The organism is Streptomyces sp. NPDC002793 (genome assembly GCF_040295485.1).
Classification (GTDB): Bacteria; Actinomycetota; Actinomycetes; order Streptomycetales; family Streptomycetaceae; genus Streptomyces.
Window position 1 is genome coordinate 57,672 of record NZ_JBEOVL010000027.1, and the last position, 42,505, is coordinate 100,176.

The following is a 42,505-nucleotide window of genomic DNA, read 5'->3' on the forward strand; positions in this document are numbered from 1 at the left end:
CATCGGCCAGGTCGCCCGTGCGCCCACCGGACGGTCCAGGCCGTGGCCGTCGCCCTCCCACGCGGAGGTCCCGCCGGTCAGGGCGGCCGCGTCGATGTCGGCGTCGGCGAGGATCTCGCACGCCCTGGTGGACCGCACGCCGGAGGCGCACACCACCAGCAGGGAGCCGCGGGCGGAGGCCGACTTCAGAGCCGGCACCGCGTCGGCGAGCCGGTCGAGCGGAACGTTCAGCGCGCCGGGCACGTGGCCGGAGGCGTATTCGCCGGGCGCCCGCACATCGATGACGGTGAACTCCTCGAGCCGGGCCGCGGCCTCGGAGGGGGAGAGGAAGGCGGGGCTGATCACGAGCGGGGTTCCTTTCGGTCGCCGGAGCGGGGCGGCCCGGGGTCCTGGTCGCCCCGGCGCCCCGGGTTGAATAATACCCCTGGGGGTATTGCGACCCGGCTCGGCACACCTGCGGCACACCTGGTCGCTCGGCGTGTCGGGCCGGAGTCGCTCCCTGCCGCCTGCCCCGAACCGTTTCCGGAATGCCTACCTCCGCGCGCCGGGGCGCCGCTCTCCGTCCCGACCTGCTGCGAGCGGCGCCATATTGACAAACCGCCTTGCTGATTCTGCAATGGTTCCATGAAGGAACAGAACCAGGACGATCCCGAACTCGACGCCGTACTCACCGGGGTCGGCCCGCGTCTGCGGAGGTTGCGCAAGGATCGGGGGGTCACGCTGGCAGGGCTCTCCGAGGCCACCGGAATCTCCGTGTCCACCCTCTCCCGGCTCGAATCCGGTGGTCGGCGCCCCAGTCTGGAACTGCTGCTCCCCATCGCGCGGGCCCATGAGGTGCCGCTCGACGACCTCGTCGGGGCGCCGCCGGTAGGCGATCCGAGGGTCAAGGCGAAGCCGATCGTGCGCGGAGGGAAGACCTCCCTGCCGCTCACCGCCAGGCCCGGGGGTCTCCAGGCGTACAAAGTCATTCAGGAGACTCCCTGCACCGAGACGCCCGAGCAGCGCACCCATGAGGGATACGAGTGGCTGTACGTGCTCAACGGCAGACTCCGGCTCAAGCTCGCCGAGCACGACCTGGTCCTGGCTCCCGGTGAGGCCGCGGAGTTCGACACCCGGCTCCCGCACTGGTTCGGCCCCGCGGGTGACGAGCCGGTCGAATTCCTCAGCCTGTTCGGGCCGCAGGGGGAGCGGATGCACGTCAGGGCCAAGCCGAAGCGCTCCTGAACCCGTCCGGGCCGACGGGTGCGAGGTGTTCCCAGACCGGCAAGCGACCGCTTAGTATGCGCCGGAGCAGTGGTAATGCCGACAGTGTTGTGGAGGCCCCTCATGCAGGCATGGCGAGTGCACCGGAACGGCGAGCCGAGCGAGGTGATGGAGCTCGAGGAGACCGACCGGCCGACCCCCGGTGACGGACAGGTGCTGATCGCGGTGCGCGCGGCGAACATCAACTTCCCCGACGCGCTGCTCTGCCGCGGTCAGTACCAGGTGAGGCCCCCGCTGCCCTTCACCCCCGGCGTCGAGGTCTGCGGTGAGACGGAGGACGGACGCCGGGTGCTCGCCACCCCCGCCCTCCCGAGGGGCGGCTTCGCCGAGTACGTCGTGGCGGACGAGGCGGCCCTGCTGCCCGCCCCCGAGGCCCTGGACGACGCGGAGGCCGCCGCGCTGCACATCGGCTACCAGACCGGCTGGTTCGGACTGCACCGGCGCGCACGTCTGCAGTCGGGGGAGACGCTGCTGGTGCACGCGGCGGCCGGCGGCGTGGGCAGCGCGGCCGTCCAGCTCGGCAAGGCGGCCGGCGCCACCGTCATCGGAGTGGTCGGTGGCCCCGAGAAGGCGTCCATCGCCCGTGAACTGGGCTGCGACCTGGTCATCGACCGCCGGACCGAGGACATCGTCACGGCGGTGAAGGAGGCCACGGGCGGACGGGGTGCCGACGTCGTCTACGACCCGGTCGGCGGTGACGCCTACGCCAAGTCCGTGAAGTGCATCGCCTTCGAGGGCCGTGTCGTCGTCGTGGGCTTCGCGAGTGGCGTCGTCCCCACACCCGGCCTCAACCACGCCCTGGTCAAGAACTACTCCATCGCCGGACTCCACTGGGGTCTGTACAACACCAAGGACCCGGCCGCCGTCCGCGCCTGCCACGACGAGCTCACCGAGCTCGCGGCACGGGGCGTGATCAAACCGCTGATCAGCGAGCGCGTCCCCATGGCCGACGCGGCACGAGCCGTCCAGCGGGTCGCGGACGGCACCAGCACCGGCCGCATCGTCGTCCTGCCGTCAGGAGGCACCCGATGAGCAAAGCCGTCGACGCGGCAGGGATCCGCCGCCTCACCCAGGAGCTGCTGGCGGCCCACCCGCCGGCCACCACCGGCCGCAGCACCTTCCTGGCAGCACGCTTCGACGCCGGACTGGCCTGGGTGCACTACCCCGTCGGGCTCGGCGGGCTCGACGCCCCGCGCTCCCTGCAGCCGGTCGTCGACGCCGAACTCGCCGCCGCCGGAGCCCCCGACAACGACCCGCGCCGCATCGGCATCGGCCTGGGCATGGCCGCCCCGACGATCCTGGGCTACGGCACCGAGGAGCAGAAGCGGCGCTTCCTGCGGCCGCTGTGGATCGGCGAGGAGGTGTGGTGCCAGCTCTTCAGCGAACCCGGCGCCGGATCGGACCTCGCCGCGCTGGGCACACGCGCGGTCAAGGACGGCGACGACTGGGTGGTCGACGGGCAGAAGGTCTGGACCTCCAGCGCCCATGTGGCCCGCTGGGCGATCCTGATCGCCCGCACCGACCCGGACGTCCCCAAGCACCGTGGCATCAGTTACTTCATCTGCGACATGACCGACCCGGGTGTCGAGGTGCGGCCGCTGCGCCAGATCACCGGCGAGGCCGAGTTCAACGAGGTCTTCCTCACCGGCGTACGTATCCCGGACACCAGGCGCCTCGGCCCGGTCGGTGACGGCTGGAAGGTCGCCCAGACCACGCTGATGAACGAGCGCGTCTCGATCGGCGGTGCCCGCATCCCCCGTGAGGGCGGCATGATCGGCACCGTCGCGAGGACCTGGCGCGAACAGCCCGGCCTCCGCACCCACGACCTCCACCGGAGGCTGCTCACGCTGTGGGTCGAGGCCGAGGTCGCCAGGCTCACCGGTGAGCGGCTGCGCCAGCAGCTCGTCGCCGGACAACCGGGCCCCGAAGGATCGGGCATGAAGCTCGCGTTCGCCCGCCTCAACCAGGAGATCAGCGGGCTCGAAGTCGAACTCCTCGGTGACGAAGGCCTGCTGTACAGCGACTGGACCATGCGCCGCCCGGAGCTCGTCGACTTCACCGGACGCGACGCCGGCTACCGGTACCTGCGCTCCAAGGGCAACTCCATCGAGGGCGGTACGAGCGAGGTCCTGCTCAACATCGTCGCCGAGCGCGTCCTCGGCCTGCCCGTCGAGCCGCGGAACGACAAGGACGTCGCCTGGAAGGATCTCGCCCGATGACCGCACAGACCGAAGCCGCGCAGGCACCCGACCTGCTCTACTCGGAAACCGAGGAGGACCTGCGGTCCGCCGTGCGTGCGCTGCTGGCCGACCGGGCCGACGCGCCGACGGTGATCACCGCTACCGAGTCCGACACGCCCTACGACCCGCGGCTGTGGGAATCGCTCGCCGCCGGGATCGGAGCAGCCGGACTGCTGGTCCCGGAGAGTCTCGGAGGCCAGGGCGCCGGCCACCGCGAGGCGGCCGTGGTCCTGGAGGAGCTCGGCCGCAGTGTCGCCCCGGCGCCGTACCTGACGAGCGCCGTCGTCGCGACCGGCATTCTCCTCGCCCTGGGTGACGGGAACGGCGCCGTCGCCGAACTGCTCGGCGAACTGGCGGCGGGCCGCAAGGTCGCCGTGCTCGCCCTGCCGTTCGCCACACCCCCCGCCGACGGCGCCGCCGCGATGACAGGCACCCTGGACCGGACGGTGAGCGGCGTCGCGGACGCCTCGGTGGCCGACGTGCTGCTGGTGCCCACTGCCGAGGGGCTCTACGCGGTGGAGACCGGCGGGGACGGCGTCGCCGTCCAGCCGCTCGTCCCCCTCGACCTGACGCGCCCGCTCGCGACCGTCACCCTGACCGGCGCCACCGGCACCCGGCTCGCGGAGGCGGGTCCCGCGGCGGAGGCCGTGTCCGCGGGCCTGCTGGCCGGGGCGGGACTGCTCGCATCCGAGCAGCTCGGTCTGGCCGAGTGGTGCCTGACCGAGACCGTCCGGCACACCCGTGAACGCCACCAGTTCAACAGGCCGGTGGGCTCGTTCCAGTCGCTCAAGCACCGGATGGCCCAGCTCTGGCTCGAGGTCGTCTCCGCGCGCGCCGCGGCCCGCAACGCCGCGGACGCGCTGGCGACCGGCAGCCCGGACGCACCGCTCGCGGTCGCCGTGGCACAGGCCTACTGCTCCGAGGTCGCCGTGCACGCCGCCGAGGAATGCGTCCAGCTCCACGGAGGGATCGGAATGACCTGGGAGCACCCCGCGCACCTGTACCTGAAACGGGCCAAGGCCGACTCGATCGCGTACGGCACCGCGGGACGCCATCGCGAAGCGGTGGCGTCCCTGGTGGAGCTTCCGGCTCCGTAAGACGGGCGAGAGGGGCGGGGCGGGGGCGCATGACGACATGGGCCCCCGCCTCCGGATCTCCGGCGCGGCGGGCAGGGGGAACAGCAGGCACAGAGCAGTCGACGCGCGGACGGCGGGCGCTCCAACTCTTGGCAGGTACCTGCCTTTCTTTGGTTTCCCGCCTCCATACTCGTCGCGTCCCCCCGCCCGCTCTGCCCGCCCCACCGCTTCAGGGAGACCCCATGGCACACCTGACCCGTCGCAGAGTCGTCACCACCGCCCTCGCCACGGCAGCCGCGGGAGCCTTCGTCCCCGCGCAGGCGGCCGCCGCCGCGTCTGCCCGCCTCCGTGGCCCCCGCCCGCTGGCCCGTGCCCACGCGCACAACGACTACCTGCACACGCGCCCCCTCCACGACGCGCTCGCGCACGGTTTCACCAGCGTCGAGGCGGACATCTTCCTCGTCGACGGCGAACTGCTCGTCGCTCACGAGGCCGAGAGCCTCGACCCCGCCCGCACTCTCGTCTCGCTCTATCTCGACCCCCTGCTGGCCCGGGTCCGCGCCCACCACGGCTCCGTCCACGCCGGACACCCCGACCCCCTGCAGTTGCTGATCGACATCAAGACCGACGGCGCCGCCGCCTACCTGGCGCTCGACCGGGTACTCCGCCGCTACCGCCACATCCTCACCCGCTCCGTCCACGGCCGGGTCCGCACCGGCGCGGTGACCACCGTGATCTCGGGAGACCGCGCGGCCCGCGTCCCGATGGAGGCGCAGACCACCCGGTACGCCTTCTACGACGGCCGGCCGGAGGACCTCGGCACCGGCGCTCCCGCCTCCTTCGTCCCGCTCATCAGCGGCAACTGGGCCACGAACTTCAGCTGGCGGGGGGCAGGGCCCTTCCCCGCCGCCGAGCGGGCCGGGCTGCACACCCTCGTCTCGGCGGCCCACGCAAGCGGACAGCGGGTCCGTTTCTGGGGCACGCCCGACCTCGCGGGTCCGCAGCGCGACGCCGTGTGGACCGAGCTCGTCGCCGCGGACGTCGACCATCTCAACACCGACGACCTGGCAGGCCTGGAAGCCTTCCTGCGCCGACGCGGGATCCGCGGCGGCCGAAGCGACTGACCGACGCCGACGACCCCACCGGTCACCGTGCGTCAACACCCGTTCGGCGGGCACGCCGGTGCGCCGGACGGCTCCTCCGCTGCGCCACACTGGCGGCCGAATGCCGCAATTCCGGCGCGGCGGAGGAGGTTGGCCATGGCCATTTCGATTTCAGTGGTGCTCCTGCTGCTGGTCCTCGCAGCGATCTTCCTGCGCAACGGCGGGCTCAAACTGTCGCACGCGATCGTCTGCGGGCTGCTCGGCTTCCTGCTGGCCAGTACGAGCATGGCCCCCACCATCCACGAAGGGATCACCGCCACCGCCGACGTCGTCAGCGGCCTGAGGCCCTGACCCCGCGGGCCGTCCGGATGCGGGAGAATGTCGACCTGATCGTGGCAGAGCCGCACGGGACCCGGCCGGGGCGATACCGTCGTCCGAAGGCCCCCGCGTGCGCTTCGTCGACATGGCTCGGACCTGACCGATCCTGGCCACGCACCTGGAGAACGCAGCAATGTCATTTCCGCCCCCCGGACGGCACTCGGGCGCCGCACACCACGAGTACTGCAACAACGCCCTGTGCTGCCGCTGCCAGCAGCGCCAGTGGACGACCAAGCTCGGTGACGAGCGCCTCTGCGGCCCCTGTGCCGCCTGCTGCCGCGAGTGCGGCCGGGCCCCCGCACCCCATCTGGACGGGCTCGACGACGGGCTCTGCGCGGAATGCCGGGGCAGGTGCGGACGGTGCCAGCGGGCGCTGCCCACCGAGGGCCCCTGCTCCTGCCGCGAGTGGCGCCAGCGCGCGGGTGGCGATCCGGTCGCGTACATCCTCCAGGCCCTCCCGCAACCGCTGGTCCAGGCGCTGGGGCATCGCCACCCCCGCACGGTGCACGACCTGATCCACCGGGAGCTCGCCCGGCGCACCCCCGACCAGCTCCTCGACCGGCTCGAACGCCGGTGGAACGTCCGCTGGTCCCACGCCCTCCACGAGAAGGACGAGGACGGGCGGCGCCGGTGGGCACCGGAGGAGATCGCCGAAGCACTCGTCAGACCTGGTCACTGTGCGAATGACCGGTGCGAGGACGGCTATCTGCTCACCACCGACACACCGTGCGACCAGTGTCTGCGCCCCACCCACCGCTTCGTCACGTCGGTGGCCGACCGGACGGCGACCTCGGAGCACGCCCGCGCGGCCGCCGCGCAGATCCGGCGGGCACTCGTCGAAGGCCGCTCCGTCAAGCCGGGCAAGCGGCGGCCGCCGTTCTGAGCCGGATCAGCCCCTGTCCAGCGCGCTCCGTACCAGTGCGGCGGCGAGTACCGCGGGGTCCTGGCCCTTGGCCAGCCGGCTGAGCTCCCCCGGCGCCGTGGGCAGACCGAGCCGCTCCGCGCCCTGGAGGGCCTTCGCGTCGAGGTAGGGCGCCAGCTCGGGCCACACGGTCTGCACCTCACGCAGGAAGATGTCGGCGCCTGCCGGACCTATTCCGGGAAAACGGCGGAGCCCCGAGCGGAGCGTGTCCTCGTCACCGTCGGCCTCCCGGCGCAGGCGCCGCAGGTCCCCGCCGTACGCGTCGAGCAGGAGCAAGGCACCGTCCCCCAGCTGTGTGGCGGTCCGCTCGTCGTACCGGCGGTAGCCGCCCTCGCCCAATGCTGCGACCCGCTCCTGCCACGTGGCGTCGGCCATGCGGCGCGGTGTCCGCAGCCGGTGCGAGAAGAGCGCCTGCGCCGCTGCCACCGCCACCTGTGCGCGGATCCGCGCACTCAGAAGGTGGCTCAGCACGAGCAGTTGGTACAGGGGTTGCGGGGTGTCCCGCAGCCGGACACCCGCCTCGGCGGCGTACGTGGTGCCGTGCCGCTCCAGCAGCTCGTCCAGGGAGCGCCGCACGCTCACGTGAACCCGAAGACGCGTGCGATGAAGTATCCCGCGACGACTGCCGAGCCCAGCAGTACCACGGTCGCCCACAGGGCCGGGTGTTCCCAGATCCCTCCGTCGGCGCGTTCCTCGTGCGCTTCGCCTATGCAGCCCTCGGCGGGAGGCGTCTCTCCCGGGGGCGTGAGTGAGATAGCCATGCATCCAGCTTCTCTCCGGGCGGCCGTGTCCGCGAGGCAGGTGCCGATGGCCGCACGCGTACGTCCGTACGGAGTCCGACCGGACGCTTCGGTGCTGCGGGGCCGCGTAACCGGGCACCGTCAAGGAATGCCCGCAGTCACCACGCCCGAGCCCGTCGTCAGACTCGTCCAGCGCACCACCGAGCCGGCCGCGGCCCAGGTCCTGCGGTCCACGGCGGCCGCCGTCATCGCCTTCGCGGTGGCCCAGACAGCTCTTCCCGCCCCGCACCCCGCGCCTCTCACGGCTCCCCTCACCGCCCTCCTGGTGGTTCAGGTGACGCTCTACGCCACGCTCACCACCGGGATCCGGCGTGTGAACGCCGTCGTCGTCGGTGTTCTGATCGCAGGCGGATTCAGCTCCCTGGTGGGCCTCAGCTGGTGGAGCCTCGGGCTGACCATCTTCACCTCCCTGCTGATCGGCAGGCTGGTGCGGGTCAACGAGTTCGTGCCCGAGGTGGCGATCAGCGCGATGCTGGTACTCGGCGTCTCACAGGTCGCCGACATGGCCTGGGAGCGGGTGCTGGAAACCCTGATCGGTGCCGGGGTCGGCCTGCTCTTCAACCTCCTGCTGGCCCCGCCCGTCTGGGTCGAGCCGGCGGGCGCCGCCATCGGCGGCCTGGGGGAGCGGATGGGCAAGATGTTCCGGGCCCTGGGAGAGGAGATCGGCGGCACCCACCCGGTGCCGGAAGCGGCGGCACGTCTGCACGAAGCCCGTCGCCTGGACCACGACATCGTGGAGGTCGACGCGTCCCTGCGGCAGGCGGAGGAGAGCCTGATGCTCAACCCCCGCGTCAAGCAGGGGCTGCTCTACCGCGTCGTCCTGCGCACCGGGCTCGACACGCTCGAGATTTGTGCGGTGGTGCTGCGCGTCCTCACCCGCACACTGACCGACCTCGCCAAGGCACGCACCGAGGAGTCGCTCTTCCCGGCGGATGTGGCCTCGGACCTCAGAGAACTGTTCGGGCACATGTCCGACGCCGTCGAAGGGTTCGCGGTGATGATCACCACGCCGATGGCCGAGAGCGGCGAGGAGGCCGAGGAACGCCTGGCAGACGCGCTCGCCCGCAGTCGCGCCACGCGCGACCGCGTGGCGGACCTGCTGCTCGAAGACGTCCAGGAACATCCCAGGCAGTGGCAGCTGCACGGCGCTCTGCTCGCGGAGGTCGACCGCATCCTCGACGAACTCGACATCGACAAGCGCACGGAGCGCCTGGGCGAGGAGCTGGACCGCCGGTCGGCCGAGGCCCACGAACGCCACCCGAGGCTGCGCGAGGTGTCCCGCCGGCTGCGAGGGGCGAAGCAGGCACGACGGCGGGACGGCGAGTGAGGCTCAGTCCGGCGGCGGGGGTGCCTTCTCGCCGGGCCGTGTTCGGCGTCGGTGGCTGGTGTCGCACCACGGGTACATCCGGCTGCGCCGGCACATGCAGACCGCGACGACGAAGCGGTCGGAGGCGGCCACCGTGCCGTCCGCGCAGGTGACTTCCACGGGCCCTTCGACCAGAAGAGGCCCTTCGTCACCGAGGGTGATCCGGCAGGGGCGCTCAGGCTTGTTCGGCACGGATGACCACCAACTCCTCCTTCGTCTCCGGCCCGTCCAGCAGACCCGTCTCCCTGAGCCAGCGCAGCCTGGAGCGCAGCACGGGTCCGAGGGGAACCAGGGCGCGGTCGCTGACGACGGCCCGCAGTCCGGCGTCCGAGAGACGCCGCAGGGTCACGTCGCTGTCGCACAGGCCGGAATGCACCAGGAGCAGACGGCCTCCCGGACGCAGAGCGGCCGGCACGGTCGCACAGACCCGGTCGAGGATCGCCCGGCCGTCGCGCCCCGCCTCCCACGCCCGCGCCGCCCCGTGCCCGGGGAGCCGGCCCGTGGGGGAGGGCACATAGGGCGGGTTGCAGATCACCAGGTCGTAGGACCGCCCGGGCAGCGCGGTGAGGAGATCGCTGCGCCGCACGGTGATACGCCGACGGTGCAGCAGCGCGTTCAGCCGGGCCGTCATCACGGCCCGCCTGGCGACGTCCACAGCGGTCACCCGCGCGCCGTGCCGCGCGGCGTGCAGCGCGAGGGCGCCGCTGCCCGTGCCGACGTCCAGGACCTCGGTGCCCGGGCCGACGCCTTCCCGGTCCAGCGCGGCCATGAGCAGGCGGGTGTCGTGCTGTGGTGCGTACACGCCCGGGAGGGTCATCAGCCGGGCCGGACGGGTGGCCTCGGTCATGCCGGTGGATGCGGACATCTCGCGACTCCATTCGTCGGTACGCCGGAGGGGGTGCGGATCGGGGCGGTGTCTCAGACCCGCCAGTCCGCGAGCATCCGGTCTCCGAGCCGGTCCTCGAGACACGAGGTGGCGGTGATGCCGAACACGATGTCGGGTGCCAGTTCGGGCTCGTCGTCGAGCAGACCGCCGATCACATCGCGGCGTACCACCTGCTCGTGCACGGCGTCCGCTTCGACGTGCTCGGTGTAGAAGAACTCCGCGGCGGGGCCCGCGCCGGTGCGTTTCATGGCCCGGGCAAGGCGCCGCGAAGCGGGGGAGGAGGTGATCTCGACAGCGGCGAAGTGGCCCACCAGCGCTCCGCGCAGCCGACGGTGCAGCCCGAACAGCGACATCAGGTTCACCAGGGCCAGCATGGGGGCGCACCCCTCGTCCAGATAGCGGCCGTACGTGGGGTCGAGGCCCAGATCGGTCATGAGGTCGGCGAACAGCTGGGCGTGGACGCGGTCCGCGCGGCCGGCGCCGAACTCGTCGTACTCGATCGCCGCCATGCCCGCCTTGGCCCGACCGCTGAGCCGGGGCAGTACCCAGGCGTGCGGGTCGGCCTCCTTGAGGTGGTAGAGCGAACGCTGCGTCGCGTACGCACGCAGATGACGCAGCTCTCCGTGGTCCTGGAGGAACCAGGAGACGCCGGAGCCGCGGACCGGTTCCACGAGGAGGCCGTCCAGGACGACGTCCAGGCTCGCGGTCGCCGGGGCGTCCTGCCGCAGAGCCGTGAGGAAACGCTCCTCCAGCGCGGCGCGCACCGCGAGCAGGGAGGGATCCCACTCCAGTTCGGGGCGTACGCCGGCGAAGCCGCGGTAGTGCAATTCGTAACAGACGTACAGGGCGAGCTGCAGATCGTCACCGTAGGGCTCGGTGGCCCGGGCGGCGTCCGGATCCGGCAGAGGACCGTCGTCCCGCAGGAAAGCGGTCACCCCTGCGGAGAGCGCCCCGCGGGATCGCGGTAGGAGAGGGCCTGTGCGTGGTCGTGACATGGTTTTCCTCCTGCCCCGGCATGCCCCGGAGTCACATGGACAACCGTGATCGACTGTACGCCGAACGGCCTCGACCGGCTCCTTCTCGCGGCGCACGCGGCATCGGCCCTACGCGCGCGGCCTCTGTCGCGTCCAGTCCAGGAGCCGTTCGACGGGCCACGTCGTGACGACACGGTCCGCGGGGACTCCGCACTCCTGCGCCCGCGCACAGCCGTAGGGCTGCCAGTCCAGCTGTCCCGGCGCGTGTGCGTCGGTGTCGATCGAGAGCAGAGCACCCGACGCGACCGCCTGCCGCAGGAGACGGCGTGGCGGATCGAGCCGCTCCGGGCGGCAGTTGATCTCCACCGCCGTCCCGGCCTCGGCGCACGCCGCGAAGACCCGTTCCGCGTCGAACTCCGATTCCGGCCGCTTCTTGCCGCCGAGGAGCCGACCCGTGCAGTGCCCCAGGACGTCCGCGTGCGGATTGCGCACAGCGGCGAGCATCCGTTCGGTCATCGCCCGCGCGTCCATGCGCAGCTTCGAATGGACCGACACGACCACCAGGTCGAGCCGTTCCAGCACTTCGGGGTCCTGGTCGAGCGATCCGTCGTCGAGGATGTCGCATTCGATCCCGGTGAGCAGCCGAAAGGGCGCCCATCTCTCGTTGAGTCGCGCCACGACGGACAACTGATCGAGAAGGCGCTCGGTCGAGAGCCCGTTGGCCACGGTCAGCCGGGGGGAGTGGTCCGTGAGTACCGCCCACTCATGGCCGAGCCCGATCGCCGCACGGCCCATCTCCACGATCGGGCTCCCCCCGTCGGACCAGTCCGAGTGCAGATGGCAGTCGCCGCGGAGGGCGGCGTGGAGCGCCTCCCCGCCCGAGACCAGCGGCGCGGACGCCTCCTGCTCGAGGGATCCGAGATATCCGGGCGTCGCGCCCCCGACGGCCTCACCGATCACTTTGGCCGTCTTGGGCCCGATACCGCGCACCGTCTCCAGCGATCCGTGCGCCACCCGCTCGGCGACCTCCGCCTCACTCATGGAGCTGATCGCCTCCGCCGCCGTGCGAAAGGCCTTCACCCGGTACGTCGCTGCCTGGGACCGCTCCAGAAGGAACGCGATCCTTCGCAGGGCTTCCGCCGGATCCATCGTCAGGGCCGCGCTGTGTGGTCGGGGTGTCCCCGCGTGCGGCGGGCTTCCTTCATCTCCGCCTCGTAGAGATGGCGCCGCCCTCCCGCGAGTTCCCTCCGCACCCGCTCCTCGACCGCCATGAACGGCCGGTAGTACGTGTCGTCGTACGCCTCGACGAGCTGAAAGGTCCAGCAGCCCGGGACGACGTTGCGGCCCAGGATCTCCCGTTCCACCAGATCGGCCTGCTCCGCGTGGCCACCCATCCGCAGCAGCTCGACCGCCCGGTCGAGAGTCAGGTCGGCACCGCCCGTGAGCTGATGGAAACCGTAGAGCTGCCCCCGGGCACGCTCCACCGCCTCCAGCGCCTCCGTCAGTGCTCCGAGCGCCTCGACGGTCGTGTCGTCGGTCCCGGACGGCCGTACGTGTTCTTCTGCGGGCCCGCTGGGGCCATGGCTCTCGCTCATGCCTACGACTGTGCCCGCGTACCGCGCGAAACGTCCGGCCGGAACGCCGAAAGGGTGAGCACCTGCGCTCGCACGCCGGCCTGTTCCGTCGAGCGGTACGGATGCGTCGGAACACACCCCTGGGCATGACGCTTTGGGCATGACGCCGTTCGAGTCATATGCTCATTTATGCGCATACATTTCGCGCGACGGCGATGTGGCTGGAGGCAGTCATGATCATCATCGGAGCCGTTCTTCTCATCCTCGGCCTGGTGACCGGGCTAGGTTTCCTGTGGACCATCGGGATCATTCTGCTGGTGATCGGGGTCGCCCTGTGGCTCCTGGGGGCCGCGGGCCGTGCGGTCGGAGGGCGTCGACACTATTGGTGAGGTCGCGTCGGCAGGTTTGAGGCGGGGGGTGGCGGGCAGAGCCCCAAGAGGCGCGGGAGCGCTCCCACGCCGATGGACTCCCCCCACTCCCGAAACGGAGATCACCCCTATGATATGTCATGACCGCGTCAATTTAGGCGGCTGGGCGATGCGCCTCGGCGGCGTACTCGTCGCGGCACTCCTCTGTCTCCTGCCGTGGACGGGTACCGCGAGCGCCCATGGGTCCGTCGTCGACCCGGCCTCCCGCAACTACGGCTGCTGGCTGCGCTGGGGCGACGACTTCCAGAACCCGGCCATGGCGCAGGAAGACCCCATGTGCTGGCAGGCGTGGCAGGCCGACCCGAACGCCATGTGGAACTGGAACGGGCTGTACCGCAACGGCTCCGGCGGCAACTTCCCGGCTGCGGTTCCCGACGGCCAGCTGTGCAGTGGCGGCCGGGCGGAGAGCGGCCGGTACAACTCCCTCGACACGGTGGGTGCGTGGCAGACCACGGACATCACCGGTGATTTCACCGTGAAGCTGTACGACCAGGCGAGCCACGGCGCCGACTACTTCAAGGTGTACGTGACCAAGCAGGGCTTCGACCCCGCGACCGAGGCGCTGACCTGGGCGGATCTGCAGCTGGTCGCCGAGACCGGCAGCTACGCCCCCAGTCAGAACTACGAGATCCCCGTGAGTACCTCGGGCCTCGGCGGCCGTCATGTCGTCTACACGATCTGGCAGGCCTCGCACATGGACCAGACGTACTTCCTGTGCAGTGACGTGAACTTCACCTGAGCACGACCTCCCGGCCCCGCCGGCCGCTCCTCGTCCGGCGGGTGCCCGGAGATCCGCGCGCGGTCTCCGGGCCCTCGGCGTGTGATCGATCGGCGGGCCCCGCCGACCCCACCTACGGTCGATGGGTGAACGTTTCCGTTCACCGCACCACGCATACGGCACTGAGCGACATGACCGGATCCCGAGCGAAGGCCGCACCGATTGCCGGATCCCCGGAGCGGGGCCGAGGCAAGGGGATCGCCCTGCTCGTCATCGCCTCGTGTCAGCTGATGGTGGTTCTCGACATCACCATCGTGAACATCGCTCTGCCGCACATCCAGACCTCGCTCGGCTTCTCGACCGAGAGCCTGTCGTGGGTGATCAACGCCTACACCCTGACCTTCGGCGGGCTGCTCCTGCTCGGCGGTCGGCTCGGCGACATCCTCGGCCGCCGAAGAGTCTTCGTCTTCGGCGTGCTGCTCTTCGTGCTCGCCTCGCTGTTGGGCGGCCTCTCGCAGGAATCCTGGCAACTCCTCGCGGCGCGTGCGCTGCAGGGCGTCGGAGGTGCCATCGCCTCACCGGCCGCCCTCTCCCTCATCACCACGACCTTCCGCGAAGGGCCCGAGCGGAACCGGGCGTTCGGGGTGTTCGCCGCGGTGTCCGCGGGCGGAAGCGCGATCGGCCTGCTCGCGGGCGGGCTGCTGGTGGAGTGGCTCGACCGGCGCTGGGTGCTCTTCGTCAATGTGCCGATCGGCCTGCTGATCGCTCTCGCGACGCCCCGCCACATCAAGGAGTCCGAGCGGCACCCGGGCCACTTCGACCTCCTGGGGGCGCTCACGTCCACGCTCGGCATGGTACTGCTCGTCTACGGGTTCATCAGGGCGTCCGAGGACGGCTGGAGCGACGGTCCGACCATCGCCTCGTTCGGGGCCGCTGTGGTCTTCCTCGCACTCTTCCTGGCCGTCGAGCGCCGATCGCGGCAGCCCATCACACCCCTGCGCATGTTCCGCGACCGTAACCGCGCCGGCGCCTACGGCATGATGCTGAGCCTGGCCGCGGCGATGTTCGGCATGTTCTTCTTCCTGACCCTGTTCGTGCAGAACATCCTCGACTTCAGCCCCTTGCGTGCCGGGCTGGCCTTCCTGCCGGTGAGCGTGATCATCGCGATCAGCGCGGGTATCGCCTCGCGACTGCTGCCCAGGTGGGGCCCCAAGCCGTTCATGGTGGTGGGCGCGATCCTGGCGGCGGCGGGGCTGGGCTGGCTCACGCGGACCGATGTCCACAGCACCTGTCTGGGCAGCATTCTCGGTCCCGTACTGGTCTTCGGTTTCGGCATGGGCATGCAGTTCGTCTCGTTGACGCTGATGGCGGTCTCCGGAGTGGCGCCGAAGGAAGCGGGCGCCGCGTCCGGGGTCCTCAACGCCACCCAGCAGGTGGGCGGTTCACTGGGGTTGTCCATCCTGGTCACCGTGTTCGGGACCGCCAGCCGCAACGAGGCGACCGACCGGATACCCCGTTTCCTGGCCGAGGCGACTCCCGCCCAGCAGTTGGAGTTCCGCCGGACAGGTGTGCTCCCCGCACCGTGGGGTGACCAGGTGCTGGCCGCCGGTGTCTCCAGCGCGTTCGTCGTCGCCGCCGTCTTCTCCGTGGTCGCGGCGTTGATCGCACTGCTGGTCGTCCAGGTCCGGGCCTCCGATCTGGAACGCCTGCGGGGCGGAGGAGCCACGGGGCCGCCGGTGCCCGAGGAGGACGACGCACCCGAGGAGGGCGTGACCGTACGGCCGGAGGGGGCGGGCCCGGACGAGGCTCACGGCGCCCGGGTTCCGACACGGAAGCGACGTGGGGGCGAAGGTTCCCCGCCACTTGGATAGGGTTCCTTCGCCATCAGTGTCCTTCGGGGGAGATACGAGTCGATGAGTGGTCAGCAGCACGAACGGGGCCACGGCCCCCAGGTCTTCCAGCCACTGACCGGGAGCGACCCGGCCACGATCGCCGGGTACCGGATCGCTGCCAAGCTCGGCTCGGGCGGAATGGGCAAGGTGTATCTGTCGTACACGCCCGGCGGGCGGCCGGTCGCGATCAAGGTGATCCGTCCGGAATTCGGTGAGGACCCGGAGTTCCGGCGCCGCTTCGCCCAGGAAGTGCAGTCCGCGCAGCGGGTGCAGGGCCTGTTCACCGCGCCCGTGATCGACGCCGACACCGAGGGCGCGCAGCCCTGGCTGGCGACAGCGTACGTGCCCGGCCCCTCGCTCGCCGGCGCCGTCGTGGCACACGGCGCGCTGCCGGCGCAGGCGGTGCTCCTGCTCATCGCGGGGATGGCCGAGGCGCTGCACGTCATCCACGGCGCGGGCATCGTGCACCGGGACCTGAAACCGTCGAACGTACTGCTCGCGGCCGACGGGCCCCGGGTCATCGACTTCGGCATCGCCTACGCGGCCGACGCGACCTCGCTCACCGGCAGCGGGGTGACCATCGGCACGCCCTCCTTCATGGCGCCCGAACAGGCGGCCGGGCACAGGGTGACACCGGCCACCGACATCTTCGCCCTCGGCCAGGTGGCGGCGTACGCGGCGACGGGAACCCCTGCCTTCGGAGAGGGGACCTCGCACGGAGTGCTCTACCGGATCGTGCACGAGGAACCGGACCTGACCGGGGTGCCGGATCGGCTGACGGAGCTCGTCACCCGCTGCCTGACCAAGGACCCCGCCGGCAGACCGTCCATCGCCGAGATCATCGAGCTGTGCCGGACCGCGAATGCGGAGACCGTGCTGCGCCGCCCCGAGGACTGGCTCCCCGCGCCGGTGGCCGCCGACATCACCGTACGCGCGGCGGCTCCCGCACCCGTCCGGACCCCGCCGCCCCAGCAGGCCGTCCCCGCCGCACCCGTGCACCCGTCCCCGCAGGCCCCGGCCACTCCGCCGCCGGGGTTCGGGCCGCCGCAGTCCCACCCCTCCCAGCAGTCGCCCTCCGTGCGACCTGCCGACGCGCAGGGGCATGGTTACGCCCCCACGCCGCAGCCCACCAACCAGGGCCCCGCGCCTGTGAGGGGGCCGGGGCAGCGGGTCCTGTTCGTCGCCCTCGCGGCCGCGCTGGTCTTCGGGATCGCGGGCGCCGGCACGGCGTACCTGCTGAACAAGGACGACGGGAAGCAGACGCAGGGCGGCAGTTCGCCCGAGAGAGGCCGGGAGGAGGACACCGGCGGGACACCGGGGCCGGACGTGACGCCGGCGGACACGTCGGACGACGAGGGCACGGGCAAGCCCGACCCGGAGCCCGCCGAGTACAACGGCATCAACCTCACCGCCGGCTATCACCTGACGCTCGCGGACGAGGACGTACGCCCCCAGGAGGGCGAGGACGCCGGCTACGAACTCTCCTACGACACCGGCGGGTACCTCGACGCGGAGAGTACCGACGGGAAACTGGTGCTGCTCGACCCGTCGCAGGAGGGGTCGCTGGAGACGTGCCGTGCGGACACCCGGTTCACGGAGACCGTCCCCACCGAGAAGCTGTCGAAGGGCCGTCAGGTCTGCGTCATCACGGGCACGGGCCACCTGGGGCTCGTGACGGTGCAGGGCTTCTCGGCCGAGGACTCGCCGAGCACCTACATGACCCTGGACCTGACGGTCTGGCGCGACGCCGCGAGCTGACGGCCCGTCCGGGCGCCCGGCCGCGGTGGGGGAGTTGTCGCCTCCCTGTCTGCCCGCGGCGGGGCGGGCTCAGGCCAGATTGACGAGACGGATGTAGCGCACCCAGTCCCAGAGGGCCCCGGGGTCGGTGTGGTCGCTGCCAGGCACCTCATGATGACCGATGATGTGCGCGCGGTCCTTGGGCAGACCGTAGCGGTCACAGATGCCTGCCGTGAGCCTTGCCGACCGCTCGTACATCGTGTGGGTGAAGTACGAGGGTTGGTCGACCCAGCCCTCGTGCTCGATCCCGATGCTCCGGGTGTTGTAGTCCCAGTTGCCCGCGTGCCAGGCGAGGTCCCGCTCCCGCACGCACTGGCCCACGAAGCCGTCGCCTGAACGCACCACGTAGTGGGCGGAGACCTGTTTGGCCGGGTTCTGGAAGATGTCGATGGTCTGGGTGAACGTCTGCTGGGCGACATGGATGACGACGAGGTCGACCGGATAGGCCGAAGGGCGGGCCGACGGCGTGTAGTTGGACGTCGATGCCGGATACCACTGCGCCCCGGGGTGGTCGGTGTCCGCCGTGGAGGCGGCCACGGCCCGCACCGACGCCGGAAGGAGCGCCGCGGCCGCGGTGACCGCGGCGCCCTGAAGTATCCGTCTGCGCTGCATCAGCACTCCTGTGCGTGGGACATGGATCCGGTCTACGGCACAACACGCACCGGCCCGCCGCACGGTTCCGCGCGAGCGGAGCCGGCTCGCGACCCACGCCCGCCCGACCCTCAGGGACCGGACAGAACGCCGGCCAGCGCGGCCGCCGGATCGTCCTCCGCCGGCCCGGCCGGCACCCACCGCCCGCGTTCCTCGGCGTACGGCCACCACCGCCCGTCGCGTCCGTACCGCAGCTGGGCGGTGGAACCGACCACGGTCCAGCGGTTGCCGGCGGCGCGGAGCCGCGGGGCCTCGGCCTCCTCCCACGCCGCGGCGAGCTGTGCCCCCGCGCGCGCGAGTTCGTCCGGACCGGGCAGCCACTCCTCGTCGTACACGGCGAGCGCGGCCGTACCGCCGATGCGCCAGGCCCTCACCGCGCCGTCGAGCCCGGCTGCCCCGTGCCCGGACGCCGCGCCGAGGCGAGCAGTGAGCCGGGCGTCGGGCCGGCCGTCGGCGGCCAGCCGTACGGCGTCCTGTTCCGGAGTCAACCCGGCGGGCACTGGCTGCTGTTCGTGGCCCGCGGTGAGCGCCTCCGCCAGCATCGCGAACGCCCGTGCGGCACTGTCCGCGGCCAGGAACTCCAGAGCCGAGGGTTCGACACCCGCAGCCGGATCCGTCTCCGTGTCGAGCGACGGCGGCAGGCCCGGCTCCGCCGGCAGGGGAGGGGGAGGAGGAAGCGGCGGCAGGATGTCCCGAGCCGCGTACGCCTCGTCGGCGCGCACGCCCCGAGAGGCCTGTACACCGGACCTGTCTTCCCCTGCCAACCCGGTATCCGCCCCACCGGCCGCCCGAGCGGCGCTGCGCACCTGCAGCTCGTCGAGCAGCCGCCGCTCGTCGCGACCCCGCAACAGCAGCAGCACGAAGGGATCCTGGTCGAGCAATCGCGCCACCTGGTAGCACAGGGCGCCCGAATGCGGACAGTGGTCCCAGGCGTCGCAGGTGCACTCCGGCTCCAGGTCACCGATCCCCGGCAGCAGATCGAGGCCGGCCGCGGCCGCGTCCTCCACCAGATGCGGCGGCATCTCACGGTCGAGCAGGGCCGCGATGTGCCCGGACCGCTCGGACGCCATGTCCAGGAAACGGTCCCACTCCTCCTCGCTCAGCTCCTGGAGCAGCACATCGCTGCGGTACGTCGTCGAGTCGCGGTCCTGCACGACCGCGGTGAGGCGGCCGGGCCGGACGGACACCGCGCCGACCCTGCCCTCGCGCGCCAGCCGCCGCCCCGCCTTGAGCTGCCTGCCGTCGAGCGCCGTGTCCTCCAGCGCCTTCAGCCACGTCCGCCCCCACCAGGACGAAGCGAAGGCACGGCCCTGTGCGGGCGGCAGCGCGCCGAACGTACGCTCCGGTTCGTAGCCCTCGTTCATCGTGCGCCCCCTCGCAGCTCGACCAGCTCGGCCAAGTCCGCATCGCTCAGTTCCGTCAGAGCGGACTCGCCGCTGCCTAGCACCGCGTCCGCGAGCCCTTGTTTCCGTGCCAGCATGGCGGCGATCCGGTCCTCGACGGTGCCTTCGGCGATCAGCCGGTGCACCTGCACCGGCTGGGTCTGCCCGATCCGGTACGCGCGGTCGGTGGCCTGAGCCTCGACGGCCGGATTCCACCAGCGGTCGAAGTGCACCACGTGGCCGGCCCGGGTGAGGTTGAGCCCCGTTCCCGCGGCTTTGAGTGACAACAGGAACACGGGTGCCCCGCCCGCCTGGAAGCGGTTCACCATGGCCTCCCGCTCGGTGACCGGCGTACCGCCGTGCAGGAACTGGGTGGGTACACCGCGCGCCGCCAGATGCTGTTCCAGCAGCCGTGCCATCTGCACGTACTGGGTGAACACCAGGACGCTCGCGCCCTCGGCGAGGATCGTGTCGAGCAGCTCGTCCAGCAGCTCCACCTTCCCCGACCGGCCCACGATCCGCGGCTGTTCCTCCTTGAGGTACTGCGCCGGGTGGTTGCAGATCTGCTTGAGCGCCGTCAACAGCTTCATGACCAGCCCGCGCCGTGCGAAACCGTCCGCGCCGGAGATCTCGTCGAGTGTCTCGCGTACCACCGCCTCGTACAGACCGGTCTGCTCCGCCGTGAGGGACACGGCGCGGTCGGTCTCCGTCTTCGGCGGGAGTTCCGGTGCGATGCCGGGATCGGACTTGTGGCGCCTCAGGAGGAACGGGCGGACCAGGGCGGCCAGCCGCTCGGCCGCGACGGGGTCGTTGCCGCCCTCCACCGCGCTCGCGTAGCGGGAACGGAACGTACCGAGCCGCCCGAGCAGTCCGGGGGTGGTCCAGTCGAGGATGGCCCACAGCTCGGAGAGGTTGTTCTCCACCGGCGTACCGGTGAGGGCGACGCGTGCGCGCCCTCCGATCGTGCGCAGCTGGCTGGCGGTCGCCGAGTGCGGGTTCTTGACGTGCTGCGCCTCGTCGGCGACGACCATGCCCCAGGACGTCTGCGCCAGCCGAGCCGTGTCCAGACGCATCGTGCCGTAGGTCGTGAGGACGAACTCGCCGCCTGCCAGGCCCTCCAGCGAACGCGACCCGCCGTGGAAGCGGCGTACAGGTGTGCCCGGGGCGAACTTCTCGATCTCCCGCTGCCAGTTGCCCATCAGGGAAGTGGGACACACCACGAGGGTGGGTCCCGCGGCGCCTGCGATCCCCTGTCGGTGCAGATGGAGCGCGATCAGCGTGATCGTCTTTCCGAGTCCCATGTCGTCGGCGAGGCAGCAGCCGAGGCCGAGCGAGGTCATGGTGTGCAACCAGTTCAAACCGCGCAACTGGTAGTCGCGCAGGCTCGCGTCGAGCGAGTCCGGCTGTCCGATCTGCCGGTCCTGGGACTCCGGGTCGGCGATCCGCTCCCGCAGCTGCTCGAGCCACCCGGTCGCGGCCACTTCCACCCGGTCTCCGTCGACCTCGGTGGTCCCTGTCAGCACGGCCCCCAGGGCGTCGATGGGGGTGACCTTGCGGTCCCGGGTCTCGCGGGCGCGTCTGGCGTCCTCCGGGTCGATGAGCACCCACTGGTCGCGCAGTCTGACCAGAGGCCTGCCCGCCTCGGCCAGCCGGTCGAGCTCCGCCCGGCTCAGCTTCCTGCCGCCCAGTGCGAACCGCCAGTCGAAGGACAGCAGGGCGTCGGCCGACAGGAAGGACGGCGTGTCCCATCCGGTCCGTCCCGGTGTTCCGGTGCCGTCGTCATCCGGTCCGATCACCGCGCGTGCGGTGAGCTTCCGTGCCAGTTCCTTCGGCCAGTGCACCTGGACGCCCGTCGCGGCGAGCGCCCTGGCCGCAGGCCCGAGCAGCTCCGCGATCTCCTCGTCGGCGGGCTCGATCGCATCGGGGACCGCGGCCGACAGAAGAGGCCTCAACGGCGGCCAGGCCCGGGCGGCCCGGCGCAGGGCGAGAAGGGCGTCCATACGGGCGCGTGGACCGATCAGCGAGGCTGCGGGGGAGCGGTCGGCCCACACATCCGCCGCGTCGGCGACCAGAGAGGGGTCCTGGACGCTGTGGATCTGCAGGACCGCACGGAACGAGGGCGCGCGGCCGGTGTCGTCCCCCGGATCCTGCGCCGGTTCAGCCCCCCGCGCGGGCTCCGTTCCCTTCGTGGCGCCGAGTCCCGAGACCTCGATCCGCAGGGACAGCCTCACGCCCGCGTCATGACCGGCCGCCACATCGGCCGCCCATGGCCGCAGCGCGGGCAGATGCTGCGCGGCCCCGGCGGCGTACGCCGGTGTGCCCGTGACGAACTCGGCCGCTGGCGTGCGAGGAAGTCCGTCCACCACCGCGTCGAGGAACGCCCGCAGCAGCGATTCCGGCTCGGCCAACAGCACGGGACCGGCAGTGAGGTCGAGCGGCACGGCGTGGGCGTCAGGAGGCATGGAAGCAGCCAGTACCCGGATCCGTTCGAGATCCTCGGCGGTCAGCGGGCCGGCACGCCAGGCGTCGCGGTCCGTGGGGCTCAGCCCGGGCAGCAGCAGCCCGCGCGCGACGAGTTGGAGCGCGAGCACCCCGGCAGCGCCCCAGAACGCGGTGGAGGGCGAGGCGCGGACGTCCGCCCGCGCCCGCGTGAGGACCGGCAGTGCGTCGCGCACGGGCATCGACAACGCCGGGACCGTGTGGGAGCGGACGTCGCTTCCGACGACCGTCAGTTCCGTCGGACTCCCTGGATCGCGGGGAGGGGTGCTACCGTCCGCATTCCAGAACGCGATCAGGCCGGTACGGGCCGGGTCCGCGGGGAGGAAGACTGCGGAGCAGCGGGACAGTTCAGTGTTCTCGTTGAGCGTTACCGCAGGGAGCCTGTGCACAGCGATGTCAGATTCCTCAAATTTGACTAGCGAGCCGGGGTCGCCGAGGGTACTCCACCCGCGGCCCGTCCCGGGAGGAACGCACAGTGACCCACCTCACTTGTTCTGCCTTCTGAAGCCTGGGTGCAGCCCGCACCACCACCGGACACGGGGGCTTTCCCCCGTAAACCCCGGGGTGATGGCGCCATGGCTGCCGCAGGCCCGCCATCCGTACGTTTGACGAGGTCAGCGCAGATGCCCAGAAACCGGAGACGTCATGCCCCAAGCCGCAGAAGCCACCGTCGCGCCACAGTCACGCGACGGTTCGGAGGGCCCGGCGGGCACTCAGCCGCCCGGAAGTGATTTCGCACCGCTCCTGAAGGCCGTCAGGGGGCAAGGGCTCCTGGACCGGCGCACCGGCTGGTACGCGGCCGGGATCGTCGCCAACCTGGCGGCTCTCGGAGTGGTGATCACCGGCATGGCGCTGCTCGGCGACACCTGGTGGAACCTGTTCCTCGCCCTGCCGCTGGCCGTCCTGTGGACCCGTACCGCCTTCTACGGCCATGACGCGGGCCACGCCCAGATAACCGGCGACCGCAAGGCCGGCCGGGTCGTCGGCCTCGTGCACGCCAACCTGCTCCTCGGAATGAACGAGGCGTGGTGGAACGACAAGCACGTACGCCACCACGCCAACCCGAACCACATAGACAAGGACCCCGACGTCGGGGTCGGCGCCCTCGTGTGGACCCAGAAGCAGGCCGCCCAGCGCGAGGGCTTCGCCCGCTGGCTCACCCGCAACCAGGCGCGGCTCTTCTTCCCGATGCTGCTCCTCGAAGGCATCGCCCTCAAGATCTACGGCTTCCAGTTCCTGCGTCGGCAGCCCGTACGTGAACGCGCCCTGTCCGGCCTTCTGCTGACCGGCCATCTCGCGCTGTACGCCACGCTGCTCCTGACCGTCATGTCTCCGGGCAAGGCCGTCGTCTTCGCCCTCGTGCACCACGCGCTGTTCGGCCTCCACCTGGGCATGGCCTTCGCCCCGAACCACAAGGGCATGGAGATGCCGGACCCCGACGGTGACCGCTGGGGCCATCTGCAGCGCCAGGTCCTCACCTCGCGCAACGTACGGGGAGCCGTCCTCACCGACTGGTTCCTCGGCGGCCTCAACTACCAGATCGAGCACCACCTCTTCCCGAGCATGCCCCGCCCCCATCTGCGGCTGGCGCAACCGCTGGTGAAGGCGCACTGCGCATCGATCGGGATGCCGTACGCGGAGACAGGTCTCGTCGAGTCCTACCGCCAGGCGCTGCGGCACATGCACGAGGTCGGCGAGCCGCTCCGGTAGGCCGCTGCCGAGTCGGTGCGGCACCGGCGGAACCGACGGGGGTTCACAGGCGTTCTCACACCAGGAGCGGTTCCGGCCGCGGAGGAGGCACGATCATGTCGAACGGTGCGAAGATCGCCATCGGGGGAGTCGTAGCAGCAGTAGTCCTGATTCCGTTCATCGGATTCTGGTGGTCACTGCTGGTCCTCATCGGTGTGCCCGTGGTGGGTTACCTGATGCTCGACCCGTCCCAGAGGCGCAGGCTCCGCAGGATCGGTCGTAAGGAGATCGGGCGCTGAACAGCACAGTCACAGCGGTGAGCAGCAACGGCGTGTACTCCTTCACCAAGCCGAACAGGGACAGCGTCACGCTCCTTGCCGGACTCGGTGTGGAGGGTGACGTCCATTCCGGTGTCACGGTGAAACACCGCTCCCGCGTCGCCCAGGACCCGACGCAGCCCAATCTGCGTCAGGTCCACCTCATCCACCAGGAGCTCTTCGCCGAACTCGGGGACGCGGGGTTCGAGGTCTCCCCTGGGGACCTCGGGGAGAACGTCACCACCAGCGGGATCGCTCTTCTGTCCCTGCCCGTGGGCACGCTGCTCCACCTCGGTGACGAGGCCGTCGTCGAGGTGACCGGCCTGCGGAATCCGTGCCTGCAGATCGACAACTTCCAGGACGGGCTGCTCAAGCGGGTCGTCGGCCGCGCGGACGACGGAACGATCGTTCGGAAGGCCGGGATCATGGGCGTCGTCATGACGGGCGGAGTCGTACGGCCGGGTGACCGGATCAGGGCCGAGCTGCCTGCCGAGCCGCACCGTCCCCTGGACCGCGTGTAGGACACAGGCATGGAGCGGTGCCGGACGGTGGGGCACCCGGGGTCAGGACGGCCGGGCGGCGAGTGCGTCGAGCGATGCCAGCAGCCCGGGCAGTTCCGGGCCGCGGCCGACGGGGATGACCTCGGCCGGCTCCTCGTCCAGCAGGACGAACGCGATGTCGTCGGTCCTGGCGACGAGGGACCAGCCGGGACCGTCGGCGCGCAGGATCCGTGCCCCGTCAGGGGCGTACGCGGAGCGGACCCGGCCGGGCGGCGGCGGGGAGTCGACGTACGCCCGTGCCGCTTCCAGCGCCTTCCGTACGCCGGGGTGCTGCCCGGAACCGGCGCGCTCCGCCGTGCTCCTGTCGTCCCCTGCCCGGACCGCGTCGATGCGTGCCCGCCACGCGGCCCACTGCAGGGCGATCTCGTCCGCCCCGAGGCGCCGCTGCGGCGCGCCCCAGACCTCGGTGTCCGGCGGTGTCAGCGGTGCCGACTCCTCTCCGTCCGGGTCGTGCGGCTCGGGGACACCGGGCGCGGCGACCGACAGTGCGAGCGGCCACCCCGGGAGCGCGCGGACCACCGAGCGGTCGTCGGGGGAGAGGTCGTGGTCCATCCCGCAGTCCCAGGCGGCGATGGCGACAGCCACCAGCGAGACGTCCTCGACGACCACCGTCCAGCGGGCACCGCCGCTGTCCTGGCCGAGCACGAGACCGTAGCCCTCGACGTAAGGCGCGAGACCGAGCGCGGCGCACGCGGCCACGTAGTCGTCGCCGAGCACGCCGGGGAACTGTGCGGGGGTCAGCAGCACCGCGGTCAGCACCAGCAGCGCGTCGTCGTCGGCGGCAGTCTCGTCGGTCCCCGCCACAGCACCCTCCGTCATCCCTGAACGCTTGGCCCGTCGGCGCACCTTACTATTGGGTAACCCTGTCGTCGAGCCCCCGGACGAGCAGTGACGGCCACGTGCCCGCCCGTGGGACCCGGTGCCGAAACACCCCTTGTGCCGTGGTGCCGGCATGCGCGGCACACGTAAGGTTGTGAGTCCGGCCGACGAGGAGAACAGCATCGTGAAGCGGTTCGAACGCCTGAAGGAGATCCAGCGACTGGACCCGAAGCGGGACTTCCTGGAGATCTACCGGTTCACCGTGTCGTACGAATTCCCCTGGGACATCACCCGGGCTCTCGAATTCGCCCTGTACCGCACCTATGCCGTCCCCGGCATCGGCCGGCTCCTGGCGGAGACGGCGGAACTGACGGATCGTTCGCAGAAGAGATACGACGACACGGCGCTCCTTCTCGACTCCGTCGTCGAGCACGGCTTCGACAGCGAGACGGGCCGTACGGCGGTCCGGCGGATCAACCGGATGCACCGCAGTTACGACATCAGCAACGACGACATGCGCTATGTGCTGTGCACGTTCGTCGTCACCCCCAAGCGGTGGCTCGACACGTACGGCTGGCGCGGGCTGTCCGGCCACGAGACGCGCGCGTTCGCCGCGTACTACCGCGCCCTCGGCGCCCGTATGGGCATCCAGGACGTGCCGCAGACGTACGAGGACTTCGAGCGCGTCCTGGACACCTACGAGCACGAGCACTTCGGCTGGGACGAGGGCGGACGCGCGGTCTCCGACGCCACCCTGGACCTGATGTGTTCCTGGTACCCGCGCCCGCTCGCACCCGTGGTCCGCAAGGCGGCCCTCGCCCTGCTCGACGACTCGCTGCTGCGGGCTTTCCGGTACGAGCGGCCGGGCCCCGTCGCCCGGACCCTGACCCGCGGGGCCTTGCGTCTGAGGGCTCGCGCCGTCAGGCTCCTGCCACCGCGTTCCGCCCCGCACTACGCCCGTCAGAATCCCGAGATCAAGAGCTACCCGGACGGCTACGACGTGGCCCGGCTCGGCACGTTCCCGAAGCCGGGCGTGCGCGGCTGTCCCGTTCCGCACGGACGGCCCTCGGACGCACCGGCCGCCGGCTAGCCTTCCGCCGGTGCCGCGGGTCATGTGGCCGTAGCCGTTCAGCCGGTTCGCACGGCCAGGGCCAGGAATAGGCTGTCCTCGTCCGTGTAGGTGACCAGCCGCCAGCCGGTGTCCGCCAGCAGGGGCGTGAGGCGGGCCTCAGCCCGCAGATCGTCGTCGGTGAGGACCCGGCCGTGCCGTGCGGCCAGCGCTGCCCGCCCGACGGGGTGGAACAGCGCGAGCCGGCCGCCCGGGCGCACCACCCGCGCCAGCTCCGAGAGTCCGTCGTCCGGATGCGGGAGATGGGAGAGCAGCCCGGCGGCGAAAACGGCGTCGAGGGACCCCGCGCGCAGCGGAAGCCGTTCCGCATCCGCCAGCAACAGGGCGCCGGCGGTGCCTCTTCCCGCTCGCAGGGCCTCCGCCAGCATCGCGGGCGTCAGATCCGCCCCGATCACCGTTCCCGCCGGCCCGACCGCTGTGCGCAGGGCGGGCAGGGCGCGCCCTGTACCGCAGCCCGCGTCGAGCACGGCGCCACCAGGGCGCAGACCGAGGTCGCCGACCGCTGCGGCATAGGCGGGGCCGTCATCGGGGAAACGGGTGTCCCAGTCCGCCGCCCGCGCGGAAAAGAAGTCCTGGACGTGTGTGTGATCGTCGGCCATAGGCACATGATCACCCGGTTCCGGTCCTTTCGGAACGCGCCCCCCGGTGTGTCCTGGACCGTGGCGCGAAGCAGCGCCCCCCGGGTGGGGAGGCGCTTGCCCGCAGGGGAGCCGTACGCGAGGCTTGCGCGGGAAGCGTGGAACGCGGGAAACGGACCAACGGGGAGGACGAGCACATGGCGCTGGACCGGGGACTTGACTGGCTCCTTGACGATCTCACCAGCCGGGTGGAGCACATCCGGCACGCGCTGGTGCTGTCGAACGACGGGCTGGTGACCGGGGCCAGCACGAGTCTGGCCCGGGAGGACGCGGAGCACCTGGCTGCGGTCTCGTCCGGGCTGCAGAGCCTGGCCCGCGGGTCGGGCCGCCACTTCGGGGCGGGAAGAGCGCGCCAGACCATGGTGGAGTTCGATGAGGCGCTGCTCTTCGTGACGGCCGCGGGGGACGGCAGCTGCCTGTGCGTACTGACCGCCGCCGAGGCGGATGTAGGTCAGGTGGCCTACGAGATGACCCTCTTGGTCAACCGGGTGGGCGAACACCTCGGCGTGACGGCACGTTAGGGCGCCGAGTCTGACGAACACCTCCCACCTGCGGTTTCCACGGACGCGTGAGAGTTATCCACAGGATCGGCGAGGTCTGCCTCCCCCGGACTACCGTGGTTGCACAGCGTATTCGACCTCACGGGGGAGGACGGCCATGACCGTTTCGGAAGCCACCCGCACACGCACCACACGTACCGCCCACGCGGCAGAGCCGGTTTGCGTGCCCGCGGGACGCGCCGCTCAACAACTGACCTTGAAGCGCGGTGAATTCGACCTCGCCCTCCATCTGGGCCTGATCGGTGCGGAGCCGGCCGCGGGCGGGGCGAGGCCGCGGATCCGGCAGGAGGAGATCGACCGGCTGCGCGCTCTGCCGGGGTTTCCCGAATCGCTGCGGGCCCGGGTGCGTACGGCGGGCACGGCGGAAGGTGCCACGCTGCTCGGGGTCAGCCCCGTGCGCTTCACCGGCCTCGCCCGCGTCGGGTGCTTCTCCCCGGTGGCTTTTCATCTGAACCGCTATCGCGCGGTGGTGTGGCTCTATCTGGTGGACGAACTCCTGGTCTTCGCGGCGAGAGAGCCCGATCTCCTCGCGGGGACGAGCCCGGTGGGGATGCGGACCATGCTGGACGCGGGCACCGACCGGCGTGCGCGCAACTGGCGTTCACGCAGAATCGACCGGCTGCTGAGCCGTACGGAGGATCCATGGGCGCGCGCTGCCCTGCAGGCATCCGCTCTTGACCCGGTCCAGCTGGCAGAGCTGGTGGAGGATCCCTACGAGCGCGCCTATCTCACCCGGGTCCAGACTGATTCCGCCTTCGCGCGTCCGGGATCCGTCTCCGGGCGGGAGGTGATGGTGAGGCTGATACTGGCGGATGATCCGGACGAAATCCTCTGGCGGAGGGTGAATCTGACGCTGGAGCTGGAACACGCGCGTGAGATCCGCCCCGCTCCGCGTCCAGGCCTCGGCCCGGTGCCGGTACTCGTGTCGGGGCGGACCGGCCAGACGCCCCGCCGCTCCGGTGCGCGGGCCGCAGCCGTGCGAGGGCTGCTCGCCCGGGCCGGGCTGCGCAGGCCCGGGCGCGGAGATCATTGAAGCTCTTGCGCCGGCCCACCGGCCAGGGCATCTTGGCCGCATGCTGATCAGAGAAGCCACCGAGAAGGACTGGCCTGCGGTCTGGCCGTTCTTCCATGACATCGTGTCCGCGGGCGAGACCTTCACCTACCCTGTGGATCTCGGTGAGGACCTGGCCCGGAGTTGGTGGCTGCTCCCGGAGCCAAACCGCACGGTCGTCGCGGTCGACGACGCCGGCACCGTCCTCGGCACGGCCAAGATGAACCGCAATCACATGGGCAACGGCTCGCACATCGCCAGTGCCAGTTACATGGTCAGTCCGGAACACTCCGGCAGGGGCGTGGGCAGGGCGCTGTGCGTGTACACGGTGGACTGGGCGAGCAAGGCGGGATACCGAGCCATGCAGTTCAATGCCGTGGTGGAGACCAACACCCATGCCGTGAGCCTGTACCGCTCCCTGGGCTTCACGGTCATCGGGACTCTGCCCGAGGGGTTCAAGCACCCGACAGAGGGCTACGTAGGGCTGCACATCATGCACAAGCCCCTCTGATCCCTCCTCACCACCCGCCGGAGCGGCGGCGGGCGCAGCGGCTTCCGGCCAATCCTGGGTTGTCCTTCATGTCCCGAGTAGCAGTGATCTGGGCGTGGTTGGTGCATCGCTGAGGCCTGGGGCGCGTGTGCCCCTCCGGAGTGAGGGCAGTACTGTGCGCCCCACCGCCATCCCAGCGGTGTACTCATATGGAGGAAGAATTCATGACCATACCCAGGAGATCGTGGCGTGGCGCGGGAGCATTCGCGGCCGCTGCGGTAGTCGGCCTGGCAGGCGGAGTCATGTCCGCCGGTCCGGCCGCAGCTCACACCCCCACCTGGGCCGTGACCTGCTCCGAGGTGACGCTCAATCTGACGGCCTACTCGGCTGACGCCAGCAACGAGGTGACCGTCTCCGTCGTGGGTGGCGAGGACCTGCTTCCGACGACCCAGTTCGGCCGCGACTTCAGCACGAAGACCCCGCTGCAACTCCCGGAGCACGACAAGGAGCTGACGGTCCGCCTCGTCGTCAAGGCCGGGGACAGCGACCGGTATTCGCACGACGAGACGAAGACCGCTCCCGTGTGTGAGGGTGAGACCCCGTCGCCCACCCCGACCGAGGAGAAGCCTTCGGAGGCCCCGAGCACGGAGCCGCCGACCGCGGAGGCCCCCGAGCCGAGCGCGACGCCGAGCGAGACCGCCACGGAGGCCGCTCCGGCCCCCGCGGAGCCGAGCAACAGCGCGCCGGACCTGGCCGAGACCGGTTCGTCCTCCGCCACGCCCATCATCGGTGGCGCCGCTCTCGCGGTTCTGCTCGCCGGCGGCGGCATCCTGTGGTCCGTCCGCAAGCGCCGCAGCGTGCAGCACTGACGCGTCCGAGAACTCCTGCCCGGCGACGGTAGAACGCCGACGGGCAGGCCGGGGGCGCACCGCGACAACTCCGTCGCGGTGCGCCCCCGTGTCGTTCCACGGGCCGACGAAATCATGAGGGGGGTCCGATCTCGCACCAGACGGCCTTGCCCTCTCCCCGGGGCTCGATGCCCCAGCGTTCGGCGACCGCGTCGAGAAGCAGCAGACCACGCCCGGAGGTCGACGTCTCGCCAGGAGTGCGCCGCCGTGGCCAGACACTCGAGCGGTCCTGGACCGACAGCCTGACACGCCGGACCGGCTCCGGCAGTACCTCCAGTGTCAGCACCGCCCCGCCCTCTGTGTGGAGCAGCACGTTGACCAGCAGCTCCCCGGTGATCAGCACCGCGTCATCCGCCAGGCCCGCGAGGTCCCAGTCCGTCAGTGCCTGACGCACGATCGTCCGGGCCTCCGAGAGCCCCTGCGGGTCCGCCTGATGAATGTACTGGTGAAGCCGGGGAGCACGCGGTGACCCGAGATCAGGGCTGCGCCTCAGTACCAGCAGCGCCACGTCGTCCCCCGAACCCCAACGCTCCCAGAGCCGGTCCGACAGATGGTCCGCCAGCGCCTCGGCGCCGTCGGGTCCGTCGCTCACCTCGTGGATCAGAGCGGCGACGCCTGTGTCGACATCGGTACCCGGTTCCTCCACCAGCCCGTCGGTGTACAGGACGAGGGTCTCGCCCGGCACCAGATCGAGTCGGGTCTCCGGATACTCCTCGTCCCGGAAGTCCGTAGAGATCCCCAGCGGCAGACCTCCACGCACCTGAGGTACACCGACCCGCCCGTCGGTGTGCTTGATCAGCGGCCCGAAGTGACCGGCGCGCGACACGCGCATCGCACCCGTGGCCAGGTCCACCTGCGCGTACGTCGACGTGGCGAACCGGTCGGTGTCCAGCTCGGCGAGGAAGCGGGAGGCCCGCGCCAGGACGGTCGCCGGAGGATGGCCCTCGGCGGCGTAGGCGCGCAGGGCGATACGCAGCTGGCCCATGATCGCCGCCGCGTGCGTGTCGTGTCCCTGCACATCCCCCACGACGACGCCGATACGGCCCCTGGGCAGCGTGATCACGTCGTACCAGTCGCCGCCGACCTCGCGCCCGCTCCACGCCGCGTGGTAGCGGACCGCGATCTCTCCGCCCTCGATCTCCTGGATCCGTCGTGGGAGCATGGCCGACTGGAGCCCCGTGGCGAATTCTCGTTCCTCGTCGAAGAGGATCGCCCGCTGCAGGGACTGGGCCACGATGGCGGCCAGCCCCAGGCACAGGATCCTTTCATCCGCGTTGAAGGCCGTGCGTTCCCGGTAGAAGAGCGCGAGGCCGCCCAGCGGGCGGGCCTGAGCGATCAACGGAAGGTAGGCGACGGCACGGAAGCTCAGCTCGCCGATGTGCGGTTCCAGGACCGGATAGCGCCGGATCAGCGAACCGAGTGAGCTGATGAACCTGGGGCGCCCGCTGAGGATCGTGTCCCCCAGGGGAAGGCTCGCGTCGAGCTGTCCGGAACCCAGGCCCTCGAGAACCTCCACCGAGTCACCGCTCAGTGCGATGATCTTGAGAGCGGAATTCTCCACCAGCCCGAGTGCCAGTCCGTCGGCACCGATTCCGACCAGGCCGCCCGGGCCGGTGAGCGCGGTGGTGACGTCATCCACCGTCACCGCACGTGACATCGCGGCGGTGGTGGCCTCGACGATGCTCGTCTGACGACGGCGCCGCTTTTCCAGATCCAGCACGAAGGCCGAATGGGTGACCTCGGCCGTCGCGTCCCGCACCAGGCCGATGACACGGCGTGCCCGGCCGTCCTCGGACCTCAGGATCCGCGCCTGGACGTGTGTCCACTGGCGGGTCCCGTCCTCCAGGGGCACCTGGAAATGGACGCTGTAGGAATTGCTGCCACCGTGGATCGCCTCGTCGATGGTGACGTCCAGACGTGTGCGGTCCACTTCGTCCAGCCGTTCGACCACTGCCGACGGCGATGAGTCGTACGTCGCGGGATCCAGGCCGAAGACCAGCAGCCCGGCTTCATCGATGTCCACGGTCCGGGCGTCCAGATCCCATTCGAAGCTGCCGGTGCGGTTCATGGCGAGGCGCTCCGCGGTCCCGGTCTCACCGGCGTTGTGCCGGTCGGGCCGGAGCCGCGGAGCCGCGTCGTCGTCTGCTCGCCGTGAAGAGTCGGTCATGCCTGCTCCGGAGGTCGTCCGGCCGGGCTGCTGCGCGTCGCGGCCCGTAGATCTCAATTGTCGAGCCCCCGGTGCGGGAGTGCCACAGCGATGCCGGGGGAGACCCGGCGCCGGGCCCCCGCGAGGGCCGTCGCAGAATGGCACGCAGAGATCGTCCACGGCTGACCGGAGCGCACACATGAACGACGACGAGCCCGTCCTGTTGCACACCGAGGGTCACATCCTGCGCATCACCCTCAATCGGCCCCGGGCCCTCAACGCGCTCACCCACAGCATGGTGCGCGGCATCGGCGAGGCGCTCACCCTGGCCGCTTCCGACGACGAGGTCACCGCCGTCGTGATCGACGGTGCCGGCGGGCGGGGCCTCTGCGCGGGCGGCGACATCAGGTCGATCTACGAGGACGCCCGCGCCGGCCGTCGAGCCTCCGTGGACTTCTGGCGTGACGAGTACCGTCTCAACGCCAGGATCGCCAGGTTCCCGAAGCCGTACGTGGCGCTCATGGACGGCATCGTGATGGGTGGAGGCGTGGGCGTGTCCGCCCACGGCGACGTCCGTATCGTCACCGAGCGTTCACGCGTCGCGATGCCCGAGACCGGAATCGGCTTCGTCCCCGACGTGGGAGGCACCTATCTGCTGGCTGCCGCACCGGGGGAGCTCGGCACGCACCTCGCACTCACCGGCCGGGCCGTCGGCGCGGCCGACGCCGTGCTGTGCGGGCTGGCCGACCACTTCGTCCCGTCGCACCACCTCGCCGGCCTCACCACCGAGCTCGCGGGATGCGCCACAGCCTCCGAAGTGAGGGAGACGGTGCGGCGCCACGCAGACGACGCCCCGGAAGGCGAGCTCGCCGCGCACCGGGAATGGATCGACGACTGCTACTCCGCCGACACCCTGGAGGAGATCATCGACCGGCTGGTGAACAGCGGGCCGACCGCCGCCAAGGAGGCCGCCGACGAACTCCTCGCCGCCTCGCCCACCGCCCTCAAGGTCACCCTGGCCGCCGTGCGCCGCAGCGCCGGGCTCAGCAGTCTGGAAGCGGCCCTGGACCAGGAGTTCCGTGTCTCGTGCCGGGCGTTCGACGGGCATGACCTGAGAGAGGGCGTTCGCGCCCGGATCATCGACAAGGACCGCGCCCCCCGGTGGAGCCCCGCCGATGCCGGAGGTGTCACCGCTGACGAGGTCGCCCGCCACTTCGAGCCGCTCGGTGACCAGGAACTGGGGCTGGTGCCCAACTGACCGTCCGTCCCTGGCGCTGTCCCCGCGTACGGCCCCTCCCGCCCGCCGCAGGTGTCGGCAGAGGGGCCGGAGGGGCGGCTCAGACGTGCGCGGTCAGCCGGTCAGCCGCCCGGTCCCAGGCTCCGAGGTCCCCCCGCGGGGTGTAGTGACGCAGTTCCTGGGTGCGCGCGACCAGCCGGCGCATGTCCGTCAGCCCGCCCACCAGTCCGTGGGAACGGGCCTGAAGCAGCACGTTGCCGAGCGCGGTGGCCTCGGCGGGTCCCGCGGTGACCGGCAGACCGGTCGCGTCGGCGGTCCACTGGCACAGCAACTCGTTGCGCGAGCCGCCGCCGACGAGATGGATCCGTGTCAGTTCGTGGCCCGCCAGACCGGCCGCCTCGCGCAGCGTCCTGCGATGGGCCAGCGCCAGGCTCTCCAGCACGCACCGCACATATCCGCCGGGGCCTTCGGGCGTCGCCTGACCGGTACGGGTGAGAGCGGCGTCGATCCGCGACGGCATGTCACCCGGCGCCAGGAACACCGGATCATCCGGATCGATCACGGCGGCGAACGGCCGGGCACGCGCCGCGGCCGTGAGAAGAGCCGGCAGTCCTGTCGGCGTACCGGTGTGTTCCCACGTACGACGGCATTCCTCCAGCAGCCACATCCCCATGATGTTGCGCAGAAAGCGCACCGTGCCGTCCACACCGCGTTCGTTGGTGAAATTGGCTGCGCGCGATTCCTCGGTCAGCACCGGTGCGTCCAGTTCGAGACCGGCCAACGACCATGTTCCGCACGAGACATACGCGAACCCCGGTTCGGCGGCGGGAACCGCGGCCACGGCCGAAGCGGTGTCGTGCGAGGCGACGGTCGTCACCGGCGTGTCCGCGGGCAGACCGGTGAACCCGGCCACGTGCGGAAGCAGGGTGCCCACCCGCTCGCCCGGTTCGCGCAAGGCGGGGAACATCGAACGTTCCAGCCCCAGCCGTCCGATCAGCGCATCGGACCAGCCGCCGGTACGCGCGTCGAACAGACCGGTCGTCGACGCGTTGGTCACTTCCGCACCCATCGACCCCGTCAGCCAGTACACCAGCAGATCGGGCATGAGCAGCACCGTCCGGGCAGCCTGCCACTGAGCCGCCGAACGGTGGGCGGCCAGCTGGAAGACCGTGTTGAACGGCAGGTGCTGCAGTCCACCGATGCCGTACAGCTCACGCGCGTCGATCTGGCGCAGGACCTCTGCGGCGGCGGTGGTGTTGCGCTCGTCGCGGTAGTGGAAAGGGAGACCGAGGAGGGACCCGTCGGAGTCCAGGAGACCGTAGTCCACGGCCCAGGTGTCGATGCCGACCGAAGTGACGGGACCGCTGCGCGACGCGACGCGCAATCCCTCCAGCATGCCCTGGTAGAGGGCGAGTACGTCCCAGCGGAGCCCGTCGGGGAGGCGGACCGGCGTGTTGGCGAAGCGGTGCGCCTCAGCCAGTACCAGCTCGTCGGGGCCGACCCTGCCGGTAATCACCCGGCCGCTGGTGGCGCCCAGGTCCACCGCGGCGAACACCGGGTCCTGTCGTGAAGTCGCAGACATGGAAACTCTCATCCGATCCGGGCAGAGCCGCGCCCCGGGTGCGCGCGGTACGGCATCCGGGGCGCGGCAGGGTGGCACATGGTCAGCGCAGGAAGGCCGCCGCCACACCGGCGTCGACGGGAATGTGGAGGCCGGTGGTGTGGGTGAGGTCCCCGCCGGTCAACGCGAAGACGGCGTTGGCGACATGCTCCGGCAGCACCTCGCGCTTGAGGATCGTCCGCTGGGCGTAGAACTCACCCAGCTTCTCCTCCTCGATGCCGTACGTCGCGGCACGCTGGGCTCCCCAGCCCGCCGCGAAGATTCCGGAACCCCGCACCACCCCGTCCGGGTTGACCCCGTTGACCCGGATGCCGTGCTCGCCGAGTTCGGCGGCCAGCAGGCGCACCTGGTGAGCCTGGTCGGCCTTGGTGGCCGAGTACGCGATGTTGTTCGGGCCCGCGAAGACGGCGTTCTTGGACGCGATGTAGATGATGTCGCCGCCGAGATCCTGAGCCCGCATGGCCCGGGCGGCCTCGCGGGACACCAGGAACGAGCCGCGCGCCATGATGTCGTGCTGCAGGTCCCAGTCCTTGGCCGTGGTCTCCAGCAGCGGCTTGGAGATGGAGATGCCGGCATTGTTGACGACCAGGTCCACACCGCCGAAGGCGAGTGCGGCGGCCTTGAACGCCTCGGTGATCTGCTCCTCGGACGTGACATCCACCGTTACCGCGACGGCCTTGTCCGGGCCGCCGAGCTCCTCGGCGACGGACTCCGCGTTCGCGGTGTTCAGGTCGGCGACGACAACACACGCGCCTTCGGCGACGAGCCGGTGCGCGATCGCCTTTCCGATGCCCGAGCCGGCGCCGGTGACGAACGCGACCCGCGTGGCCAGCGCCTTCGCCTTCGGCATCCGGCGGAGCTTGGCTTCCTCCAGTTCCCAGTACTCGATGCGGAACTTCTCGGACTCCTCGATCGGCGCGTACGTGGAGACGGCCTCGGCGCCACGCATCACATTGATGGCGTTGAGGTAGAACTCCCCGGCGACCCGGGCGGTCTGCTTGTCCTTGCCGAACGAGAACATGCCGACTCCGGGCACCAGCACGATGGCCGGGTCCGCCCCGCGCATGGCCGGCGAGCCGGGCACCGCGTGCCGCTCGTAGTACGCGCGGTATGCCTCCCGGTACTCCTGGTGGAGCACCTCGAGACGGGCCACCGCCTCCTCCAGCGGCACGTCGGCCGGCAGATCGAGGACGAGCGGGCTGACCTTCGTACGGAGGAAGTGGTCCGGGCAGGAGGTGCCGAGAGCCGCGAGCCGGGGGTGTTCGGCGCGGGAGAGGAAGTCCAGCACGGGCTCCGCGTCGGTGAAGTGCCCGACCTGTGGCCGGTCGGTGGACGCCAGCCCGCGGATCACCGGAGCGAGTGCGGCGGCCCGCTCCCGGCGCGCCGCCTCGTCCAGGGCTTCCCGCCCCGGGAGTACGGAGCCGAAGGGCTCGGCCCTGCCGTGGTCCTCGAGGAACTTCTCGGCCGTGCGGATCATCCAGAGGGCATTGCGCTCGCAGGCCTCGGAGGTCTCGCCCCAGGCGGTGATGCCGTGCCCGCCGAGGATCACGCCGACGGCCTGCGGGTTGGCCTCCTTGACGGCCGCGATGTCGAGGCCCAGTTGGAAGCCCGGCCGGCGCCACCCCACCCAGGCGACCTTGTCACCGAAGCACTCGGCGGTCAGCTTCTCGCCGTCGGCGGCGCACGCGAGCGCGATCCCGGAGTCCGGGTGCAGATGATCGACGTGCGCGGCCTCGACGAGCGCGTGCATCGCGGTGTCGATCGACGGAGCCGCGCCGCCCTTGCCGTGCAGGCAATAGTCGAACGCCTGGACCATCTCGTCCTCGCGCTCCACCCCGGGGTACACGTCCTTGAGCGCGCGCACCCGGTCCAGCCGGAGCACGGCGAGACCGGCCTCGGTCAGAGTGCCGAGGTCGCCGCCCGAGCCCTTGACCCAGAGCAGTTCGGCCTCGCCACCGGTGACCGGGTCGGTCTCCGTCGCCTTGGCCGAGGCGTTGCCACCGGCGTAATTGGTGTTGCGGGGGTCGGAGCCGACCCGGTGGGCGCGCTCCAGAAGCGCGGCGACTTCGGCGTGCGTCGCGGACGTCATGAGGGTTCCTTCGAGAAGAGGGGACTGCGGGATGCGGCTGGGCGCAGGTGGGGGAGGGGGACAGGGCTCAGGCGCCCCAGCCCGCCTGCTCCCCGCCTACGCGGTCGGCGGCGATGCGCTCCTGGTTGCCGGAGGCGAGGTAGGCCGCGAACGGGTCGCGCTCGAGTCCGAGTTCTTCGCGGACGTCGGCGAGCAGCGGCCGTACATCCGTGTTGAACGCGTCCATCAGCACCCCGTTCGAGGCGAGGACATCTCCTGAACGCTGTGCTTCGGTCAGCGCCTCGGCATCGATCAGCAGTGCCTTGGCGGTCGCTTCCTGGACATTGGTCACCGAACGGATGACGGCCGGGATCTTGGCCTCGATGTTGTGGCACTGGTCGAGCATGAAGTTGACGTTGGTCTCGGTGTCGAGACCGCCGTTCTTGGCCACCTCGTGCATGATCCGGAACAGCTGGAACGGATCGGCGGCTCCCGCCATGAGGTCGTCGTCGGCGTAGAAACGGGAGTTGAAGTCGAACGCGCCGAGCTTCCCCTCCCGCAGCAGGAACGCCACGATGAATTCGATGTTGGTGCCCGGCGCGTGATGGCCGGTGTCGACGACGACCTGCGCCTTCGGCCCGAGTTTGAGGCAGTGGGCGTACGAGGTGCCCCAGTCCGGGACGTCGGTGGTGTAGAAGGCGGGCTCGAAGAGCTTGTACTCCAGCAGTATCCGCTGGTCGTCGCCGAGCCGCTCGTAGACCTCGGAGAGCGCCTCGGCCAGACGGTCCTGGCGGCTCGAGATGTCGTCCTGGCCCGGGTAGTTGGTGCCGTCCGAGAACCACAGTTTGAGGTCGGGCGAGCCGGTGGCGTCCATGATGTCGACGCATTCGAGCAGATGATCGGTGGCCTTGCGGCGGACCTTCGGGTCCGGATGGGTGACCGAGCCCAGCTTGAAGTCGTCGTCCTGGAAGACGTTGGAGTTGATCGCGCCGATCCGCAGCCCGAGCTCCTCGGCGTACCGGGTCAGCGCCGAGTAGTCCTCCACGCGGTCCCACGGAATGTGCAGCGACACCTTGGGGGCGACACCCGTGTACCGGTGCACCTGTGCGGCGTCCGCGAGCTTCTCGAAGGGGTCGCGCGGGACGCCGGGCTGGGCGAAGACCTTGAAGCGGGTCCCGGAGTTTCCGTAACCCCAGGACGGCGTCTCGATGACCTGAGACTTCAGAGCTGCCTTGACGGCTGACACATCAGACATGAACACCTCGTAAGCAGAGTCATCCGGCGACCGGTCAGGATCGGGGATGTGAATCGTTTCATCCGGAACGTACGCTAGGTTTGAGCACTGCTTCTCGTCAAGCAGCTCGTCAGGTTTCTTCTTGGTTTGAATCAATTCACCGCCGTCCTCGCAGGCGACTTCCCGGCGCGGCGCAGTCTGCTCGACGAGCTGTTCCGCGGCCACGGACGGACACCGGGAGACCCGGAGGCCGGCTTCGAGATCACGCGCTTCGCGGTCGTGAAGCACCTCGGACCGCTGTGGGCGGCGGGTCCGGTCGTGACGCGACGAGGGGCGGGAGCAGCTCCGCTTCCCTGGTCCCGGCGCCCGTCCGACTCGTCCACGACCGGCGGGTGAGCGGATACGCGGAGGCCGGGACAACGGGGCTCGGTGCTCTGAGAGGTGACTGGAAGATCCCGTGAGGAAGGTTTCGAGACCTGCATCCGCACGCCTCCCGAACGTCTCCGGGAGGCGATCACCGGTCCCGACGTCAGGAGCAGCTACGACTCCGGCTCCCGCGTGACCTCGGACCGGACCCAGGGTTCACGCTTCGAGAGGGGTGCGGACGGACGGTGCTCCCGGCTGACCGTCACCCACGACGAGCTCCGCGAGGTGCCGATGAGGAGAGCTGGACGGCGGTATGTGGCCGGGCGGAGCGCCTGGCCACACCCTCGGCCGGCCGCTCCGCCTCACGAGTGGGGCCACCCACCGCGGTCCGGGAAACGGTCAGTGACCGGAACCCGTCAGGCTCGGCTGAAGCTTCCGTACGAGCGCGAAGAGCCTGTCCTCGTTCCCCGCGAGGCCCGCGCTCCGCAGAGCGTCGTCGGCCTCCGCGATCGGGGACGCGAGCACAGGCATGTACAGAGGGGCTTCAGCCGGATCGGCGAGCGCGGCGCGCGTGGCGGCCAGCAGACGGATGTACGCCTGTGCCGCGGCGATTTCGGCTTCGTGCATCTCAGCATCTCCCGGTCAGAGGTGTCGGACCGTCAAGCATCCCTCATAGGTCTGACAATGCCTTGCGGCCACCGTGGAAGGCACTCATGGCCGGACCGCCGGCGGCGGCTCGACCTCGAGGAAGCGACGACGGCGTGGCCCGCGGTACACCAGGGCCGTCCAGCCCAGCCGCCGCAGAACCGCTGCGCATTCGGCCAGCTCGTCCTCCTCGTCGTGCGCCGCTCCACTGCCCGGCGGGCCGGTCCACTCGACCCGCACCGATCCGGGCGCCTCTCCCGCGCACACGCGATAGCCCGTGGCGGTCCGTTCCCCGGACGGACCGACCGCCGAAGCGGGTATCCCGGCTGCCTCCAGTGCCAACGCCACGGCCCGTAGCGGCCGGTGCAGCTCCCAGGCGGCCGGTGCGCCCTCGGGATCCGAACTCCCGGCCCGGGTCAGCCGCCTGATCTGCAGCATCCCGTCGAAAGCGGTCCTGACCTCCCCGGCGCGCCCGCCCGCGGCTTCGGGAACCGCCGGCCCGTCGCCGGTCGCCGGCTCGAAGCCCCTCTCCTCCGACGCGCTCATGTCCTGTCCCTTCGTACCCGTGCCGGCCCATGGCCCAGTGTGCGCCCGCCCACTGACACTCCTCCTCCTCCGCACGGCCGTAAGCTTGGCGGATACCGCACACCGGAGGAAGCAGGCACGTGCCCGAAGACGACCCGACCGCCGCACCCGTCACCGACCGGGCCGCCCTGCGAGCCGACTGCGCGAACTGCTTCGGGCTCTGCTGCGTCGCGCTGACGCTGACCGCGTCGGCGGACTTCGCGATCAACAAGGACGCGGGAACACCGTGTCGCCATCTGGCGGACGACTTCCGCTGCGGGATACACACCCGGCTCCGCCCCGAAGGTTTCTCCGGCTGCACCGTGTACGACTGCTTCGGCGCGGGACAGAAGGTTTCCCAGGAGACCTACGCCGGCCGGGACTGGCGGTCCTCCGCGGACGTCGCCCAGCAGATGTTCCAGGTCTTCCCCGTCATGCGGCAGCTTCACGAACTGCTCTGGTACCTGACGGAAGCCCTCACCCTCCCGGCCGCCGCCCGGCTTCACACCGAACTCCGCGACGCCCTCGACACGACGGAGCGCCTCACCCACCTGCCGGCCGAGGACCTCGCCGAGCTGGACGTGTCCGCGCACCGGGACAGGACCGCCGTCCTCCTGCTGCGTGCCGGTGAACTCGAACGTGCCGCAGTTCCCGGGCGCAGGAAGCGCAGCCGACGGGGCGCCGACCTCATCGGAGCCCGGCTCGCAGGCGCCGACCTGCGCGGTGTCGAACTCCGCGGCGCGTATCTCATCGCGGCCGACCTGCGCGGAGCGGACCTGCGCCGAGCGGAACTCATCGGCGCCGACTTCCGCGACGCCGACCTGTCCGGCGCCGATCTCACCGGTGCGCTCTTCCTCACCCAGGCCCAGCTGAACGCGGCGAAGGGCAACGCGACCACGAAGCTGCCGGATCCGCTGACCCGGCCTCCGCACTGGACGGTGGGAGGCTCCGACAACGCCTGAAAACGCCTACGTCGAAGGTCCGTCGGGCTGCTGGGGTTAAGGCGAGGTCCCGTTACCGAGAGGCCACGCCTCGATGTCGCGGTAGCGGATCGGGCCCGTGCTGCGGCCGACGTCACTGCCGACCAGGTGCAGGCGTTCGGCAGGCCAGCGCCTGCCGGTGAACCCCGTGAGCTTCGCGGCGATCTCGCCTGCCGAGGAGGTGTCGCCCCGGCGTGCACGCGCCAGGGTCAGATGGGGGCGCAGGGGGCGCTCCTCGAAGATGATGCCGCAGGCCTTGACGGTTGTACGTACGTCGGCGGCGAGTGTGTGCAGCTCGTCGAGGTCCCCCTCGATTCCGCTCCACAGCACCCGCTCGTCGAAGTGCCCGCCGCCTCGGAGCGCCAGGCGAGGCGACCGGTGCGCCGCCGCGAGCCCGGCGAGCGCAGGACGCAGGGGCGGAACCGCCGCGGCCGGAAGCTCCCCGAGGAACGCCAGGGTGATGTGCCAGTCCTCGATGCGGTTCCAGCGCAGATGAGGGTGGGTGTCATAGGCGGGGCGCAGCTCTCTGGCGAGTTCTTCCTTCGCGTGGTCGGGCGGGGCGAGGGCGATGAACACGCGAACTGTCGCGGGCCGGATCTGTTCGTTCACAGGGAACTTCGTACCGCATGCGGTCGGCGGCTGTGACGGCCGCCCCGGCCGCCGGGGCCGGAGCGTCCCGTTCCGCGGGCGGCAGGTTCCGCGTCGGTGGTCGACACCGCTGACTGCGGACGCGGCATGGCCGGAGCCGTTGTGGCGGAAACGAACCGGGCGCCTGCGTCTCGCCGCCCGGATTCGTGCCCGCCCGGTGCCTCATCCGAGTCGCGGCCCGCCCTCCACATGGCCGGTCTCCTCAGCGGAGTCCTGCTCCAGCGCGGACTTGAGGCGCTCCAGCGTCGTCCGGATGTTGCCACGCTGGAACTCCGCGAACGTATGCCCACGCGTCGCGACCCGGTCGAAGGCGTCGGCGAGAAAGTCGGGCCAGGCACGGCGGTTGTCCGTCCAGGTCTCCGTGACCCGGGTGGCGCCGTCGACCGCCTCGAAGCGGTACTCCCACAGGGCTATGGCACCCGGCAGCCGTGGTCGCCGGAAACCGATCGCGTGCACGCGAAAGGCGAAGCGCACACCGGGATCGGCGGCCGTCACCGTGCACCTGGTCGTCCAGTTGAAGGAACCTCGCGTGTTACGGCCTTCGAAAACCATGCCGACGTGAGCTGCCCGGCGCTCGCCGACGATCTTCGCACCCTTGTTCTCCAGACTCCAGCCGCCCATCGCAGTGGGATCGCTCAGTCGTTCGTACACGACTGACGGCGCCACCCGGATCAGGATGCTGTCCGAAACGGACATGGTGCGGGGCATCAGGGGTACTCCTCGTCCTCGGCCGGCCGGGGCGTCGCGCGAACCGGACGGATCGTGTGCGAACGGTCGGTGGTGCTGGTTCGCCGCACAGTGTGTCCTACGCGACCCCGCGTGGCCCCGGCCGGGTCGCGACCGTCGCAGTGTCCCGGGCCCTGCCCGGGACACCGGGGCCACCCCC

At 70.9% G+C, this 42,505-nt stretch carries 44 protein-coding genes (1 of these 44 running past the window's edge); 23 read left to right on the forward strand and 21 right to left on the reverse strand.

Annotated elements, in window-relative coordinates; genetic code table 11:
• Positions 1 to 345, reverse strand: the 5' portion of a protein-coding gene (locus ABT001_RS24275; protein ID WP_351281152.1) for a rhodanese-like domain-containing protein. It extends 228 nt beyond the left edge of the window; the window shows 345 of its 573 coding nt (coding positions 1–345); its start codon is at positions 343 to 345; its stop codon lies beyond the left edge, outside the window.
• A gap of 279 nt (positions 346 to 624) precedes the next feature.
• Here ABT001_RS24275 and ABT001_RS24280 point away from each other — a divergent pair, with 279 nt between their 5' ends.
• The 7 genes from ABT001_RS24280 (at position 625) to ABT001_RS24310 (ending at position 6,943) form a co-directional block, all read left to right on the forward strand.
• Positions 625 to 1,224, forward strand: a complete 600-nt coding sequence (locus tag ABT001_RS24280) for a helix-turn-helix domain-containing protein (RefSeq protein WP_351281155.1) — start codon at positions 625 to 627, stop codon at positions 1,222 to 1,224.
• Positions 1,225 to 1,326: 102 nt separating this feature from the next.
• A complete protein-coding gene (locus ABT001_RS24285; RefSeq protein WP_351281157.1) occupies positions 1,327 to 2,295 on the forward strand; it encodes an NADPH:quinone oxidoreductase family protein in 969 nt (322 codons plus the stop codon).
• Positions 2,292 to 3,482 carry an acyl-CoA dehydrogenase family protein gene (locus ABT001_RS24290; RefSeq protein WP_351281160.1) on the forward strand — a complete coding sequence of 397 codons (1,191 nt, stop codon included), beginning with the start codon at positions 2,292 to 2,294 and terminating at the stop codon, positions 3,480 to 3,482. The genes ABT001_RS24285 and ABT001_RS24290 overlap by 4 nt, the downstream gene beginning before the upstream one ends.
• A complete protein-coding gene (locus tag ABT001_RS24295; protein WP_351281162.1) occupies positions 3,479 to 4,600 on the forward strand; it encodes an acyl-CoA dehydrogenase family protein in 1,122 nt (373 codons plus the stop codon). The genes ABT001_RS24290 and ABT001_RS24295 overlap by 4 nt, the downstream gene beginning before the upstream one ends.
• A 221-nt stretch (positions 4,601 to 4,821) precedes the next feature.
• Positions 4,822 to 5,703 (forward strand): phosphatidylinositol-specific phospholipase C/glycerophosphodiester phosphodiesterase family protein, encoded by an 882-nt coding sequence (locus tag ABT001_RS24300; protein ID WP_351281165.1) that lies wholly within the window; start codon positions 4,822 to 4,824, stop codon positions 5,701 to 5,703.
• A gap of 135 nt (positions 5,704 to 5,838) precedes the next feature.
• Entirely contained in the window at positions 5,839 to 6,033 is a 195-nt protein-coding gene (locus tag ABT001_RS24305) for a hypothetical protein (RefSeq protein ID WP_351281168.1), read from the forward strand.
• Positions 6,034 to 6,193: 160 nt separating this feature from the next.
• Positions 6,194 to 6,943 (forward strand): hypothetical protein, encoded by a 750-nt coding sequence (locus ABT001_RS24310; protein ID WP_351281170.1) that lies wholly within the window; start codon positions 6,194 to 6,196, stop codon positions 6,941 to 6,943.
• Positions 6,944 to 6,949: 6 nt separating this feature from the next.
• Here ABT001_RS24310 and ABT001_RS24315 read toward each other — a convergent pair whose 3' ends face one another.
• Both ABT001_RS24315 and ABT001_RS24320 read right to left on the reverse strand, forming a co-directional pair.
• On the reverse strand, positions 6,950 to 7,564 hold the full coding sequence (locus ABT001_RS24315) for an endonuclease (RefSeq protein WP_351281173.1): 615 nt from the start codon (positions 7,562 to 7,564) through the stop codon (positions 6,950 to 6,952).
• Complete coding sequence (locus ABT001_RS24320) at positions 7,561 to 7,743, reverse strand: DUF6480 family protein (protein WP_351281176.1); 183 nt, start codon at positions 7,741 to 7,743, stop codon at positions 7,561 to 7,563. Before ABT001_RS24320 ends, ABT001_RS24315 begins: the two co-directional genes overlap by 4 nt.
• 127 nt (positions 7,744 to 7,870) lie before the next feature.
• Between ABT001_RS24320 and ABT001_RS24325 the strand changes: the two genes are divergently transcribed.
• The gene (locus ABT001_RS24325) at positions 7,871 to 9,109 is read left to right on the forward strand and encodes an FUSC family protein (protein WP_351281179.1); all 1,239 of its coding nucleotides are present in this window, start codon (positions 7,871 to 7,873) and stop codon (positions 9,107 to 9,109) included.
• Between the two features lie 3 nt (positions 9,110 to 9,112).
• On the opposite strand, the gene ABT001_RS24330 is transcribed toward ABT001_RS24325, so the two are convergent.
• From ABT001_RS24330 to ABT001_RS24350, 5 genes are all read right to left on the reverse strand, one after another.
• Entirely contained in the window at positions 9,113 to 9,340 is a 228-nt protein-coding gene (locus tag ABT001_RS24330; RefSeq protein WP_351281182.1) for a CDGSH iron-sulfur domain-containing protein, read from the reverse strand.
• The gene (locus tag ABT001_RS24335; RefSeq protein WP_351281185.1) at positions 9,324 to 10,013 is read right to left on the reverse strand and encodes a HemK2/MTQ2 family protein methyltransferase; all 690 of its coding nucleotides are present in this window, start codon (positions 10,011 to 10,013) and stop codon (positions 9,324 to 9,326) included. The genes ABT001_RS24330 and ABT001_RS24335 overlap by 17 nt, the downstream gene beginning before the upstream one ends.
• A gap of 53 nt (positions 10,014 to 10,066) precedes the next feature.
• Positions 10,067 to 11,029 (reverse strand): iron-containing redox enzyme family protein, encoded by a 963-nt coding sequence (locus tag ABT001_RS24340; RefSeq protein WP_351281187.1) that lies wholly within the window; start codon positions 11,027 to 11,029, stop codon positions 10,067 to 10,069.
• A gap of 108 nt (positions 11,030 to 11,137) precedes the next feature.
• Positions 11,138 to 12,157, reverse strand: coding sequence for a PHP domain-containing protein (locus ABT001_RS24345; RefSeq protein WP_351281189.1), 1,020 nt, complete (start codon positions 12,155 to 12,157; stop codon positions 11,138 to 11,140).
• Between the two features lie 2 nt (positions 12,158 to 12,159).
• A complete protein-coding gene (locus ABT001_RS24350) occupies positions 12,160 to 12,603 on the reverse strand; it encodes a hypothetical protein (RefSeq protein WP_351281191.1) in 444 nt (147 codons plus the stop codon).
• A gap of 212 nt (positions 12,604 to 12,815) precedes the next feature.
• Here ABT001_RS24350 and ABT001_RS24355 point away from each other — a divergent pair, with 212 nt between their 5' ends.
• The 4 genes from ABT001_RS24355 (at position 12,816) to ABT001_RS24370 (ending at position 17,378) form a co-directional block, all read left to right on the forward strand.
• Positions 12,816 to 12,971 (forward strand): DUF6131 family protein, encoded by a 156-nt coding sequence (locus ABT001_RS24355; protein WP_351281194.1) that lies wholly within the window; start codon positions 12,816 to 12,818, stop codon positions 12,969 to 12,971.
• A gap of 109 nt (positions 12,972 to 13,080) precedes the next feature.
• Positions 13,081 to 13,749, forward strand: coding sequence for a lytic polysaccharide monooxygenase auxiliary activity family 9 protein (locus ABT001_RS24360; RefSeq protein ID WP_351281197.1), 669 nt, complete (start codon positions 13,081 to 13,083; stop codon positions 13,747 to 13,749).
• A 170-nt stretch (positions 13,750 to 13,919) separates the two neighbouring features.
• Positions 13,920 to 15,599, forward strand: coding sequence for an MFS transporter (locus ABT001_RS24365; protein ID WP_351281264.1), 1,680 nt, complete (start codon positions 13,920 to 13,922; stop codon positions 15,597 to 15,599).
• 42 nt (positions 15,600 to 15,641) lie between these two features.
• Positions 15,642 to 17,378 carry a serine/threonine protein kinase gene (locus ABT001_RS24370; RefSeq protein ID WP_351281199.1) on the forward strand — a complete coding sequence of 579 codons (1,737 nt, stop codon included), beginning with the start codon at positions 15,642 to 15,644 and terminating at the stop codon, positions 17,376 to 17,378.
• A 69-nt stretch (positions 17,379 to 17,447) separates the two neighbouring features.
• On the opposite strand, the gene ABT001_RS24375 is transcribed toward ABT001_RS24370, so the two are convergent.
• The 3 genes from ABT001_RS24375 to ABT001_RS24385 form a co-directional block, all read right to left on the reverse strand.
• Positions 17,448 to 18,029 (reverse strand): N-acetylmuramoyl-L-alanine amidase, encoded by a 582-nt coding sequence (locus ABT001_RS24375; protein WP_351281202.1) that lies wholly within the window; start codon positions 18,027 to 18,029, stop codon positions 17,448 to 17,450.
• Between the two features lie 110 nt (positions 18,030 to 18,139).
• Positions 18,140 to 19,432, reverse strand: coding sequence for an SWIM zinc finger family protein (locus ABT001_RS24380; protein ID WP_351281205.1), 1,293 nt, complete (start codon positions 19,430 to 19,432; stop codon positions 18,140 to 18,142).
• Complete coding sequence (locus tag ABT001_RS24385; protein WP_351281208.1) at positions 19,429 to 22,338, reverse strand: SCO1167/SCO6262 family helicase; 2,910 nt, start codon at positions 22,336 to 22,338, stop codon at positions 19,429 to 19,431. Before ABT001_RS24385 ends, ABT001_RS24380 begins: the two co-directional genes overlap by 4 nt.
• Before the next feature lie 256 nt (positions 22,339 to 22,594).
• Between ABT001_RS24385 and ABT001_RS24390 the strand changes: the two genes are divergently transcribed.
• The 3 genes from ABT001_RS24390 to ABT001_RS24400 all read left to right on the forward strand — a co-directional run bounded on the left by ABT001_RS24390 (position 22,595) and on the right by ABT001_RS24400 (position 24,476).
• Positions 22,595 to 23,659 carry a fatty acid desaturase family protein gene (locus tag ABT001_RS24390; protein WP_351281210.1) on the forward strand — a complete coding sequence of 355 codons (1,065 nt, stop codon included), beginning with the start codon at positions 22,595 to 22,597 and terminating at the stop codon, positions 23,657 to 23,659.
• A 95-nt stretch (positions 23,660 to 23,754) separates the two neighbouring features.
• Positions 23,755 to 23,937 carry a tail-anchor membrane protein gene (locus ABT001_RS24395; protein ID WP_351281212.1) on the forward strand — a complete coding sequence of 61 codons (183 nt, stop codon included), beginning with the start codon at positions 23,755 to 23,757 and terminating at the stop codon, positions 23,935 to 23,937.
• Complete coding sequence (locus ABT001_RS24400) at positions 23,934 to 24,476, forward strand: MOSC domain-containing protein (protein ID WP_351281266.1); 543 nt, start codon at positions 23,934 to 23,936, stop codon at positions 24,474 to 24,476. Before ABT001_RS24395 ends, ABT001_RS24400 begins: the two co-directional genes overlap by 4 nt.
• Positions 24,477 to 24,518: 42 nt before the next feature.
• Here ABT001_RS24400 and ABT001_RS24405 read toward each other — a convergent pair whose 3' ends face one another.
• Positions 24,519 to 25,319, reverse strand: coding sequence for a hypothetical protein (locus tag ABT001_RS24405; RefSeq protein WP_502967517.1), 801 nt, complete (start codon positions 25,317 to 25,319; stop codon positions 24,519 to 24,521).
• Positions 25,320 to 25,515: 196 nt separating this feature from the next.
• Between ABT001_RS24405 and ABT001_RS24410 the strand changes: the two genes are divergently transcribed.
• Entirely contained in the window at positions 25,516 to 26,424 is a 909-nt protein-coding gene (locus tag ABT001_RS24410; RefSeq protein ID WP_351281268.1) for an oxygenase MpaB family protein, read from the forward strand.
• A 38-nt stretch (positions 26,425 to 26,462) separates the two neighbouring features.
• On the opposite strand, the gene ABT001_RS24415 is transcribed toward ABT001_RS24410, so the two are convergent.
• Positions 26,463 to 27,062 carry a class I SAM-dependent methyltransferase gene (locus ABT001_RS24415; RefSeq protein WP_351281217.1) on the reverse strand — a complete coding sequence of 200 codons (600 nt, stop codon included), beginning with the start codon at positions 27,060 to 27,062 and terminating at the stop codon, positions 26,463 to 26,465.
• A 176-nt stretch (positions 27,063 to 27,238) separates the two neighbouring features.
• Here ABT001_RS24415 and ABT001_RS24420 point away from each other — a divergent pair, with 176 nt between their 5' ends.
• The 4 genes from ABT001_RS24420 to ABT001_RS24435 all read left to right on the forward strand — a co-directional run bounded on the left by ABT001_RS24420 (position 27,239) and on the right by ABT001_RS24435 (position 30,071).
• On the forward strand, positions 27,239 to 27,622 hold the full coding sequence (locus ABT001_RS24420) for a roadblock/LC7 domain-containing protein (RefSeq protein ID WP_351281271.1): 384 nt from the start codon (positions 27,239 to 27,241) through the stop codon (positions 27,620 to 27,622).
• 136 nt (positions 27,623 to 27,758) lie between these two features.
• Entirely contained in the window at positions 27,759 to 28,694 is a 936-nt protein-coding gene (locus ABT001_RS24425) for a DUF6397 family protein (RefSeq protein WP_351281220.1), read from the forward strand.
• Positions 28,695 to 28,734: 40 nt separating this feature from the next.
• A complete protein-coding gene (locus tag ABT001_RS24430; protein ID WP_351281223.1) occupies positions 28,735 to 29,223 on the forward strand; it encodes a GNAT family N-acetyltransferase in 489 nt (162 codons plus the stop codon).
• 203 nt (positions 29,224 to 29,426) lie between these two features.
• Positions 29,427 to 30,071: an LAETG motif-containing sortase-dependent surface protein gene (locus ABT001_RS24435; RefSeq protein WP_351281226.1), complete on the forward strand. Its 645-nt coding sequence runs from the start codon at positions 29,427 to 29,429 to the stop codon at positions 30,069 to 30,071.
• 112 nt (positions 30,072 to 30,183) lie between these two features.
• Here the strand turns inward: ABT001_RS24435 and ABT001_RS24440 are convergent, their stop codons facing one another.
• A complete protein-coding gene (locus ABT001_RS24440) occupies positions 30,184 to 32,277 on the reverse strand; it encodes a SpoIIE family protein phosphatase (protein WP_351281229.1) in 2,094 nt (697 codons plus the stop codon).
• 178 nt (positions 32,278 to 32,455) lie between these two features.
• Between ABT001_RS24440 and ABT001_RS24445 the strand changes: the two genes are divergently transcribed.
• On the forward strand, positions 32,456 to 33,514 hold the full coding sequence (locus tag ABT001_RS24445) for an enoyl-CoA hydratase/isomerase family protein (RefSeq protein WP_351281231.1): 1,059 nt from the start codon (positions 32,456 to 32,458) through the stop codon (positions 33,512 to 33,514).
• A gap of 79 nt (positions 33,515 to 33,593) precedes the next feature.
• Here ABT001_RS24445 and ABT001_RS24450 read toward each other — a convergent pair whose 3' ends face one another.
• The 3 genes from ABT001_RS24450 to rhaI all read right to left on the reverse strand — a co-directional run bounded on the left by ABT001_RS24450 (position 33,594) and on the right by rhaI (position 38,437).
• Entirely contained in the window at positions 33,594 to 35,075 is a 1,482-nt protein-coding gene (locus ABT001_RS24450; protein WP_351281234.1) for a rhamnulokinase, read from the reverse strand.
• An 82-nt stretch (positions 35,076 to 35,157) separates the two neighbouring features.
• Complete coding sequence (locus tag ABT001_RS24455) at positions 35,158 to 37,203, reverse strand: bifunctional aldolase/short-chain dehydrogenase (protein WP_351281237.1); 2,046 nt, start codon at positions 37,201 to 37,203, stop codon at positions 35,158 to 35,160.
• Positions 37,204 to 37,270: 67 nt separating this feature from the next.
• Entirely contained in the window at positions 37,271 to 38,437 is a 1,167-nt protein-coding gene (gene rhaI / locus ABT001_RS24460) for an L-rhamnose isomerase (protein ID WP_351281239.1), read from the reverse strand.
• Positions 38,438 to 38,563: 126 nt separating this feature from the next.
• Here rhaI and ABT001_RS24465 point away from each other — a divergent pair, with 126 nt between their 5' ends.
• Positions 38,564 to 38,812, forward strand: a complete 249-nt coding sequence (locus tag ABT001_RS24465) for a hypothetical protein (RefSeq protein ID WP_351281242.1) — start codon at positions 38,564 to 38,566, stop codon at positions 38,810 to 38,812.
• A gap of 369 nt (positions 38,813 to 39,181) precedes the next feature.
• On the opposite strand, the gene ABT001_RS24470 is transcribed toward ABT001_RS24465, so the two are convergent.
• Both ABT001_RS24470 and ABT001_RS24475 read right to left on the reverse strand, forming a co-directional pair.
• Entirely contained in the window at positions 39,182 to 39,409 is a 228-nt protein-coding gene (locus ABT001_RS24470; protein ID WP_351281244.1) for a hypothetical protein, read from the reverse strand.
• A gap of 84 nt (positions 39,410 to 39,493) precedes the next feature.
• A complete protein-coding gene (locus ABT001_RS24475) occupies positions 39,494 to 39,973 on the reverse strand; it encodes a hypothetical protein (protein ID WP_351281246.1) in 480 nt (159 codons plus the stop codon).
• A 119-nt stretch (positions 39,974 to 40,092) separates the two neighbouring features.
• Here ABT001_RS24475 and ABT001_RS24480 point away from each other — a divergent pair, with 119 nt between their 5' ends.
• Positions 40,093 to 40,953 carry a pentapeptide repeat-containing protein gene (locus tag ABT001_RS24480; protein WP_351281248.1) on the forward strand — a complete coding sequence of 287 codons (861 nt, stop codon included), beginning with the start codon at positions 40,093 to 40,095 and terminating at the stop codon, positions 40,951 to 40,953.
• 36 nt (positions 40,954 to 40,989) lie between these two features.
• Here the strand turns inward: ABT001_RS24480 and thpR are convergent, their stop codons facing one another.
• The gene (gene thpR, locus ABT001_RS24485; RefSeq protein WP_351281250.1) at positions 40,990 to 41,580 is read right to left on the reverse strand and encodes an RNA 2',3'-cyclic phosphodiesterase; all 591 of its coding nucleotides are present in this window, start codon (positions 41,578 to 41,580) and stop codon (positions 40,990 to 40,992) included.
• A 201-nt stretch (positions 41,581 to 41,781) separates the two neighbouring features.
• Positions 41,782 to 42,327 carry an SRPBCC family protein gene (locus ABT001_RS24490; protein WP_351281253.1) on the reverse strand — a complete coding sequence of 182 codons (546 nt, stop codon included), beginning with the start codon at positions 42,325 to 42,327 and terminating at the stop codon, positions 41,782 to 41,784.
• Between the last annotated feature and the right edge of the window lie 178 nt (positions 42,328 to 42,505).

Coding starts and splice junctions, on each gene's coding strand:
- ABT001_RS24280 (WP_351281155.1), top strand. CDS start 625: ATGAAGGAACAGAACCAGGACGATCCCGAACTCGACGCCGTACTCACC.
- ABT001_RS24285 (WP_351281157.1), top strand. CDS start 1,327: ATGCAGGCATGGCGAGTGCACCGGAACGGCGAGCCGAGCGAGGTGATG.
- ABT001_RS24290 (WP_351281160.1), top strand. CDS start 2,292: ATGAGCAAAGCCGTCGACGCGGCAGGGATCCGCCGCCTCACCCAGGAG.
- ABT001_RS24295 (WP_351281162.1), top strand. CDS start 3,479: ATGACCGCACAGACCGAAGCCGCGCAGGCACCCGACCTGCTCTACTCG.
- ABT001_RS24300 (WP_351281165.1), top strand. CDS start 4,822: ATGGCACACCTGACCCGTCGCAGAGTCGTCACCACCGCCCTCGCCACG.
- ABT001_RS24305 (WP_351281168.1), top strand. CDS start 5,839: ATGGCCATTTCGATTTCAGTGGTGCTCCTGCTGCTGGTCCTCGCAGCG.
- ABT001_RS24310 (WP_351281170.1), top strand. CDS start 6,194: ATGTCATTTCCGCCCCCCGGACGGCACTCGGGCGCCGCACACCACGAG.
- ABT001_RS24320 (WP_351281176.1), bottom strand. CDS start 7,743: ATGGCTATCTCACTCACGCCCCCGGGAGAGACGCCTCCCGCCGAGGGC.
- ABT001_RS24325 (WP_351281179.1), top strand. CDS start 7,871: ATGCCCGCAGTCACCACGCCCGAGCCCGTCGTCAGACTCGTCCAGCGC.
- ABT001_RS24335 (WP_351281185.1), bottom strand. CDS start 10,013: ATGTCCGCATCCACCGGCATGACCGAGGCCACCCGTCCGGCCCGGCTG.
- ABT001_RS24340 (WP_351281187.1), bottom strand. CDS start 11,029: ATGTCACGACCACGCACAGGCCCTCTCCTACCGCGATCCCGCGGGGCG.
- ABT001_RS24345 (WP_351281189.1), bottom strand. CDS start 12,157: ATGGATCCGGCGGAAGCCCTGCGAAGGATCGCGTTCCTTCTGGAGCGG.
- ABT001_RS24350 (WP_351281191.1), bottom strand. CDS start 12,603: ATGAGCGAGAGCCATGGCCCCAGCGGGCCCGCAGAAGAACACGTACGG.
- ABT001_RS24355 (WP_351281194.1), top strand. CDS start 12,816: ATGATCATCATCGGAGCCGTTCTTCTCATCCTCGGCCTGGTGACCGGG.
- ABT001_RS24360 (WP_351281197.1), top strand. CDS start 13,081: ATGATATGTCATGACCGCGTCAATTTAGGCGGCTGGGCGATGCGCCTC.
- ABT001_RS24365 (WP_351281264.1), top strand. CDS start 13,920: ATGACCGGATCCCGAGCGAAGGCCGCACCGATTGCCGGATCCCCGGAG.
- ABT001_RS24370 (WP_351281199.1), top strand. CDS start 15,642: ATGAGTGGTCAGCAGCACGAACGGGGCCACGGCCCCCAGGTCTTCCAG.
- ABT001_RS24375 (WP_351281202.1), bottom strand. CDS start 18,029: ATGCAGCGCAGACGGATACTTCAGGGCGCCGCGGTCACCGCGGCCGCG.
- ABT001_RS24380 (WP_351281205.1), bottom strand. CDS start 19,432: ATGAACGAGGGCTACGAACCGGAGCGTACGTTCGGCGCGCTGCCGCCC.
- ABT001_RS24390 (WP_351281210.1), top strand. CDS start 22,595: ATGCCCCAAGCCGCAGAAGCCACCGTCGCGCCACAGTCACGCGACGGT.
- ABT001_RS24395 (WP_351281212.1), top strand. CDS start 23,755: ATGTCGAACGGTGCGAAGATCGCCATCGGGGGAGTCGTAGCAGCAGTA.
- ABT001_RS24415 (WP_351281217.1), bottom strand. CDS start 27,062: ATGGCCGACGATCACACACACGTCCAGGACTTCTTTTCCGCGCGGGCG.
- ABT001_RS24420 (WP_351281271.1), top strand. CDS start 27,239: ATGGCGCTGGACCGGGGACTTGACTGGCTCCTTGACGATCTCACCAGC.
- ABT001_RS24425 (WP_351281220.1), top strand. CDS start 27,759: ATGACCGTTTCGGAAGCCACCCGCACACGCACCACACGTACCGCCCAC.
- ABT001_RS24430 (WP_351281223.1), top strand. CDS start 28,735: ATGCTGATCAGAGAAGCCACCGAGAAGGACTGGCCTGCGGTCTGGCCG.
- ABT001_RS24435 (WP_351281226.1), top strand. CDS start 29,427: ATGACCATACCCAGGAGATCGTGGCGTGGCGCGGGAGCATTCGCGGCC.
- ABT001_RS24440 (WP_351281229.1), bottom strand. CDS start 32,277: ATGACCGACTCTTCACGGCGAGCAGACGACGACGCGGCTCCGCGGCTC.
- ABT001_RS24445 (WP_351281231.1), top strand. CDS start 32,456: ATGAACGACGACGAGCCCGTCCTGTTGCACACCGAGGGTCACATCCTG.
- ABT001_RS24450 (WP_351281234.1), bottom strand. CDS start 35,075: ATGTCTGCGACTTCACGACAGGACCCGGTGTTCGCCGCGGTGGACCTG.
- ABT001_RS24455 (WP_351281237.1), bottom strand. CDS start 37,203: ATGACGTCCGCGACGCACGCCGAAGTCGCCGCGCTTCTGGAGCGCGCC.
- rhaI (WP_351281239.1), bottom strand. CDS start 38,437: ATGTCTGATGTGTCAGCCGTCAAGGCAGCTCTGAAGTCTCAGGTCATC.
- ABT001_RS24470 (WP_351281244.1), bottom strand. CDS start 39,409: ATGCACGAAGCCGAAATCGCCGCGGCACAGGCGTACATCCGTCTGCTG.
- ABT001_RS24475 (WP_351281246.1), bottom strand. CDS start 39,973: ATGAGCGCGTCGGAGGAGAGGGGCTTCGAGCCGGCGACCGGCGACGGG.
- ABT001_RS24490 (WP_351281253.1), bottom strand. CDS start 42,327: ATGCCCCGCACCATGTCCGTTTCGGACAGCATCCTGATCCGGGTGGCG.